Genomic DNA, 55965 nt, shown 5'->3' on the forward strand with positions numbered 1-55965 from the left:
TTCATCAGACCCCGCTCGAAGATGAAGTCGCAGGACGGGATTATGACGTCGCCGGCATCATTACCGACGAATGGCTGGTCGCCAACACGCCTGTAGGTGAGGCCGATTACTATATCTGCGGACCACGCCCGTTTCTGCGGCACGCCGTCTCGACCTTGTCGCTGGCTGGCGTCCCATCCGACCGCATTCATTACGAATTCTTCGGTCCGGCGGACGAATTGCTCGCCGCCTGACTGAGCGCGGAGAAGGGCGACATCGCCCTTCTCCGCGTCTACTCAAACCGCCATGTCGGGGGCGTCACATAAAACGGGCACAGATATACGCTCTCATGACTGCCATCCGAGACGCTGGCCGAGTTTACTCCTTCGCTGGCCTCGAGACCAGCGGTCGCATTGACCTTGGCGGGTGTGCCGCGGGCGCCTGATCGACGACGATTGATCATGCTCTCATCCGCGGGTTGATTACCGCACTACCCGTATCCGTCGCTGGGCCTATCCTCCGTATAAGTTCGGGCGTCGGACGAACCTGCCCCACCGTACACCGTGGATTGCCCATCACAGTCGGGTGCCCGCGGCACGTCGGCCAAGGCTATGCAGTTGGTGCGCTGGCGCCTCCTCTCGTTAATGTCGTGGGTGGATCAGCCGGCTATCGCCGGCGACACCCGACGGGCGATGTCCCAGGCATAGCCGAACAGTTCACGCGCGATCGCGGTGGTCACCTTGGGCTGAGGCTTGCCCGTGGCCGCCAGGCGACGGTAGCGCTGGCAATGGTTCCGTTCAGCGAGCCCGAGCTGATCGCCCAGGAGATCATGCGTCTCGTCGATCGATCCCGCGCCGAAGCAAGGACAAGCCTATGACGGATATCCAGCGGCTCCCGCTTCTTCGTCTCTGCGGTATCGCGGGCGTGATCGGCGCGATCCTCTGGACGCTCGGCGACGCGCTGATCATCGGGGCTAGGGCAAGTCCCGACGACTATCCGCTGATCCTGAAGACCTATGCCGATCGCATCCAGTTCGACGGTGTCGCGCTGATGCTTCCATCCTCCGAGGCGCGGCTCGCCGCGGGCGCGCTGGTGGCCGATGCCGGCATCGTCTTCTATCTCGCGGGCTGCTGGCATCTGCTCGAAGGGCTGCGTCCGGCGATGGGCTGGTGGCGCTGGCTGACCTTCGTCCTGCTGGTCGCCGGCAACGCCTGGTCTCCGCTCGGCCATGCGGGCTTCTACTATGTCGGCATGGCCTACAAGACGATCCTCGAAACGCCGGCCGCGGCCCATGGCGCGCTGCTCGATCTCGGCCAGCACTTCTACCATGTCCTGCTCATCGCCTGGTTGATGCCGATCGTGACGCTGGGCCTGGCGCTGCTGCTCCTCGGGATCGTCATCGCGCTGGGCCGCACCGCCTGGCCACGCTGGTTCGCAGCGCTGGCCAATCCCGTCTCGCTGGTCGCGATCGGCATGCTGATCGCGCGCATCCTGCCCGAGCCGGCGCACACCTGGCTTGACGGCGCCGCGTTCAACCTCGGCTGGCTCGTTGTCTATGCCGTCTCGACGGCGCTGCTCTGGAATGGTGGCCGTTCGCCGGTCGCATCACGGGACGAAGCAGCATGACCGAAGCTGCGACAGCGACAGGCGACGAACAAGTGGGGGAGGAAGCATCAGGCGCTTTCAGCATGAAGCCACTGATGTTCGAGACCTTCGTCTGCTCGATGGCGATGATGTCGTTCGTGGCGCTCGCGGGCCCCATCGCGCGCGTGCTTGGCCTCGAGCCATGGCAGGTCGGCGGGGCGATGACCGCGTCGGGCATCGCCTGGATGATCATGGCGCGGTTCTGGGGCGGCCTTAGCGATCGGCGCGGCGCTCGTCGCTTGACGGCTTGATTGGATCGGGGGCGCCGCGATCAAGCGTTACCGCTCGGTTAGAGAATGGGATGACCAAATTATCGCTGCAACTTTGCCATCGCTTCCACTTCGATGGTTGTAAGCTCGTCGATTGTCAGGTCGAGCGCAGAGCGCTGCGTCTTCAAGTCGACCAACCTTTCCCGGATGCGGGCAATCAATCGCTCCATTTGCTCCTTATGCTCGGGATCGGCATCGTAGAGATCGAGAAACTCCTTGATTTCCTTGATGGAGAAGCCAAGGCGTTTGCCGCGCAAAATCAGCTGTATGCGTCCGATCTCACGCCTGGAATATGCCCGGGTGCTGCCTACCCGTTGAGGGGCGATGAGCCCCTCCTTTTCGTAGAAGCGTAGCGTGCGAAGTGTCAGTCCGAGTTCCTGAGCGACATCCTGGATGCCGTACACTTGTAAATCCGCATCCTTTGCGCGGGTTCTCCCCTTGTGCGTGGGGTTGTCGCGACCCGCGTCCTTAAGCGTTTCATCGTCCTCGGCGAGGTGGAGCGAGTTCCCCATGCCATCCACTCCCTGTCCTCCAATCACGGCTACCCTACCACTCAAGCGCATAAGCTTTGTAGCTTGACAGGGGATAGAGGCTCAGGCGAGCTTTTTGTTCTCCTCTTCGATCAAATCCTTCTTCGAAAGTTTGCCGATCAGCGTTTTGGGCAGGCTGTCCCGGAATTCGAAAGCCTTGGGTAACTCGATCTTGCTGAGGCGATCCTGCAAAAAAATCTTGAGTTCATCGACGGTCAGGTTCGATCCCTCGTGCAGCGCGATGAACAACTTGGGAGATTGACCTCTGTAGGCGTCAGGAATCGCGATTGCGATCGCCTCCTTTACCGCCGGGTGCTGATAGGCCGCATCCTCGATGATCCGGGGATATACATTATATCCGCCACAGAAGATGATGTCCTTGATGCGGTCGACGAGGAAGAGATAGCCATCCTCATCAAAATAGCCGATATCGCCGGTTCGTAGCGCGCCATCGACGAAGACAGCACTGGTTTCTGCAGGGCGCTGCCAATAGCCCTTCATCACCTGAGGGCCGCGGGCGCACACTTCTCCGCGTTCTCCCTGGGGAAGAACCCGCGAGGGATTCTCCGGATCTCGGATCTCGATGATGGTGCCGGGGAAACTTGGGCCGCAGCTATTGTCCTTCACCGTCCCGAACAACGGGTTGCAGGCGATGATCGGGGCGGTTTCGGAGAGCCCATATCCTTCCACGACCCTGGCACGCGTGCGTGCCTCGAACTCCTCGCGTACCTCGAGCGGGAGCGGTGCGCCGCCGGATATACAGGCGCGCACGGCCGAGAGATCGGGTATCTCGTCGTCCGGAAGCGCGTTCAGGGCAACATAGATCGTAGGCACGCCGAAGAACTGTGTCGGCGGCTTGCGCTTCATCGTGTTGAGAACCTGCTTCATCTCAAACCGTGGCAGCAGGACGATTTCGGCGCCGATTTCGACTGAGAAGTTGAGCACCGTCGTGAGTGCGAAGACGTGAAACATGGGCAGGACGCCGAGAGTTCTCTCCTGCTGCGGGCGAAGTCCTCCCACATGCACCACCATCTGGGCGCTGTTCGCCGTGAGGTTGGCGTGGGTCAGCATTGCGCCTTTGGGCACGCCGGTTGTGCCTCCGGTATATTGAAGGACCGCGACATCATCAGGGTGACGTTCTACCGCGTCAGGTTCGGCATCATGGGCGAGAAGCGCCTTGAGCCGGACATGAAGGCCTTCGTCGAGTATCCGCGCGTGGTCTTTTCGCTTGAATAGCGCAAAGCCCAGGCCTTGCAGCCAGGGCAGCATATCCCTCATGCCGCACAACACGATCTTGTCCAGCCCGGCACGTGGCGCGACGGCTTGCACTTTCTCGTGGATTATCCGGACGTCCGGTACCGCCATCATGCGCGTTCCCGAGTCCCGGATCTGATGCTCCAGTTCGCGCTCCGTGTAGAGCGGGTTGAAGTTGACCACGATCGCACCCACGCGCAGCGCCGCGAAGTACAATATCGCGAAATAGGGGCAGTTCGGCAGGCACAGGCCGAACCGATCGCCCTTGCGCAGCCCCTGATCCTGCAATCCACGTGCTGCACGGCGAACGAGTTGCCCCACCTGCGCATAAGTCCAGGTTCGCCCGAGAAAGTCGATGGCGACGCGTTCGGGATAAAGGTTCAACGCATTGTCGAGGAGGTCGGTCAGGAGCCGTGGCGGAATTGCCGGTTCCGGTATCGACGGGAAGGCGCTGATGGCGGGCTGGGGCATGGCGATCTCCAGCATCAGAAGTGGAAACGTCCGCCGAGCGACAGCACGACGGCGTGCGCGTCCTCGAGCTTGCCGTCCATCAGGATCGGCGTCTGCACGGCCGTGCCGGCATAGGCCGCTGTCGTGCGATCAATAGTCGTATCCTTGAACGTGATATACGCTGCGCCCGCATCGAGCGTGAACCGGGAAGACACGGCATAGCTTGTGCCGGCAGCGAAATTCCACCGGTTGCTGTCGGGCACTCGAGCGTCCCGATTGCCGTTGCGCGTCGGGGTCTGGGCGTGTTGAACGCCGGCACGAACGGTCCAGGCCGGTGTGACCGCATAATCGATGCCGCCTGCGAAGCTCCAAGTGTCCCGGTAATTTTCCGGGATTGAAACGTTGAGCGGCGCGCCGAGCCGGATAGCGTCGAATTTCGACCAACCCATGCGGGTCACCTGACCGTTGAGGGTGACCTTGGGCGACACCGCCACGCGCGCTCCGAAGATCGCCTGCCAGGGGGTCTCGAACGTGGCGTTTGCATTCACTACGCTGTTTTGCCCGGCGAGCGGACCAAGAAGACCGGTCGTCGTCACCGAACCATCGAGATTATGCTTCACGCTCGACTTGTAGCTGGCGCCCAGTTGCACGGGGCCGGCGCGATATTGCAGCCCGGCCGACCAGCCCAGATCCCAACCATTGCCTTTCAGCTCCTGGTGGCCGTCGGCGAGAAGAGGCGATAGGTTCGGCAGATAGTTGGACAATGATGCGTCTGCATATTCGATATTGAGCGCGGCGCCGATGCTGAGATTTGGCGTAACGAGGTAGGCGATCGATGGCTGGATGTCGTATGTTCGCAGCTTGGTCTTGTCGGCGCTATACCGTGCCCAGCTGTCGGCATCATAATTGGTTGTGAAGCTATAAGGGGAGGCGACGGTCAGCCCCAAAGCGAGCCGTGATGTCAGGCCGACGGCTATCGCGCCGGAGGGTAGTACGCCATTATTGATCGGATCACGAGAGCGTTGGCTCCCGCCTACAGCCGCAGCCGACTGCCCGGGACGGACAATGAGCGTGTTGACATTGTCAACCGACCCTTTGGGAAGGATTACGCTTACGGCCTGGTGGGCATCGACTCCTTCCATGCCTGCGATCGCAGCCGGATTCCACCAGAGGGACTGTACGCCCTGGTCGGCGACCTCGCCCGAAAAGGCTCGTCCGGCACCTCTGGACGATTGTTCCTGAAGGTAAAAGGCCTGCGCGCTCGCGGCTTGCGGCGCGAGCAATCCAGCCGCCACGGCCGATGTTGCGATCCCAACTTTCCAATTTTTGCCTGCCACGCCCATCTCCCCTTTCGTGATTGTCAAATTCCTCGTGCTTATCGGAGGCGCGTCCATGTCTGCGTCTTGCACAGGGGCCAGACGATGCAGCCCTTGAGGCGCAAATGATCCCGATCGGCTAACGTGACCGTCGCGCTGTATGTACCGCCATCCTCAGCGTTGTAGATGGAACCACCCGACCAACTGCCCGACTTCCACGTAAAACCCTGCAGCATCTGCAATCCACGAAGCTTACGACCGCGCAACGCAGCGGTCTTGTTCTTTTCGTCACGTAGTTCGGGGTTGGCTTTGATCCCGTCGGAACTGATCAAGGCACCGCAGATCGATTGCCCGCAGCGGGTGATTTCCACGACGCCATGATGGCTCTCGGTTTGCCAGCGACCGACAACGGTGTCGGCGGGCAATGCAGTGCTCGAAGCCAGTAGTGTCAGAATGATCGACATCGTTCCTCTCCGCGCGCCTTCAGGCGACCGTCTGTTTCACGTCTGGAGCCAATATGCGGCGAATCAGCGTCCCATAACCATCTCGATGACGTATAGGTAAGTCAATAGCTCAATGCGTCATCAAAATGCCTATTAGGTTGTGTGCGAATTGGAGGGGTCAGGCGCTGCTGGCCCCGTCGTCAGGGTTCGGGCGTGTTCGTGTGTGACGCCGTCAAGCTATTGATCTGTGCGTGCCTTCAAGCAAGGAAAGATTGCGATAATTGCCCAGTTCCTGAATGCGCTGGATGGAACGCGACACTTCGCCGTCAGCCGCCCCGTTCGCGGCAACGACCAGGCGCCCGTAGCCGCCGGCGTGAATGCGAAAGTCGCTCCAGATCCGGACGCTATCCCCGATGATGCAGGAGACGAGATGGCCCGGATGGAAGTCGGCCCGATCGACAACCGGCTCGGCGTAGCTATCGTTCGCCACAACGACGATGTGGGTTGCGCGGATGACCAGGCCCGGCAGCGTTTCCATCCACTGCAAGGTATCACTGAAGGGGCCGACGTCGGGAGCAGACCAGAACTGCGCGTCCGCGCTGACCGAGGTTGACGTTAGCGTCGTGGTGACCGCTTCACTGTGCCTTTCCCAGGCCAGCCGCCCGTTGGCGGACCACTCCGTTTCCAGGTGGCGCAGGTTGCGATCGAGTCCAGAGGCACATCGCTGCTCCAGGATCAGCCATTCCTTCTCCCGGTCATTCTCATCGACCAGGCGAACCGTCTGAAATGCCATGGCGGGCAATTCGAGTGCAGGAAAACGGCGCAGATGCATTTCGCCGACGATCTGACGCCGGAGGGGATGCTCAGAAAATCGCATGTGTGCGCCTTCGAAAACAGGTGCAGTGGCGCTTGGGGAGAGGCGCAGCCGTCGATAAGACGGGCGCGAGCATCATCGCCGGGATGAGAGTGCGCGGTTTTTCACTGGCGAGCATCCGTACGTTCCTCGGCCAAGACCTCCGATATCAAGCCTCCCGGGAACCGGTGCATGACGATTCCCTCGACGGCGTGAGAAGAGTGCCAAAGATTTTAGTTGACGTAAACGTCATTTCACGCACCATTAGGTAATCAGATGTCCGATTCCCTGGAGAGGCTATCATCGATGCGTAATGTGGTTGTTGCGGGCTATGCCCGGTCCCCCTTTCACCTGGCAGGCAAGGGCGCGCTGGCGCGCGTCCGCCCTGACGATCTGGCCGCTCAGGTCATTCGCGGACTGATTCAGCAGACCGGCGTGAAGGCCGAAGATATCGAGGATATCGTGCTGGGCTGCGCTTTTCCTGAAGGCGAGCAGGGCTTCAACATCGCGCGCCTTATCGGTCTTCTCGCCGACCTGCCGCTCTCTGTCGGCGGCATGACCGTTAATCGCTTCTGCGGATCGTCGATGAGCTCGGTCCACATCGCTGCGGGCCAGATTCAGCTTGGCGCCGGCGAGGCCTTCATCTGCGCGGGCGTGGAGTCGATGAGCCGCGTGCCGATGATGGGGTTCAATCCGCTGCCGAACCCCGAGCTCGCGAAGAAGAGCGCCGCCTATATGGGCATGGGCGACACGGCGGAGAATGTCGCGACCAAATATCAGATCACCCGTGCCCAGCAGGAAGCCTTTGCGGTCGCCAGTCAGGACAAGGCGGCCGCGGCTATCGCGGCCGGCAAGCTCGAGGCCGAGATCGTGCCGATCACGACCAAGGCGGGCGTGGTCGACAAGGATGGCACGCCGCGTGCCGGCACGACGACGGAAACCCTCGCCGGGCTGAAGCCGGCCTTCAGCCAGGACGGCACGGTAACGGCGGGAACGTCCTCGCCGCTGACCGATGGCGCAAGCGCAATCCTGGTCACGAGCGAGGATTATGCGCGCGCGCATGGACTGCCGATCCTTGCCCGCATCAAGTCGGTTGCTGTCTCTGGCTGCCAGCCGGAGATCATGGGCATCGGACCGGTCGAGGCCTCGCGCAAGGCGCTGCAGCGGGCGGGGCTCAGTGTGGACCAGCTTGACGTTGTCGAGCTCAACGAAGCCTTTGCGAGCCAGTCACTGGCCTGCATCAGCGACCTGGGGCTTGACCAGTCGAAGGTCAATCTGGACGGCGGCGCCATCGCGATAGGCCACCCTCTGGGGGCGACCGGTGCGCGGATCGTGGGCAAGGCCGCGGCTCTGCTGAAGCGCGAAGGCGGCAGCTATGCGCTTGCCACCCAGTGCATCGGCGGCGGTCAGGGCATCGCCACCGTGCTGGAGGCGGCGGAATGAGCGAGCAGGCCATCAAGCCAGTCGGCGCCCCGCCGGAAACCATCAAAAAGGTCTGCGTGATCGGCGCAGGCGTCATGGGCGCCGGCATCGCAGCGCAGGTCGCCAATGCCGGCGTGCCGGTGCTGCTGCTCGATATCGTGCCCAAGGAGGGCGGCGATCGTGACGCCGTGGCGAAGGGTGCGGTCGCGAAGATGCTGAAGACCGATCCGGCGCCCTTCATGTCGAAGGCTGCGGCGAAGCTCGTTGAAACGGGCAATATCGACGACCATCTCGAGCGGGTGGCCGAATGCGACTGGATCGTCGAGGCGATCGTCGAACGGCTCGACATCAAGCAGGCGCTCTACGCCAAGCTCGAGCAGCTCAAGCGTCCGGGCACGGCGGTATCGTCCAATACCTCGACGATTCCGCTTGGCCATCTGGTCGAGGGGCGGGACGATCAGTTCAAACAGGACTTCCTGATCACCCATTTCTTCAATCCGCCGCGCTACATGCGGCTCATCGAAATCGTGACCGGCCCCGACACTGATACGGCTGTGGCGAGGCGCGTCTCGGATTTCGTCGATCGAAAGCTCGGCAAGCGCATCGTGCCGGCGCGGGACACGCCGGGCTTCATCGCCAATCGCATCGGTACCTACTGGCTGGCCGTCGCGATCAATGCCGCGATGGACCAGGGGCTGACGGTGGAGGAAGCCGACCAGATCGGCGGAAAGCCGATGGGCGTGCCCAAGACCGGCATTTTCGGCCTTGTCGATCTCGTTGGCGTCGACCTCATGCCGCTGCTCACGAAGAGCCTGTCCTCGACGCTGCCGGCAGGTGACGCCTATTTCGACACGGTGAGGCCGATGCCGCTCGTCGACAGGATGATCGCGGAAGGCTTTACCGGGCGGAAGGGCAAGGGCGGTTTCTACGCGTTCGACAAGGCGACGAAGACCAAGAAAGCGCTCGATCTCGCGACCGGCGAATATCGCGTATCGGTGAAGCCGGCTTCCTTGCCGGGCCGGGCCGAGAAGGACCTGGCAGCATTGGTTGCTGCGCCCGGCAAGGTCGGCGCCTATGCCTGGGAAATTCTCGGCAAGGTTCTTTCCTATGCCGCGAGTCTGGTCGGTGAAGCTGCGGACAACATCGTCGGCATCGATGACGCGATGAAGCTCGGCTACAACTGGAAGTTCGGGCCGTTCGAACTGATCGATCGCCTCGGGCCGGGCAAGCTCGCCGAACGGCTGGCCGCCGAGGGGCGGGATGTTCCCGCGATCCTCAAGGTAGCCGGAGATCGGCCTTTCTACCGGGTGCAGGACGGCCGTCGGCAATATCTCGATGCCGCCGGCGACTATCATGATGTCGTGCGGCCCGAGGGCGTGCTGCTGCTGGAAGACATCAAGCTCCATAGCCAGCCGATCCTCAAAAATGGTTCGGCGGCACTCTGGGATGTCGGCGACGGCGTTGCCTGCCTTGAGTTCACCGGCAAGATGAACGCGCTCGACGGCGATGTGATGAAGCTGATCGGTCAGGCGATCCCGGTCGTGCAGGACAAGTTCAAGGCGCTCGTCGTCTATAATGAGGGCAGCAATTTCTCCGCCGGCGCCAATCTCGGTCTTGCTCTGTTCGCACTGAACATCGCGGCATGGGGCGAGATCGAAAAGCTCGTCGCGGGCGGGCAGCAGGCCTACAAGGCGCTCAAATATGCGCTGTTCCCGGTCGTGAGCGCTCCGGCCGGCATGGCATTGGGCGGCGGTTGCGAGATCCTGCTCAACAGTGATGCCGTGCAGGCCCATGCCGAAAGCTATGTGGGTCTGGTCGAGTGCGGCGTGGGTCTGATCCCTGGCTGGGGCGGATGCGGTGAAATGATCGATCGCTGGCGCTCCAGTCCCGGCATGCCCAAGGGGCCGATGCCGGCCGTAGCCAAGGTCTTCGAGACGGTATCGACAGCCACTGTGGCAAAGTCGGCCGCCGAGGCGAAGGAGCATGGCTTCCTGCGTCCCTCGGACGGCATTACGATGAACCGGGACCGTCTGCTGGCGGACGCCAAGGCGAAGGCACTGGAACTGGCCGACGGTTACAAACCGCCTGTGGCTCCGGAATTCCGCTTGCCTGGCGCGGGAGGCAAGTCCGCTCTTTCGATGGCTGTCGAAGGCTTCCAGGCCCGTGGCCTCGCCACATCTTACGATGGTGTCGTATCCGGCGCGCTCGCCGACGTCCTGACGGGCGGCGAGAAGGATCTCATCGACATCGTGACCGAAGAGGATCTGCTGGCGCTCGAGCGCAAGGCCTTCATGCAACTGGTGCGCGACCCGCGGACCCAGGCGCGCGTCGAGCAGATGCTCGTCACCGGCAAGCCGCTGCGTAACTGATTGGCGGCCGGCGGCCGGATGGCCGACCGGTCAGGAGATATAAATATGCAAGTCTATGACGCCCCGTTGCGCGACATGCGCTTCGTGCTCAACGAACTCCATGCCGATGACGGCTTCGGGGATATTCCCGCGCTGTCGGAGTTCACACCGGATCTGACCGATGCCATCCTCGAGGAGGCGGCGCGCTTCTGTCGCGACGTCCTGTTGCCGATCAACCGGTCGGGCGACGAGGAGGGGTGTCATCTGGAAAACGGCGTTGTGCGGACGCCGGCGGGGTTCGCGCAAGCCTATAAGCAGTTCGCCGAAGGTGGCTGGACCGCGCTCGCATCCGATCCGGAATGGGGTGGGCAGGGGCTGCCGGAAGCGGTCAACAAGCTGGTCGAGGAGATGATCTGCTCGTCCAACCTCTCCTTCGGCCTCTACCCGGGCCTCACCCATGGTGCCACCACTGCGATCGAGGGCCATGGCAGTGACGCGCTCAAGCAGGCCTACCTGCCCAAGATGGTGAGCGGCCAGTGGTCCGGCACGATGTGCCTGACCGAGCCTCATTGCGGTACCGATCTCGGGCTCCTGCGCAGCCGCGCGGTCCCGCAGGGCGATGGCAGCTACAAGGTCACCGGCTCCAAGATCTTCATCTCCGCCGGTGAGCATGACCTGACCGAGAATATCATCCATCTCGTGCTCGCCCGCCTGCCCGACGCCCCCAAGGGCGTGAAGGGCATCAGCTTGTTTCTCGTCCCCAAATATCTGCCCAGGGAGGACGGTACTCCCGGTCAATCGAACGGCGTCGCCTGCGCCGCGATCGAGCACAAGATGGGTCTCAAGGCGTCGGCGACGTGCCAGATGAACTTCGATGATTCGATCGGCTGGATCGTCGGTGAGCCTGGCAAGGGCATGGCCGCCATGTTCACGATGATGAACACGGAGCGTGTCTCCGTCGGCATCCAGGGCCTGGGTGTGGGCGAGGCGGCGTATCAGGCGGCGGCCTGGTATGCGAAAGATCGTATTCAGGGTCGGGCGCTCTCGGGACCCAAATATCCCGATCAGGCAGCCGATCCGATCATCGTTCACCCCGATGTTCGCCGCATGTTGATGACGATGCGGGCTTATAATGAGGGATGCCGGGCGCTCTCGGCCTGGGTCTCGCGCGCCCTGGACGCGGAAAAACATTCTCCCGAACCCGAAGTGCGCCAGCGTGCGAGTGACTTCATTGCGCTCATGACCCCCGTCGTCAAAGCGCTCTTCACCGACCTTGCGTTCGACAGCGCGAACCTTGCGGTCCAATGCTATGGTGGCCACGGCTACATCCGCGAAAGCGGCGTCGAGCAATATGCCCGTGATGCCCGGATCACCATGATCTATGAGGGGACGAACGGCGTTCAGGCGCTCGATCTCGTCGGCCGCAAGCTCGGCGCCCATATGGGCCGCTATCTGCGCAGCTTCTTCCATCCGGTGTCGGCTTTCATCGAGGAAAACAACGTCGACGGACCGATGAAGCCGATGATCGAGGCGCTCGCCAAGGCGTTCGGGGCGCTGCAGCTTTCGACGGCCACGGTCGCGCAGCGGGCGCTCAAGGATCCCGAAGAGGCGGGCGCGGCGTCGGCGGACTATCTGCGTCTGATGGGCCTGGTGGCCATGGGCTATTGCTTTGCCAAGGCGACCAAGATCGCAGGCTTGCAGCTCTTCTTCGGCAGCGAGGACAAGCGCTTCTACGATGCCAAGATCAAGACGGCGACGTTCTTCTTCGAGCGTATCCTGCCTCAGGCGACCGCCAGCTTCCTGGCGATCAAGGCGGGCAAGAAGTCGCTGATGGCGCTGGAAGACGACGTGTTTTGACGCTTCCGGCAAGCCTCGAAAAGCGGCTGGCCATTCCAGCCATCGTTGCGCCGATGTTCCTTGTGTCGGGACCGGACCTTGTCGTCAGTTGCTGCGAGGCGGGACTGCTTGGTACTTTCCCGGCGCTCAACCAGCGCACCAGTCAAGGTTTCGGTGAATGGCTGGATGAAATCGAGGAGCGGCTGGCTCCCATGCCGGGAGCGGCGCCCTTCGGCGTCAACCTCATCGTCCATAAGAGCAATCCGAGGCTCGACGCCGATCTGGAACTGATCGTTCGGCACCATGTGCCATTGGTCATCACCTCGCTCGGCGCCATCGCGGATCTTGTCCAGGTGGTTCAGGGCTATGGCGGGCTGGTCTTTCACGACGTGACGAACGTGCGTCATGCGGAAAAGGCGCTCGAAGCTGGCGTCGACGGTCTGATCGCGGTCGCTGCCGGCGCGGGGGGACATGCCGGCACGATGAGCCCGTTCGCACTGGTTGACGAGATACGGCGCTTCTTCCAGGGGCCGCTGGCGCTTTCCGGCGCCATCACGCGCGGCCACCAGATCGCGGCCGCGCAGATGATGGGGGCCGATCTTGCCTATATCGGATCCCACTTCATCGCGTCGGAAGAGAGTCTCGCCTCGCCGGCACAGAAAGACATGGTGATCGGGGCCGGACCAGCGGATATCGTCTATACGGACCGGGTCACCGGCGTCGGGGCCAATTTTCTCCGGCCCTCGCTGGAAGCCGCGACTCTCCCTGAGCCACATGGCGCGCTTTCGGTTTCGGAGGAGGCCAAGGCCTGGAAGACGATCTGGTCGGCAGGCCACGGTGTCGGCGCTACCACTGCCGTCCAACCGGCCCGATCCATCTGTGAGAGACTCATTGCCGAATATCAGGCGGCATTACAATCAGAGTAGGATTGATCCATGAAGGTGCTTGTGCCCGTCAAGCGGGTTATCGATTATAATGTGAAACCGCGCGTGAAGGCGGATGGGACGGGCGTCGATTTGGCGAACGTGAAGATGTCGATGAACCCGTTCGACGAGATCGCCGTCGAAGAGGCTATCCGCCTCAAGGAAAAGGGAGTCGCGACCGAAATCGTGGTGGTGTCGATCGGCGTCGCCAAGGCGCAGGAAACGCTGCGCACCGCGCTCGCCATGGGGGCCGACCGCGCGATCCTCGTCCAGACTGACGATGAGGTCGAGCCGCTCGCCGTCGCCAAGATCCTGAAGGCCATCGCCACCGAGGAGGCTCCGGGCCTGGTGATCCTCGGCAAGCAGGCCATCGACGATGATGCCAATCAGACCGGCCAGATGCTGGCAGCCCTTCTCGGTTGGGGGCAGGGCACATTCGCCAGCAAGGTCGAAGTATCGGGCGAGACTGTCGCGGTGACCCGTGAGGTGGATGGCGGTCTGGAGACCGTAAGCCTCAAACTGCCGGCGATCGTGACGACCGATCTGCGTCTCAACGAACCGCGCTATGCGAGCCTGCCCAATATCATGAAGGCCAAATCCAAGCCGCTGGCGACGAAGACGCCGGCCGATCTCGGTGTTGAGATCGCCTCGCGCCTCAAGACGCTCAAGGTGACCGAACCCCCCAAGCGCTCGGCGGGCATCAAGGTGGCCGACGTCGATGAATTGGTCGCCAGGCTCAAGGAAATGGCGATTTGATAAACTTTCAAACGCGCCGAACTTGCCGAACCTCTCCCATGCAAGTGACGGCGCACCCCGCTTCATCCTGTGCGCACAGAGATGAAGCGGGGGCGGATTTCTCGGAGAATAAGTTATGAATACGCTCGTCTGGGTTGAACATGACAATGCGTCGGTCAAGGATGCGACGCTATCGGCCGTCACCGCCGCTGCCAAACTTGGTGAGGTCCATCTGCTGGTTGCCGGTGCGGGCATCGGCGGCGTGGCCGAGGCTGCTGCGAAGGTCGCGGGTGTCGCCAAAGTCGTAACGTTCGACGATGCGGCGTTCAAACACGCTTTGCCCGAGAATGTCGCGCCGGCCGTCGCGGACCTGATGCGCGGCTATGACGCGTTCGTGGCGCCTTCCACTTCGAATGGCAAGAACATCGCGCCGCGCGTGGCGGCCTTGCTTGATGTGATGCAGGTCAGCGACATCCTGTCGGTGGAAAGCGCTGACACGTTCACGCGTCCCATCTACGCGGGAAATGCGATCGCGACGGTCCAGTCGTCTGATGCAAAGAAGGTTATCACGGTGCGTGGCACAGCCTTCGAGAAGGCGGCCCGCGAGGGTGGCTCGGCCAGTATCGAGGCTGCGACGGGCACGGATGCGGGACTTTCCAGCTTCGTGGGTGCCGAGATCGCCCAGTCCGAGCGCCCGGAACTCACCTCGGCCAAAATCATCGTCTCGGGCGGGCGAGCGCTGGGCTCGGCCGGGCAGTTTCATGGCGTGATCGATCCGCTGGCCGACAAGCTGGGCGCGGGTGTGGGCGCAAGCCGCGCGGCGGTCGATGCTGGCTATGCGCCCAACGATTTTCAGGTCGGCCAGACCGGCAAGATCGTGGCGCCGGAAGTCTATGTCGCCGTCGGCATATCGGGTGCGATTCAGCACCTTGCTGGCATGAAGGATAGCAAGACCATCATCGCGATCAACAAGGATGAGGACGCGCCCATCTTCCAGGTCGCCGATATCGGCCTGGTCGGCGACCTCTTCAAGATCGTTCCTGAACTGACCGAAAAGCTTTGAGGTAAGCGATGACCGGTCTGGAAGAGATCGAACAGTTCATGGCGGCCGGCACCCGGCCGCCCATGATGGACCTGTTCGACATCGATCTGCTTGAGGCGGAGGAGGGGAAGGTCGTCTTTGTCGCGACGCCCACCTCGCAGACCTACAATTTCATGGGCATCGCCCATGGTGGCTATGCCGCGACGCTGCTGGATTCGGCCTGCGGCATCGCGGCGAACTCCGCGGCCCAAGTGCCCATCAACTGCGTCACGCTCGAACTCAAGGTCGCCTATCATGCGCCCTTGACCGACAGGGTCGGGATGGTCCGTGCAATCGGCCAGGTGGTGTCGATGGGCAAGAGGGTGGCGCATACCGAGGCGCGTCTGATCGACATGGCCGGCAAACTCTATGCCTCCGCGACATCGACCTTGCTGCTCGTCGATCGGGCGGCCTGAACAGGAAAGAAGATATGGAAGTCGTTATCCCGCACAGCCTTGGTAAAATCGAAGCGAAGAGCAGGATCGAGGCCGGCCTGCCCAAGCTGGCAGCGCATATCCCGGGAGGCGGTTCGCTCAGTTCCGAGTGGGTATCGGACTACGCACTACACTTGGTCATCGGGGCGATGGGGCAGAATATCCCGGTGCAACTCGACATTGAGGATAGCGAGATTCGCGGCGACGTCAGCGTACCGCTGTTCCTCAAAATGATGTCAGGACAGATTTCGGATTTTGTGAAAACGAGCGCCGAGAAAATGCTCAGCAAGGCATGATGAATTTACTGGCCGCAGGACAATATCGTTGCTCTGCGATGATTGAGTTTACGAGAATCTGCCCTGTTTCCTAGCCGATAGTGTCCGCGCGAGGGCTTTGTGATGGAAGAAATCGCTCCCCGAGTTTTCAGGATCATTAGCCGTCAGCTCGGCGTCTATCCGGATCAGATTGCCCTTGCTTCGTCTTTCTACGATGACATCGGCGTGGATAGTCTCGATGTGCTGGAAGTTGTGATGGCGCTTGAAGACGAATTCGGACTCACTATCCCGGATGAAGCCGCCGGTGAGGTCAAAACAGTAGAGGATGCGGTCAAGCTGGTCGAAGCATGGATAGCCAAGTGAGATAAAACCCACGATCCTCTGAAACCGCAATTCACGACGACAATGAAATCTAGATAGCTCTTTGGTCGCCTGACGTATCACTTCCATGATCAAGGCTACCGTGATCGCGCATAGCCGCCATATGCTTTGCGCCAGAAACGGGATTTCATCTATCGCTTTGCCCACTCGATGACGGAATGGTGTTTCCGAAAAGAATATAGCGAACCATGTTATCTAATGACGAATCGCTGTCTTCTCACATTTGACGAACTGGCTGGTAACGTCGGAGCGGGAAGATGCATGAAAGAGGTAGATCATGCGATACCGTTCATTAGGCCTGGCTACAGTCTTGATTGTCACGAGCACCGCTTGGGCGCAGACGCCGTCGGATAACCAACATGCGCTGATCGGACCGCCCCAACTCCACGCCCTTCCCGTCACCGCTCCGACGCTCGTCGAGGCCTATGGTCCTGATCCTCTGCAGATCGGTGAACTGCGCTTGCCTGCAGGTCCTGGCCCGTTTCCCGTCGTCATGGTCATTCACGGTGGCTGCTGGACCAAAGGCTATGAGACACTGGCAGGCACGGCGCCGTTGGCGAGCGCCTTGACGGACAAGGGCGTGGCGACATGGAATATAGAGTATCGACAGGTTGGTGACACCCGCGGCGGGTGGCCTGGGACCTTCCAGGATTGGGGAGCGGCGCTCGATCACTTGAGGGTGCTGGCACGAACCCAGCCTCTGGACCTGAAGCATGTGGTGACGGTGGGACATTCGGCCGGCGCCCACGCTGCCCTGTGGCTGGCGGCCCGTCCCAGATTGCCTGCCGACAGCGAGGTCCGCGGCGCTGATCCACTGAAGGTTTCCGCCGCGGTCGCCATCGACGGCCCAGGCGACCTGCGAACCCTGTACGGGTTCGACAAGGATATTTGCGGCCGCCCGATCTTCGTCAACCTGTTCGGGGGCGCTCCTGACGCACAGGCGGGCCGCTACCGTCAGGCAAATCCGATCGAATGGCTGCCTCTGGCCGTGCCTCAATTCATGGTCGCTTCCGTCGTGCTGGAGCCTTCAGCCGCGCAAGCCTATGCAGCAGCCGCACAGTCGGCCGGCGATAAGGCGACGGTGATCACCCTGGAGAATGCGGGCCACTTCAACATGCTTTCGCCTGCGGACCCCACCTGGGCGCCGGTAGAGGCCGCGATCCTCGCGGCGGCGAAAGCAGAGCAATAGTCGAGGCAGCCTCCGGTTTATCCCCATCTCGGTGATCTCTATCTGATGAAGCCCTGCAGAGGTCCGCTTCGAACACCTCCCCCTGGGTTGCGCCAAGGTCGCGTCGGCCGGGGCGAGAGGGTTGCACTTGGGGTGCCCCTGACGATCTCGTTCCATTGAGGCGTCAGTCAGGCTTGAGAGGCTGAAGGTCCGGCGCGGAAATCTTCGTGAAGCGCCACCAGGCCAGGCCTCCGTAGACCAGAATGAGGATGGCGAGGTTGAGCACCTCCCGCGTCTGCTCGGCAAGGCTCGCGCCCATCTGATTGAGCCCGACCATGAGATGAATGCCCGCGGTGGTTGGCAGGAGGCGCGCGAGGAGCGCCAGCCAGGCCGGCGTCGCCTCCGCCGGCCAGGAGAGACCCGCGAGGAAGAAGATGGCGAGCGACGTGCCCATCCACAGTTGCAGGGGTCGTTCCCGTGTCCGGAAGAGGCTGGCCAGCGCAAGCGCCGCCGCCACAGTCGCGCCCACGAACAAACTGCCGCCCACGATCAAGGCGCCAGGAGAGCCGGCGGCGCGGGGATAGTCCTGAAACCAGAACACAAAACCCGCATAATAGGCCACGTCGGCCCAGCCGATCACGAAGAAGGCCAGGGCAATTCCGATAAGGGTGCGCGAGGGCAGACGAAAGCGTCCCAGTGTCTCGCGCAGGGTGGCGGCGAGCATCGTCAGGCCCATCAGCAGGGTCTGGTGAATGATGAGGAAGCCGACCCCGGGGAACACCGTGCTGCCATAGCCTTCGCGCGTGTTGAACAGCGGGCGCTGAACGAGCGACAGGGCAGGGCGGGCGGGTGCGCCCTGCGCCATGGCCTGATCGCTCGCCGCCTCGCCGGCGATCGTGGTGACCGCCAGGCCGATGCCTGACAGCGCCGTGCTGCTGCGCAGCAGATAGGCGCCGTTGCCGTAGAGCGCGACCGTGCCCTGGGCGCCGTTCAGAATATGTCGCTCGAACCCCTCGGGGATGATGACCACGGCCCCTGCGCCGGTCGTCTCGAGCCAGAGCCGGGCGGCTCCTGGAGAGGCCGGGCGCGCGGCAAGATCGGCCTGCTGGAGCGCTGCGATCCGGCGCACGAGACTGCGGCTTGCGCCGCTGTCGTCGAGATCGACGACGGCCACCGGAATGCGGACCGCGACCTCCCCGGAATAGGCTGAAGGGTAGAAGAAGGAATAGAGGATCGTCGACACGACGATCAGCATGAAGGCGGAGCGGTCGGAGAGAACGGCGCGGAAGGTAGCGAGGAAGGCGCGGCCGATCATCGTCGTCCCCAGACCTCCGGGCTCATCCGCGCCGAGACATAGCGCGGCAGCCCGGCGCCCGAGCCGACGACGAGAAAGGCAAACAGCGCCAGGATCGATCCAAGAGATGCGAGCACGGGTGCGCCGATCATCCATTGCTCCGCGACCAGCCGCGCGAAGCGGGTAAAAGGCAGCAGCGCGCTCCATAGCCGGGCGAAGGCGGAGGCCGACTCGATCGGGAAGATCGCCCCGGCGAAGGCGAAGGAAGCGCCCGCATAGAGGGCGGTCATCGACAGCGCCTGCCCCATGGAAAGGGTGGCCCCGACGATGAACAAGGCCATGCCCGCATAGGCGAGATAGAGGGCGAGATAGCCGCCCATCAGCATCGCCACGCTCCCTTGCACGGGCCAGCCCCGGTAGACCGCGAGATAGCCGGTCGCAAGCGCCCCCCAGAGCAGGAAGATGAGGATATAGGGCGCGATCTTGCCGGCGACGGCGGCGACCGCCTCGCCTCGAGGCCCTGCAAGCCATGCTCCGATGGTCCCGTCCCGCAGCTCGCGACCGAGCGCGCTCACGACCGCGATCATGAACAGCAGGTGCAGGAGTGCGGGGTGGATCAGGGCGACGAGTTGCAGCTCGTAACTGGCCTGCGGGTTGTAGAGGATCCGGCTCTGCACGCTCACCGGCTGCGGCCGCACACGCGCGGGACCGGCGATCGCGGCGCTTTGCTCCCCGGCCAAGGCCTTTGCGTGGGCCTGGACCACGGTGCCGACTTCACGCAACACCGAACCCGAGGGCGTGGAATAGCTCGCATTGTAGAAGAGGAGGATCTTGCCGGTCTCGCCGCGCAGCACGGTGCGCTCGAGATCACGCGGGATCAGGACCACGGCATAGGCGGCGTTGGAGCGGACCAGATGCTCGGCCTGTGCCATGTCCGGTGGCCGCGCCGCGACCTTGAGCCCGGGTGACGCCTCCAGCTTGCGGGTGAGGTCGCGCGCGACGCCGCCGCCGTCCTCGTCGACCACGACGATCGGCAGGTTCCGCATGACGCCTGCCGACAACTGGACCGCGACGATCGCCAGCAGCAGCAGAGGCAGCCAGGTGACCAGCGCCAGATCCCAGACGCTGCCGCGCAGGAAGGCGGTTTCGCGCCGGGCGCTATCGACGAAGGCCCGGATCATTGCGGCCAGTCGAACAGGACCGTCATGCCGGGGCGCAGCCCATCGACCCGCGACACGGGCGACAGGCGCACGTCAAAGCTCTTCACGTCAAAGCCGCTCGACTGGCGGGTCGCGCGCCATGTCGCGAAATCGCCGGCGGGCGCGATGTAGAAGACCCGAAACTGGGCGCAACGATCGCCGAGCGCAGGTATGCGGCCGGTCAGGACCCGTCCCCGGCGGATCGCACTGAACTGATCTTCTCTCAGGGTGAGCGTCACCCAGGGATGATCGATGTCGGTCAGGACGAAGACGGGAAATCCCTGCGGCACGAGTTCGCCCGACTGCGCCAGCCTGCGTCCGATCTCACCGTCCGACGGCGCGAACACCCGGGTTTCCTTCTCGGCCGCCTCGACTTCGGCCAGGGCGCCGCGCGCCTGGCGCACCTGTCCGCTCGCGGCCTGCCGATCCTGTCGCCGCGCCCCGGCCAGCGCCAGATCATATTGCGCGCGCGCCGCTCGGGCCGCTTCATTGGAGGCCAGGGCGTTTGCGCGGCTCTCGTCGCGTTTCTGCCCCGCCAGCACACCCTGTTCAAAGAGGCGCTCGGTGCGCTGATAGGTGGTCTGGGCGAGGTCCGCCGCCGCCTGCGCGCGTCGCCACTGGGCCTCGGCAGCCCGGATATCCTCCGGCCGTGCGCCTTCATCGGCCTTGTCCGCATTCGCCTGCGCGGCGGCGAGCGCGCCGCCGGCCTGTTCGGAGCGGGCTTCGACCTCGGGACTGTCGAGCGTATAGAGCAGCTGTCCCGTCTTCACCGGCTGGCCTTCCTCGACATGAAAGGCCGTGATCCGAGCCGAGACCTTGCTCGTGATCCGCAGTTCGCGGGCCTCGACCATGCCCTGGAGCTGATCGGGAACCGGGCGATAGGCCAGCCAGAGACCGAGGCCGAGAATGACCACGACGAGGAAAGCAATGAGCGGCAGCAACTTGCGCTTCCGCCCGGTCGGAACCGGCGGAGCCGTCTCGTCCGGGGTGACCAGGGTTTCCGATGTGGCGGTCATGGCGTGACCCTTTCACCCTGGTCGATATAGTCCGGCAATGTGGCGATCTGACCGCTGACGTGGAGAAGCTGGGCGAGCGCGACAACGAAATCATATCCGGCCTGGGCGCGCTGGATCCGGGAGCGGGCAAGACCGAGCTGCGCATCGATCACGTCGAGCGAGGTTGTCTGCTGCTCCTGATAGCCGAGGGTCTGGACCCGCAGATTCTCCTGCGCCGCAGTGATGGCCGTGTCGGTCAGCTCAAACCGCCGTCGCGCGGCTTCCGCATCGTTCCAGGACCGCGTGACGCCGATTTCGATCTGGGTGCGGGCTTCGCGCAGGCCCGCATTGGCTTGCGTCACCGTTTCCCGCGCGGCCTGCACCGCTTGCGAGCGGCCCACACCGGAGAAGAGCGTGTAGCGCAGCCCGACGCCCACCGACCAGTCGGGATCGGTCAACAGCGTGTCGCGCCGATCGAAATTATACTGGGCGAAGCCATAGATCGTAGGCCGGAGCTTGGCGCGCTGAAGGGCCACCCCCGCTTCAGCCTGGTCTTCCAGCGCGCCGAGCCGGTCCAGTTGGGGATGGGCGCGCAGCGCCGTGTCCACATAGGTGTCGAGCGAGCGGAGGGGCTGGCGGATCACGAAGATCGGGGAGACGGGATCGACGCCGGACGGCGCCCGCAATGCGCCGGCAAGCGCTACCTGCGCACTCGCGAGATCGGCCTGCGCCTTCTCGAGTTCACGCGCGGCGTCGTCGCGAGCCACCTGCGCCTGGAGGCGTTGGGCCCGGCTTATGAACCCTTCCTGTTCGAGTTTGAGGGCGTCCGCGACATGCCGGTCCAATCCCGCGAGCGCATCACGGCGAACATCGCGCACGCGCTCGAGCAGCTGCTGGCCGAAATAGAACTGGGTCATCTGCAACAGACCGTTGTCGATGACGATCTGGCGTTCGGCGCGCGACTGCCCCAGTTGCGCCGCCGCGCCCGCCTGAGCGGCGGGAATCTGGCCACCGGAATAGAGCGGCAGCGTCGCCGTCACGATCGGCCGGGTGCTGGTGCGCTCGATCTCGAAGCGGAGGGGATCATAGATGGCATAATCCTGGGCCACGTCCGCCAGCGGGCCGAGCGGCAGATAGAGGGTTTTCTGATAGCGGATCATCTGGCCTTCGAACTCGACAGTCGGACGCCGCAGCGTGCTCATGGAGCCCTTCTGGGCCTCCTTGCTGCGCACATCGGCGTCGGCGCCCTGGATCGCGTCCGACCGCTCGAGCAGCCTCGCCTGGGCGCTTCGATAATCGAGATCCAGCCTGTCGATCGTTTGCGCCTGCGCGCCCTGACAAACCGCAGTCGCCAGCGCAGCAACCAGCATCGAACATCGCAAGGTCATGAAGAACGTCTCCTGCTCCCGCACGGTAACGTTGACATCCAACCAACTCAATACATATTTGTATCGAAATGCTCCTGCCCGTGATCCCGTGAGCCGCCGCCCGGCACGAACGCGCCCGACCCGGGCGCAGACCCGGGAGCGCATCCTGGATGGCGCTCTCGAGGCCTTCGCCGAACGTGGCTTCCATGGCTCCACCCAGGAAGATATTTGCGAGCGCGTCGGTCTGAGCCGGGGGGCCTATAATTCCAGCTTCCGATCCAAGGACGAATTGTTCTTCGCCCTCTATGACCGGGTGATCGAGCGCTTGCAGTCGAGGCTGGAGGAGGCGACCGCTTGCGCCCTGTCCATGCCCGGCTCGACGGCCGACAATTTCCTCAAGGCCTTTATCGCCAGCTATCCGTTCGATCGAGACTGGTATCTGCTCCAGGCCGAGTTCGGCCTCTATGCCTTGCGCCATCCTGCCATGGCGAGCCACTATGCCGAACGGCAGGGGCGGATCCTCGTCATCATCGAGGGCGCGCTCGCCGACATCCTTCGCGAGGACTCCCGCATCGTTGCCCGGGACCTCCCGCGCATCGCGCGACTGATCCTGGCTGTCCACGAGGGAAGCATGTTCCAGGGCCTGCTCGAACCGCACGAGGTCACAAGCGGAGAGCTTCTGGACTTTCTCGTGGATCTCATGCTGGCGGGGGCGGCAACGAGCGTCGACTAAGAATGGATTGCTGATCTTGCCTTGCGGGAGGCCGCGCAACAGCATGCCTGCCTCTATTTGTGATGTGGGAGACCGTTTAGTGAAGGAGACCGCGCTGTATTGCCGTGGCGACGGCCTGGGTGCGCCTGTTGACGGCGAGACACTTGAAGATCGCGCGAAAATGCCATTTTACGCCATCTTCGCCGATACCCAATATGTTGGCGATCTCCGCGCTTGTAAGACCATCTCGCGCCAGGCTGAGGATATGGAGTTGGCGGCGAGACAGGTCGGATCCTTCGGTATGTTGTGAACTCGGCAAGTGATGTTGTGCTGCGGACCGATCAAACCTCGCCTTTAGGGCCCATCCCGCGTGAATATGCTCCAGGATATTCCGGAACTCCCGCGCTGTTTCCTTCAGTCCTGTGCTGTCGCGAATTTCCGAGGCCTCTTCCGCCGACCGTATGGCCAGTTGCAGCGCATCTTTACGTAGATGCAGCACCGAACGCAGCATGAGGGTTTTGAGTATGATATGTTGCCATCCTGCCCTGCGGGTGCGGGCCAGGATACGGTCCGTCAATTGGCGCGCGAGGTGATCCTTCCCGTCGGCAAGCGCCCGCGTCGCAGACAGAAGCATGCACTCGACGTCCGCAATGGCGAGGTGAGCCGAAGTGATGGCGTCGTTCCTGGGAATATTGGGGATGGTGACCGATCGACCCGACGCCATTTCATGTTCGGCAGTCAGGATATCGGCCATGAGTTGCAGTCGCGGCATGTGGTCGCGTACGGCTTTCACGTTCAGTTCGGTCAGGATTTTTCCGCAGAGGTCCGCATCTCCGGCCAGACGAGCGGCTCGTAATATGGCCCGTGCCGTATGAATCTGGACGTCGACGATCTGGTCGCAGAAAAGCAACGGCCATTCCAGTTCTGCCAGAGGCACGCCGCTTTCGGCCAGCACAGCGAGGCGCAATGTTTTCAGCGTCTCCTCGGCAACCGGGGAGACCATATCCGTCAGATGCGCGTCGATCCTATTTCGTGCGGGAATGATCTGCCCCTGCGTCAGCAGGAGCAGCACTTCGGCAATCTTTGCCCAGTCGCGGGCAAAGCCCTGATCGGCCAGGGCACAAGCTTGATCCAGTAGGGGACGCAGTGCCGCGAACTCGGCCTCGTTCGACTGACTCGCCACGATGCTCGCGAGACAGGCCAGGGCGGAGGCCTTCATCATTGGGTTTTCCCGGGCGTGCAGTTGGAGCCATTGCCGGCAGAGCCTTTCCGCCCGCACGACATCGTCCCTCAGCGCCGCTGTCGTAGCACCGAGCAGCGTCAGCAATTCCTCATGCGTGTCCGTGCGTGACAGCAACTTCAGAAGGTGCGTCGCCCCTGCATGCTGCTGCTGGAAGGAAAGGACCCATATCTTTCCCAGACCAGCCATGGGATTCGTCAGCAACGCTGTGTCGGGCACACCCTCGAGCCAATGGGCCAACTCGTTGATACGGCCTTGTCGCAAAGCGACATCCATGACGATCTCACCGCCCAGTCCCCGCGCCCAGGCCGGATCGCCGGCGCGCAGCGAAAGTGCTATTGTTTGCGCTGGCCGGCCGGCGCGCCAGTGATGAAAAGCAGCCCGTTTTAAAAGATGGCTTGGCGAGAAACGAAGCTGCGACTGTCCGCTCAAGGCAAGATGGTGTCGCAGCGCCGGATTGAGCGCAAACATTCCGTGCTTGTCCGGCCTCAATAGGAGACATTCGCGTTGCGCACGTGCGATCCATTGCGCGCCGTCGTGGATGCGCAGGGCAAAATCGTGGCTTTCGGCATCGAGGGGAGCGATCAATGCCGCCTTTTTCAACCATGTGCGCAGAGCGGGCGATAAGGGCGCCAACACGATCTGATCGAGATAACAGATGATCTCGGGCCATACATGCAGTGGCTGCTTCCGGTCGGATACACGACACGCGATGCGGCACAATGCGGGCCAACCCTGTGTGTCCGACATGATCCGGTCGAGGGCTGAAGGGACCCGGGTCAGTTGCTTCAGATCCTGGGCGCTGCAGGCCAGGCCATCGGGGCCGACTTCCTGCCAGTCGGCGTTGAGGACGCCAAATCCCCAAGGGGCGGAGGTTGCAAGGACCGCCCGCCAATCATCGGGAAGAGCATCCACTAGGTCTCTGGTCAGCGTTTCGAGATGTGGCGCTTCCTGAACATCATCGAGGCAAATGATCCCGGGCCTGTCCTGATGCCATATCCATTGCAGAATGGAGTCGATGTCCGCGGCGGTTCCGGCCTGAAGAGCGAGGCGATGCAGGGTGCTCTTCGCCGTGTCGTCGCTTGCAAGCTTTGTCCAAAGCGCCGGGCGACCAGTGTCCGCCGCCTCCTTCCAACCGGCCGCAAGTGTCGCCGATTTGCCGTAGCCGCAAGGCGCACGCAGCAGGCTGACGCGCGCGGTCAATTTAACAGGGCGAAGTGCCGTTTCCGCCAGTCGCGAAAGCAGAGTTGGAGTCCATTCCCTTTCGTGATCCATGACAGGTCGATACTACATGTTCGTGTAGTTCCCTATTGCTATTGTGCTCGTAAGACTCGCGCGAAGCTCATGTTTCGGACGTGAATGAGATGATTGAAGAGAGACAGTCGATTTCGCAGGAACCCTGTGATGGCCGCCCGGTGGAAATGCTCTTCACCGCGCAAAAGGCAATGTCGGACGAGCGCCGGATGCGATTTGGCCTTGCTGAGAGGCGCGCCGCGCTGGCGCGCCTCGCGCTTGCCATACGAAAGTTCGAAGCGGATATCGTTCAGGCCATGGCGACCGACTTCGGCAAGCCGGAGGCCGAAGTGTTTCTGACGGAAATTCTTCCGGTCATGCAGGAAATCCGCCACAGCCGTCGTAATCTGCGCCGATGGATGCGGCCAGTCCATGTCGGATCGACATTGATCGGCTTCGGCACGGCCGGACGGATCGTGCCACAACCACGCGGCGTGTGCCTTATCATCGCGCCCTGGAATTACCCATTCAATCTCTGCCTGGGGCCGCTTGTGTCCTGCCTTGCTGCCGGCAACAGCGCTATCCTGAAGCCTTCAGAGATGACACCTGCTACCTCGGGCGTCATCGCGCGGCTGATCGCCGACACATTTCCGCCAGACCTGGTTACCGTCGCCCTCGGCGGGAAGGAGATGTCTCAGGCCCTGCTCGCGCTGCCCTTCGATCATATCTTCTTCACCGGCAGCCCCGAGGTCGGGAAAGTCGTAATGCAGGCAGCCTCCCGCCACCTGACCTCCGTTACGCTGGAACTGGGTGGCAAGTCGCCCACGATCGTGGGACCGGATGCCGACATAGAGACGGCCGCCAGTTGGATCGCCTTCGGCAAATTCTCCAATGCCGGTCAAACCTGCATCGCGCCCGATCATGTGTTCGTCCACGCTTCGATCCGCGACCGGTTCGTGGAAGCGCTGCGCCGCCGGATCGCCGCCGCTTATGGTTCGGGCATGACGAGCCCCTATCTCGCAAGGATCGTCAATGATCGCCATGCGGACAGACTGGGGGGCCTGATTGCGGATGCCCTGGCCACGGGCGGGCGGATCATTGTCGGCGGCGAAAGGCAGGGAAGGGCGCTGGCGCCCACAGTGCTGGAGGCGATCGCTCCCGAGGCGGCGATCGACCATGAGGAGGTATTCGGTCCCGTCCTGCCGGTCCTGACCTATGATGACATTGAAACCGTGATCGGTCGGATCAACGCAAGACCCAAGCCGCTGGCGCTTTATGTGTTCGATCGTGACCGGGCGAGAGTGGATCATATCCTGGCGGCCACGACTTCCGGCAGTGCAGGCGTCAACCTTACCATCGTCCAATACGTCCACGATCATCTGCCGTTCGGCGGTGTGAACAATTCCGGGATCGGGGCGGCACATGGCCATCACGGGTTCCGGACTTTCAGTCATGAGCGCGCCGTTCTCCAGAACCGCTTCTCCGCTCTGCCTCTCGTCTTTCCTCCCTATTCGGGCCGGGCAGCGCGTCTGATCCGACTTGCCAAACGCTTTCTGGGGTAAATCCATGTACGACTATATCACGATAACCGATAGCCTAACTATCTAAATTAACGTGGCTTTTCCTGCCTTCTGGCGGTCGCCAGCATCTCACGGCGAAGTATGGCGTTCATGCGGGCTTGGTAGCCCTTACCCTGCGATTTGAGCCAGGCGAGCACATCAGCATCAAGGCGTGCCGTCACCTGCTGCTTGATGGGCTTATAGAAGCGCCCACGCTGCCCGTTCCGCCAGAAATCCTCTGTCAGCGCCGGAGAGTCGCTATAGTCGATCCCGCTATCCGGCATCGCCTGCAGGGCATCCAGTTCGGCCTGTTGCGCTTCGGTCAACGGCGGCAGATTGTCCGGATCGAGTTGGAAACGGACGGTATCAGCGTCTTTCTTCTTCATAACGTCGCCTTTCCGTTCGATCGGCCTTTCGAGCCGAAATGATATGAATGATCTCCACATACTCGCCGTCATCGTCTTGCTCGACGACAGTGTGGGCCACGAGGAGGAGCAGATGCCCTTCCACGAGGCCCAAGGTTTGCCATCGTCGCTCGCCACCTTCGATCCGATCCTGATCGCTCAGCGCGAAACGATCTGTGAACGCACGAGTAGCGATCGCAAAGCTGACGCCGTGCTTCTTCAGATTGCTCTCGGCTTTGGCCGGATGCCAGGAGAAGCGCATGGATGGCATTACGGAAATATAATTATGTTTTTGTCGTTACGCAAGGCGCGGCGGTTTGAGCCATCCGGCCCGCGCGAGCGTATCTGCGAGGGTCGATCGGGGCACGTTGAACGTGCGGCTGATCGACGACTTGCTAGCGCCACCGGCAAGGGCGGCGGTGATCTGATCGAGCTTTTCCGCATCGATCGTTCGCGGGCAGCCACCGTAGCGCCCGCGCCGTCTGGCGGCCGCAAGGCCTGCCATGATGCGCTCGCGCGTCAATGCCCGTTCATACTGGGCCAGCGCGCCGAACAGCGAAAACAGCAGCTCGCCATGCGGCGTTCCCGTGTCCATCTGCTCGGTCAATGACCGGAATGACACGTCACGCTCCCTGAGATCGGTCAGGATCGACAGCAAATGCGGCAGGGAGCGGCCGAGCCGATCCAGTTTCCACACGACCAGCGTATCGCCGGCTGCGAGATATTCGAGGCAGGCCCGCAGGCTCGCCCGGTCCTCGCGAGCGCCGGATGCCTTGTCGGAATAGAGATGCCGGCTATCGACGCCGGCTGCGATCAGCGCATCGCGCTGAAGATCGACCGATTGCCGGTCATCTGTGGAAGAGACGCGCATGTAGCCTATAAGCATGTCGGAAAACCCCTGATAGCTTGTTGTGGGACAGTCCTCCTTTCCGGCAGAGTTTATCGGACGCTACGGATTTTGGGCGTGCGTAGATTGCTGGAATTTCCGGGGGGATGCCTGCTAGGTTTCGTGGACAAAGGTTGACAGCAGGATCGGGCGTTGATTCAAGGCTGCCTTTTGGAGGTGGCGTTGGGCGAGCGTATTGGGCTGACGGAGGACGAGTGGGGGATCATCGGCACATTACTGCCATCTGAGCGTGGTCGTGGCTGTCGTCCAGCACAGGACAACCGGCTGTATTTCGAAGGCATGATGTGGATCGCCCGCACAGGTTCGCAATGGCGCCACTTGCCGGATGAATATGGCAAGTGGAACAGCGTTTTCCGCCGCTACCGGCGCTGGGTTACGACCGGGGTGTTCGAGGCGATGCTCGAGACACTGGGCGAAATGGTGGCTCGTGATGCCACTGCGGACATGATCGACAGCACCGTGGTCCGAGCACATCATTGTGCCGTCGGCATAAAAAAGGGACTCAGGAAACCGAGGCGCTTGGCCGATCGCGAGGCGGATTCAGCACAAAGCTCCACGCCCGCTGCGATGCCAAAGGCCGACCGCTCGGCTTTGTCCTGACCCCGGGCCAGAGCCACGATATCCAAGGCTTTGGCCCGCTGTTCCGTTTGATTGCTCATAAGATCGAGGCATTGTTGGCGGACAAGGGCTACGATGCAGATGCCATCCGCGAGGAATTGGCCAATGCTGACGTTGAGGCTGTCATTCCCGCCAAAAGCAATCGGCGCGATCCAATCCCACACGATCGCGAAAAATACCGTTGGCGCAATCTTGTCGAACGCCTCTTCAACAAACTCAAGAACTGGCGGCGTATCGCAACTCGATACGACAAAACCAAAGAGTCCTACCTCGGCTTCGTCAATCTCGTCTCAGCCCTGCAATGGATACCCTTTGTCCACGAAACCTAGCGGCGGAATGTGTCGTCGGGCGCATCAGGCGGGGCGCTTATCGTGTGATTTCCATTAGGTTAATCTGTTCGTGCAGCCGCTGCCGCAGCGGACCGTCTTCTGGCCGCGACGATCAATAACGGATTATCCGCCTGCTTACGCTGACCAAGTCGCATGCCCGTCGCCGAATTGATCCCGTGGCGGCTGCACACATCGCTGTCGCCATGCCCGCTTCCTGCTCCGCGCCTCTTCAATTTATCGTAGAAGCTTTTGATGTGTCTTATTAAAATCCTTGGCTTGCCGCTCTCGGTCAGACGATGATTGGACGGATTTCAGTTCACTTTCGTCCATATCTGCGATTTGCACATGATCCGCCCTGTCAGGCACCCCTTTCCCTCCATCCGCCGATCGTCGAGCGTGGTGATTGTTCCAGAGAAGGTTTGGCCGATGTCGGGTACAAAAACACTGCCGCGCCACACGCCCTTCTTTTCAGGAACAAAATCGCGAAACAGGATCAGACCTACCAGATCGTTTGTCCCGCCGCGCCGCGCATCCGCCTTGGCTTTGTCACTTGCCCAGACCACGACCCCGCACATTCTGCTTCCGCACGGCTGGGCTCGCACATGTACGCTGTCCTGCGGATTCTTCCACACTCCGAAAGAAGCGCGCTGTGCCTCGACGGACGCAGATGCTGCAAGTAGCAGCATGGCTGCCAATACGAAACTGAACCTCATCGCCATTCTTCCTCAAGGCCGGATCATCATTTGCGCGACATTTTCCGCGATCGCCATGGTAGGCGCGTTAGTGTTGCCCGACACGATCGACGGCATGATCGATGCATCGACCACGCGCAAACCGTCAATGCCACGTACACGGGCTGCCGGATCGACCACGGATGCCGAGTCACTGCCCATGCGGCATGTTCCTACCGGATGATAGATTGTTTCAGCGCGCGCGCGGATGTCGTCGATCAGAGCCTCGTCGGTCTGGACCGCGGGTCCCGGTCGCACCTCCTCGCGCAAGTGACGGGCGAGCGCCGGCGCATGAAGGAGCTTGCGGGCTAGCTTCGCGCCATTCAGCAAGACGCCCACATCATCGGGATGACTGAGATAATTGCCCTCTATGCGCGGATGAGCCGTGGGATCGGCGATCTTGAGCCCGATCCTGCCGCGGCTCTTCGGTAGAAGGTCGCAGACATGCACGGTCATTCCGTAGCCGAAGGCTGTCTTGCGGCCATGGTCACGCAGGATCGCCGGCAGGAAATGGAATTGAAAATTGGGCCGCTCCCGGCCGGCGTCGGATTTGAGGAAAGCGCCGCCCTCCGAGGCATTTGACGTCAATTCGCCTTCATGATGAAGGAAATAGCTCCATGCGCCGCGTATCGCACGAGGCAGGAAACTGGGCGCCACCCCAAATCCTTCGCGATCGGCCGTGGTTGCCACAGCCGTATAGTCGAGGTGATCGGCGAGATTGGCTCCGACTTCGGGCGCATCCAGAACGATCTCTATGCCATGCTGCCTGAGTTCGCTCGCCGAGCCGACGCCCGACAGCATCAGAATCTGCGGCGAATTGACCGCGCCAGCCGAAAGGATCACCTCTCCACCGGGGCGCAGCAGCAGGTCCCGGCCGCCGACGCGGACCCCGATGGCGCGACGGTCCTTGAACAGTATCCGTTCGACGAGGCCGTTCGTTTCGATGGCGAGATTCTTGCGCGAGCGAGCCGGATCGAGAAACGCTCGCGCCGTGCTGAACCGTTGCCCGTCTTTCTGGGTCACCTGATAGACACCAAAGCCTTCCTGGCTCACGCCATTGAAGTCGGGATTTCGCGGGTAGTGCAGTTCCACCCCAGCTTCGACGAAGTCTTCCGTAAGTGGGTTCACTCGCCCAAGATTGGAGACGCAAAGTGGCCCGGCATTGCCATGATGCTCGTCGTGGATAGCCTGATTGTTTTCGAGCGCGATAAAAAGCTCGCGCATGCGCGGCCAGTCCCAGTCAGCTCCGGCGGCCGCCCCCCAGCCCTCATAGTCCGCCCGATCGCCGCGAATGTAGACCATTGCATTGATCGAGCTGCTGCCACCCAGCGTCTTGCCGCGCGGCCAATAGAGCCGCCGGTTGTTAAGGTGAGGCTCGACTTCGGTCTCACAGTTCCAGTTCACCCATCCCGTGCGGGCAATGACGCCGACGCCAAGCGGCATGTGAATGAAGGGATTGCGATCGCGCGGCCCCGCCTCGATGAGGCAGACAGCTTTATCCGAATCAGCAGAAAGGCGGTTGGCCATGACGCAGCCGGCCGAGCCGCCGCCAATGATGTGGTTTCCGTCAGCGCCGAACCGTAACATCTAGCTACTCCTCTTCTATCCCCATCGCTTTCAAGTCCAATCCCAATTCCTTTAAACTGGGCAGGGGAGGAGGATCGAAGGCTACCAGTGCATCGATAAAGTCATGAAAGCTGTCGTATACGGGGGTTATCGCCCTAGAAGGCAGAGCTTCATCGTGCAGCCATACGGATATCTTTCCATCAATTCTGTCAATTAACAGCATATTACCCAGACCGACTTCCGCAAAAACCACAGATGTTTTTGGAATCTGCATGGATAATTGTTCGTTTATGCGAATTATTCCTAAGCTTCCGTCAGCAGGGCCATATATAACTGAAACGCCAATTCTTCCTGAATCTTCGGAATAGGCGCATTTTTCCGCAGGAAATTCAACATCCTTATTGAAAACTATCGCTGATCCGAATTCAATAAATAAATCACGAAGCTCAGAGGGCAGCAATATCCTTAATGAACTCTCTATCTGGTCTAATTCGATCAAAGAATCTCCCGGCATGTGGAGTGATTCTGCATCGAATGATGGATCAAACTGAAAGGTCATATATTTTCTGCCTTACATCATTAGGGCGTCGCTATCGTGTCCGTTCCGCACCGCGCCTCAATCACGCCACCTGATTGGTATAGCCGTTAGCGGAGGGGCACGACAATCAGGTCAATCTTGGCGCGTCGATGCTTTGATTGGTGCTGCGCTCCATCTACGATTGAATATCCGCCATCCGACTAAGCCCGCGACAACGCCCAGCAGGCCGCCCACGAGATAGGCGGTTGGCGCATCATTCGGCACAAAAAAGAAGCCGCCAGCAACATAGCCGCCGATTACGGCGGTGCGTGTCACCGCACCATAGATCGCGGCGACCTTGTCATGATCGGCGGGCGGGCATTCCGACTGGAACAAGGTTCGGACAGCGACGTTGTGGATGCTGTTTGCGCCGCCGCCTAGGATGAAGGCGACGGCAACGATTGCCAGCCCGATCGGCGCAAGGCCGATCCACAGCATGGTCGCGCCCATGACAGCGGCCGTGCCGAACGCCGCCAGTCCGACCCTATGGCCAATAACCCTTTCGGCCAGCCCAGCGCCGATCAACATCCCAACCGCCCATAGTGCCGTCAGCATTCCAAACGCGGTCGGCCCGCTCCCAGCGTCACCATCACGAGAAACACGAAAGCAACGTCGGCTATGGCGGTCGCAAACACTTCGAGGCTGAGCGCACCCGTAACCACCATCAACCGTCGATTGCGGAGCAGCGGCAGGTAGTCCGCGAACAGGGTCTCTTCCTCCTGATCGTCCCGTTGTGGCTTGCGGCGAAGCCTGCTCGCCATCACGACGAGGGCCAAAAGGGCATAACTGGCGGCATCGGCTAAAAGCGCATTGCGCGATCCGATCCATCCCACCAGTACGCCCCCAGCGACTGGACCAGCGAGCATTCCAAGGCTGCGAACCATTTCCATAAGGGAATTGGCGAGTGCGAGGTCATTCCAAGCCGCTCGCCAGCACTGGAATCAACGCGAATGTTGCGGCGCTGCTGATCGTGAACAGCACGCTCAACAGCGCGGCCCCGGCGAGCGTGAACATGGGATAATAGGCGATAAATGCTATCACGCCCGCTTGCAGAACTGACACCATGACCAGAATGCGGGCCGCCTCCCGGCGGTCGATCAAGCGGCCCGCCCAGGGTGCGGCGATCAGACCGGGTAGCAGCTCCGCGGTCAGCAGCGTCGGCACCGCATAGCCGGATGCGTTCTCGGCAGTGCGGAACATCAACGTCAGCAACGTGATTTCATCGCCGGTCGTCGAAATCGTAAGCGCCACAAGGACCAACCATCCCCAGCCTTGCCGAAACTCAACTCCCACTCACTTAACCTTCCGCACAGCCCCGCACTTTCCGGGTCACTCTGCACACTTCAAATCTCAACCGACAATCAGGTGAATAGCTTTAGCGTTGTTCTGCCAACCACTTAAGCGCCGATAGGCTTGGCATGAACAGATATTCGCCTCCCTTCATGACATTGAAGGTCTGCACACCGTCGATGCGCTTGCGCGCAGGCGCCTGCGGGATCGTGAACCGGCCGTCCTCCTCATGCAGACCAACGATTGGATCGCGCTCCTCGCCGAGGTCGACGAAATTGCCGCGGTTGATCCATTCCTGCTGCATGAACTCGATCGTGTCGTAAGCGCGCGCGCTTATGAAGATGAAGAACAGGCCGCGATCGCCTTTGGCATCGTCTTTCGGCGCCACATCCTCGGAATAAACCGGCCCGAAGGTCGAGGAACGGCGGATGATGCGGTGAATGTTGACGTCGGTGAGCAGTGTCAGCTCGGAATCGCGGGGATTGAGCCGGCGCATATGACAGCCGAGCGGCACGACGCGGCCTTTGGGGTCGTCCTTGAAATTGAAGTCGTTGTTGCGCTGCGGATCGGCGCCGAGGTCCGGGTCGTCATGATCCGGCGACAACGTCAGTGGAGCGCCTGACCGCCAGCGACCGAACATCTTGGCGGCAAGACGTTCGCGGTCCTCCGCCGTCTCGCCATGGGCCTTGAGGAAGGCGTTGAAGCAGCCGACCCGGCTGTTGTACTTGCGCAGGACGACGAAGGTGCCGTTCTTTCCCAGCGCCGCAGGTTCAGGCATGCCGAGCGGCTGGCCGTTCTCGCTCTCGTATCCAAGGATGAACTCGCCCGCCTTGATCGCGCGTTCCTCGCCGGGCAGCGGATCGACGCCGCTGCCTTCGACGGCGGGCTGGGAGATCGAATCCCGGAAGCCGAACGGGTTTTTCGCGCCGTCCGGCGCGCCGAAGCGATGCTCGCCGATCAAGGTGACGCCGCTGCTCTGGTCGAGTTCGGTTCGCGCGGTCGCCAGCGCCTTGTCGAGCGCCGCATCGTCGACCGCGTAGATGGTCAGCGCGAGATGGCAGTTGCCCGGCTTGAACACGTCCTCCCAGTTTTCCGGCGCGTTGGGTCCGAAGTCGCGGAGCTGCTCCGAGCGCGCCGCCATGCCCTGCTGAAAGGGGAGCGGGAATGTCTTGAGCTGCGCTTCAGGAACGCCGAGCGCCTTCAGTCCCTCGAAGCTGAGTGCAGCGCCTATCCAGAAATCGAGATCCTCGTTCCAGTTGTCGGCGGATGCGATATGGGGCGCGAGCCGGCCCAGCAAAGCGCGCGCGCCCTCGGCCTCGTCGAAATGGAGCATCGCATGGATGCCGACATAGGGCTCCGGCCGGCTTCGCAGGATCAGCGCCTGGATATCGTGCAGGTCGAGCGTAACGCTGTCCCTCGAGAAGCGCTCTTTCAGCTTTTGAAGGATCGTCATCGCTCAGCCCACCTTGTCCAGGAATTCGTTGACGGCATGTTCCATCCGCTGAAGCCGACGCACGTCGACGACCGTGACCTGCGGGTTGGCGACGAACCATCCGGCGGCGGTGATCTGATGTTCGGCGATGAAATCCTTGACCTTCGGGCTCGCGATGCCCGGCCAGCCTTCGACCGAGGCGAAGAGCAAATCCATCAGGTCAGGGATCTTGGTGGCGAAGTCGTTGATATAGGTGTCCCAGTCGCCGTCATAGGCGGTGGCGAACAGGATGCGGGTGTCGTTGTCGAAGAAGACGAACCGCATGTTGTGCAGGGTGCCGACCTTCTGCGCCCCGTCGAAATTGCCGTTCACGAGTCCGAAGATGCGTTTCAGCCGGTCCGCGCCGCCCGGCTTGAGGTTGGCGATGGCGGTGAGCTCGGAGACATTGCCGGACTGCGCGCCGACGCGACCGGCCGAGCCGGCCGTGCCCTTGAGGTCGGGATTGTGCTTCGTCACCATCTGCTCGAGCGCGAGCTTGGCGAGCTGCGGCGCGTCGCCGGCCACTTCCTCGATCCGCCGCCGGATGGCCTGAAGGCGGGTTTCGTCGATCTGCGGGTTTTCTTCGGTCTCGGCCATGACTGGCCTCCTTTCGTGATTGCGTGTGTCGATCGGTGCGTCAGTCCGGGATGGCGTCGATGTTTGTCGGCTCGACACGCGGCTGCGCGTTCATCTCATGGCGGTAGCGGGTGGATCGCTCATAGGCGGCGATGCGCACCCGCATGATCGATCCGAGCGGCTGGTGCTCGCGGATACCGTGCCAGGGATTGAACGACAGCACGTCATCGCCATAGACCCGCCGCGCCGGCGAATAGGCGTCCTGCGGCGGGATGCGCAGCGTGGCGATCGGCTGGTGTGGCGACAGCTCTTCGGGCCAGAGCACCGCCGCGTCCTCGACAGGCATCTTGTCGAGATCAGCGCAAAGTTGGGCGCGCAGTTGATACTCAGCACCCTGGTCGCGGAAATGCTCGACAACCAGATCGCGCATCGTAGAATCCTCCACTGTGCCGACGTCCTTGCCGGTGAGCGCGCGGACATTGTCGGAAAGCGGCGCGGCGCTGATCTTGGCGATGTGATCGCCAAAGCGGATCGCCGCCATCGAGTGATAGGTCTCGCCGAGCAGATGGTCGTTGTCGCGCGCGAGCCCGCGCAGCGTCGCGCCGGGCTCGACGCCGACCGCTTCGACCGCGGCTTCCACGCCACGCGCCACCCCGGCCATGGCGCGTTGGAGGAAGGCGGGGTTCTGCGCATTCTTCTCCAGAAGGCCAATGAGCTGGCGATATTTGCCGATCGTGCCGAAGCTCAAGACCGGTATGTTGACCAGCAGGAAATCCTGATTGCGGCCCTGGTCGTCGGGCAGAAGCCGCTCTCCCTCCACGCCGATGACCTTGATCGCCATGCCGCGTGGGGCGGGGATGGTGTCCGAGTGGATATCTCCGGGCGCTGATGAGAGGCGGATCACCACGGGATAGGTGGCCGGGCGAGCGAAAAGCCCCTGGCGCAGATGCTCCGGCAGTTCCGGGACGACGAGTTCGCCCTTCAGGAACCCGTGGCTCTTGGCATGGGCGTCGCGCACCGCATGCCGATGGCGCTCGAACGCCTTGCGGTTGGTGCTCGCCATGATTTCGAGGATTTCGGCGGTGAGCCGCTCCTCGTCTTCGCCGAGCACTTCGACGCTGGTGGAGTAGGGGATATAGGTCTCAGCCAAGGGCGATCCTTCGAACCGGATTTTCGTTGCATTCGAGATATCAGGTGATATCTGGTTTTACGGTGAACGCCGACATGGGTAAAAGGTTTCCATGCCGTGCTGAATTGGAGGTCGATCGCTCATGCGCCTCACGCGAAAGGAAACGCAGCGCCAGACGCGGGATAAGCTGCTCGCCGCAGCACATTCGTCCATTGTGGAAGAAGGGGTGGCGGCCATGTCGATCCGCAACATCTGTAGTGCAGCGGGTCATTCGCAGGGGGCCTTCTATTCGAATTTTGCAAGCAAGGACGATCTGCTGGTCGAGATTCTGCAGGCTCATATCCAGGACGAGGTCGTGCTTCTGCGCGATCTGGTCGCCCACTGCTCCGGCGATGATATCGAGGCGACTCTGCAAGTGCTTGCGGCGCGGCTGGCTAAGCTGGCTGACGAACAGCATTGGTCGCTGCTTTCGATCGAATTGCAGCTTCATGCGCGGCGGGACCCCGCGTTCGCTGAACGGCATCGCGAAGGAAAGGCCGCCTGCCACCATTTGTTCGGAGAACTTGTGGCGGATCTGACGCGGCGCTTTGCGCTTCGGCCTGCCTTGCCGCCGCTGCAGACCGGGATCGGCCTCTATGCACTGTGGATGGGACTGGCGGTCCAGGGCGATGTCGAAGGCGCTATTCCCCGAGAGCAAATGCTTGTCGGCTTCTTTCGCGCGATGGCAGGCCTCGATGCGCCATCCACCCGGTCATGAGCCTTCCTGGCGAAGGACGCCGCAGGATCGGCTGCGATGCTTCAGGCGTGCCCTTGGCTGGAAAAGTGGACGAACGTCGGCGCTTCCATATCCGTTTCCAGGCAACCGAAGAAGACATCGATGAACTCGGCCATGTCAACAATGCGGTCTGGGTGACCTGGATTCAGGATGTGTCGGTGGCGCACTGGCTGACAGCCGCGCGTCCGAGGGATGCCGACACCTATGTTGCTATGGTGCTCAGGCACGAGGTCGATTACCGCGGCAATATCCGGGCGGGCGAAGAGACCTTTGCCATAACCTGGGTCGAAGGGAAGCCGCGCGGAGCGAGATACGCCCGGTGCGTCGAGTTCAAAGACAGTAACGGTCAGACGCTCGTCGCGGCCCTGTCGCAATGGGTGCTCATCGAGAAAGCTACCGGCAAGCTGGTTCGCGTGCCCGCCGAAGTCGCTGCGCCGTTTCTCTATGAAACCCGACGCAAGGAAGAGAATGAATGAGCGACATCCTGAAAGTGACGGTGCTAGGCACCGGTGTCCTCGGCAGCCAGATCGCCTTCCAGGCCGCCTATAGTGGCTTTGACGTTACCGCTTATGAGATCAGCGACGAAGCACTCGACCAGGCGAGGCATCGGTTCGAAACGCTTGTAGAAACCTACGTGAAAGAGGTGACGGGTGCGGCTGACGGCAAGGCAGCCGAAGCTTCGAGACGCATCACGCTCACCGCCGATCTTGGGGCTGCGGTTGCGAATGCCGATCTGGTCATCGAAGCGGTTCCGGAAGTGCTCGAGATCAAGCAGGCGCTCTACGAGAAACTGGCGGGGCTCGCGCCTGACAGAACGATCTTCGCCACCAATAGCTCGACTTTGCTGCCGAGCGACCTCAAAGCCTTCACCGGCCGCCCGGACCGTTTCCTGGCGCTGCACTTCGCCAACAGCATCTGGAAGTTCAACACTGCCGAGGTGATGGGTACGGACGACACCGATCCGGCCGTGTTCGATACCCTGATCGCCTTCTCCTCCGCGATCGGCATGGTGCCGATCCCGGTGCGCAAGGAAAAAGCGGGCTACGTCCTCAACTCCCTGCTGGTGCCGTTCCTGAACGCGGCCACCGATCTGGCTGCCGGCGGCTATGCCGAGCCGGAAGATGTCGACAAGGTCTGGCGGATCGCCACCGGCGCGCCGATGGGGCCGTTCCAGATCTACGACATCATCGGATTGAACACCCCCTACAACATCCTGTCGCACGGTGATGAGCACGCACAGTCGCTCGCCGCGTGGCTGAAGGAAAACTACATCGACAAGGGCAAGCTCGGCATCGCGTCGGGCGAAGGCTTCTACAGCTACAAGCCCGCCGACTGATCCCAACAAGAAAAACAGGAGTTTGCCATGCATTATAGCAGTGGAAACTATGAAGCCTTTGTCCGTCCACGCAAGCCGGAAGGCGCCGACAAAAAGACGGCGTGGTTCGTCGGCTCGGGCCTCGCGGGGCTCGCCGGCGCCGCCTTCCTGATCCGCGACGGCGGCGTTTCGGGCGACCGCATCACCATATTGGAAGAGCTGGAAATCCCCGGCGGCGCGCTCGATGGTCTGGACGTGCCCGAAAAGGGCTTCGTCATTCGCGGCGGCCGCGAGATGGAGGAGCATTTCGAGTGCCTGTGGGACCTCTATCGCTCGATCCCCTCGCTGGAGATCGAGGATGCCAGCGTGCTCGACGAGTTCTACCGGCTCAACAAGGACGATCCCAACTTTTCGCTGCAGCGAACGACGCAGAACCAGGGTCAGGACGTGCCCGACAAAGCGCTGCTGACGTTGAACGACAAGGCCCAGAAGGATCTCCTCTCGGTCTTCCTTGCGACGCGGGAGGAGATGGAGAACAAGCGCATCAACGAGGTCTTCGGCGAGGACTTCCTCAAGAGCAATTTCTGGCTCTACTGGCGCACCATGTTCGCCTTCGAGGAATGGCATTCCGCGCTGGAGATGAAGCTCTACCTGCACCGCTTCATCCATCACATCGGCAGTCTCGCCGACTTTTCCTCGCTCAAGTTCAATCGCTACAACCAGTATGAATCGATGGTCCTGCCGCTGGTGAAGTGGCTGACCGATCACGGGGTTAAATTCCGCTACGGCGTCGAGGTCACCGATGTCGATTTCGACATCCAGCCCGGCTCCAAGCAGGCGACGCGCATCCACTGGAAGGAGCGCGGCGTCGAAGGCGGCGTCGATCTCGGCCCCGACGATCTCGTCTTCATCACCATCGGCTCGCTGACCGAGAATTCCGACAATGGCGACCACAGGACACCGGCGAAGCTCAACGAAGGACCGGCGCCGGCCTGGGACCTGTGGCGGCGGATCGCGGCGAAGGATCCGGCCTTCGGCCGCCCGGACGTATTCGGCGCCCATATCCCGGAGACGAAATGGGCCTCCGCGTCGATCACTGCCCTCGACGCCCGCATTCCGGCCTATGTCGAGAAGATCACGAAGCGGAACCCCTTTACCGGCAAGATCGTCTCCGCCGGTATCGTCACGGTGAAGGACTCGGCGTGGCTGCTGAGCTGGACGGTTCATCGCCAGCCGCATTTCAAGAAGCAGCCCAAAGATCAGATGATCGCCTGGTTCTACGCGCTCTTTGTCGATTGCCCCGGCGACTTCGTGAAGAAGCCGATGCAGGAATGCACCGGTGAGGAGATCACCCAGGAATGGCTCTATCACCTCGGCGTGCCGGTCGAGGACATTCCCGAACTCGCGGCATCCGGCGCCAGCACCGTTCCCACGATGATGCCCTATATTACCGCCTTCTTCATGCCGCGCCAGGCGGGTGACCGGCCGGACGTGGTGCCGGAGGGCGCGGTCAACTTCGCCTTCATCGGCCAGTTCGCGGAGTCGAAGCAGCGGGACTGCATCTTCACCACGGAATATTCGGTGAGAACCCCGATGGAGGCCGTCTACACGCTGATGAATGTCGAGCGCGGCGTGCCCGAGGTCTTCAACTCGACCTATGATATCCGTACACTTCTTGCTGCGATCGGACCGCTGCGGGACGGCAAGGGCATCGATCTTCCCGGCCCGGCCTTCCTGCGCAAGCTGCTGATGAAGAAGCTCGAAGGCACCGAGATCGCCAGGCTGCTCGAAGAGTTCCATCTGATCGAGGAATGAACAAAGACCGGAAGGCACGCGCGGCGTGTGAAAGGTGATGAATGGCCGACGACGATCAGAAGAGCGAACGCGCCGCCGAGGTGACTGGGGCGCACGGCCATCATCACCATCATGAGCCGGACGGCGAAACGCCGTCCGGTCACCCCACCCATGATCCGGTCTGCGGCATGGTCGTCGATCCCGCCAGGACCGCTCACAAGGCCGAGTATGAAGGCCGGCGCTACGTCTTCTGCTCGGACGGCTGCAAGGCGAAGTTCGACGCCGACCCCGTGCACTATGCGGCACTGGAAGCGCATGCCGCACATCGCCATGAGGGTGCTGCAGCCCATGGCGATCATTCCCACCCTAGCCACACGCATGGACCTGATACCCATGAGCATCACCCCGTTGCGGGGGTAACGGCAGCCGCAACGGAGGCCACGATCTGGACCTGCCCGATGCATCCGGAAATCCGCCGGGACGCGCCGGGCAGTTGTCCGATCTGCGGCATGGCGCTGGAGCCGCTGATCGCGGCGGCGGATGCCGGACTCAGTCCCGAACTTGCCGATATGACCAGGCGCTTCTGGATCGGCCTCGCGCTGGCCTTGCCCGTGTTCCTGCTGGAGATGGGCGGCCACCTGATCCCGGCGCTGCACCATCTGGTGCCGATGCACATCTCGATCTGGATCCAGTTCGCCCTGGCGACGCCGGTGGTCCTGTGGGCCGGATGGCCGTTCTTCGAACGTGGCTGGGCGTCGATCGTCAACCGCAGCCTCAACATGTTCACGCTGATCGCGATGGGCACCGGGGTCGCCTGGGGCTACAGCATCGTCGCGACATTCGCGCCGCAGCTCTACCCGCAGGCTTTCCGAGGCGCCGATGGCACGGTCGCGGTCTACTATGAGGCCGCGGCCGTGATCACCGTGCTGGTGCTGCTCGGTCAGGTCATGGAACTGCGCGCCCGGGAGCAGACCTCCGGCGCAATCCGCGCGCTTCTCAATCTCGCGCCGAAAACCGCCCGGCGGATCGGGCGGAACGATGCTGAAGAGGATATTCCTGTCGAAGCCGTCGTCATCGGTGATCGGCTCAGGGTCCGGCCCGGTGAAACCGTGCCGGTGGATGGCGTGGTCGAGCAGGGGCGCTCATCGATCGATGAATCGATGGTGACCGGCGAATCCATGCCGGTGACGCGCGTAGTCGGCGAAGCGGTCGTAGGAGGTACGCTGAACCAGACCGGCGCGCTCGTCATCCGGGCTGAAAAAGTCGGGCGCGACACCATGCTCGCCCGCATCGTCCAGATGGTCGCGGATGCCCAGCGCTCGCGCGCGCCGATCCAGCGCATGGCCGATCGGGTGTCGGGCTGGTTCGTGCCGGTCGTCATCGCCGTCGCGCTGCTCGCCTTCGCGGCCTGGGGTGTATGGGGGCCGGAGCCGCGGCTGGCGCATGGCCTGATCGCGGCCGTTTCCGTGCTGATCATTGCCTGCCCCTGCGCGCTCGGGCTCGCGACGCCGATGTCGATCATGGTCGGCATCGGCAAGGGGGCGGCGGCCGGCGTTCTGATCAAGAACGCCGAGGCGCTGGAGCGTATGGAGAAGGTCGATACTCTGGTGGTCGACAAAACCGGGACGCTTACGCAAGGAAAGCCGGCGGTGACCCGGATCGTCGTGGCCCCGCGATTTGTCGAGGAGACCATCCTGCGGCTTGCAGCCGGCGTGGAGAAGGCGTCCGAGCATCCGCTTGCGCGCGCGATCGTGGCGGCTGCCGACGAGCGAAAGATCACCATCCCCGATGTCGCCGACTTCGACTCGCCGACCGGCAAGGGGGCGATCGGTCGTGTCGAGGGCCGGCATGTGGTGCTCGGCAGCACCACCTTCCTCGCCGAACATGGGGTTGATACAGCGCCGCTCGCGGCACAGGCCGATGAGCTACGCCGCGACGGCGCAACCGCCATCTATATCGGCATCGATAAAGCCATCGGCGGCATCTTCGCCATCGCCGACCCGATCAAGGCGACCACGCCTGAGGCACTGAAGGCCCTGCATGGCGAAGGCATCCGCATCGTCATGCTGACCGGTGACAATCGCACCACAGCCGAAGCCGTTGCGAGAAAGCTCGGCATCGATGAGGTCGAGGCCGATGTGCTGCCGGACCAGAAAGCCGCGGTCGTCGAGCGCCTGAAGGCGCAGGGCAAGGTGGTGGCGATGGCGGGTGACGGCGTAAATGACGCGCCGGCGCTTGCCGCCGCCGATGTTGGTATCGCCATGGGATCGGGGACCGACGTTGCGATCGAAAGTGCGGGCGTGACGCTGCTCAAGGGCGATCTCACCGGCATTGTCCGCGCGCGACGCCTGTCGCAGGCGACGATGGCCAACATCCGCCAGAACCTCGCCTTCGCGTTCATCTACAATGCGGCAGGCGTACCGATTGCGGCCGGTGCGCTCTATCCCACGTTTGGGCTGCTGCTGTCGCCGATCATCGCTGCTGCCGCGATGGCGCTGTCGTCCGTCAGCGTCATCGGCAATTCGCTGCGGCTCCGGACAGTGAAGGCATGACGGACCAAGGCCCCGACCTTGTGGCGGGGTCTTGCGTGGGGTCTTAGTCGGCGCGCCTGCCGTTGGGGCGGGACCAGATCAGCGAGAAGGTGTCTTCGCCCTCGTTGTCGAAGAGGTTGGCATAGATCAGAGCGCCGATCTTCTCATGATGCCCTCGGCTGTCAGGGCGTCCGCGATCTGACGGTCGAGTGATCCCACAGCATTGAGCGTTCGCACCATCTCCTCGATGCGTGCGAAGTGAGCCAGATCGTCATAGTTGGCGGTATTGCGGATGATCACATGCTCTGTTCGCGCGCCGGTCTGCCACAGGATCGCGAACCAGATACGGCCTTGCGCACGGCTCTTGTCGACCGTCACGCTGTCGATCACGAGCCGCATCATCTCTTTGCGTTCGTCGATGCCAGCCCGCTTCCAGAACGCGGGCAACAGGGTCGGCAATGGTCAGGATACGCGTTCGCGCGGCGGCGGCCAGGGCGTTAACCTGCTCGACATGCCACCGCGCGTAATCCTGTTCGACGCGTCGGCTTCGCGTATTTTTTCTTCCCACAACGTTTCCAGCGAACGTGCGACGAGCCGCTTTTCCGACTCCACGGCATCATATTGTCGGCGTGCACGCTCCGCTTCGTAATGCGCCTTCTCCCGATTCAGCGCCCATTGACGTTCCAGCAGCCGGTTTTCGCCGTTCATCTGTTCATGAGCCGCAAGCGCAAGGTCGATGCGATCGGGTTGCAGAGCTTCGATCAACAGCCGCTCGACCTCTGCATCAACCTGGTTTGCGCGCACATTCTGGCAGTGCCCGCTCTGCTCGCTATCGATGCAGTGATAGACGGGGGTCTTCTTATGGGCAGAGTAAGTGAAGACCCATGCGGTGTCCGCATATCCCGCAGACCACGATGCCTTGAAGCATCGCTGCGCCACGCAGGGGCGCTCCGCGCCGGCCAGCGCTGAAGTTGCCGATATTGTCGGCGAGCCGCCCGACGTTGCTCATATATGCCTCCCATTGGCTATGCCGATGAGCCGGCGTAGGTGGTGACGCCATAGCCATATAGACGACTGGTCTATTATTCGTTATATATGCTGATCATGAATTTGACACCCAAAGCAGAAGCGACCCGGCAAAACATCCTCGACACGGGCTACAGCCTTGTGTTGAGCAAGGGCTTCTCCGCGCTCGGCCTTCAGGAAATCTTGAAGGTTTCCGGCGTGCCGAAGGGGTCTTTCTATCATTATTTCCCGTCCAAGGAGGCGTTCGGCTGCGCACTTCTTCGTGATTACGTGGACGGTTACGGCAAGAAACTGGACTCGCTGTTATCCGCGGAAGCCATAAGCGGTCGCGAGCGGTTGATGCGCTATTGGCGAGCGTGGCTCGATGATCCCGGGGAAGGTGATCAAGCCGGAGACGGCTGGGCCGAGGATTGCCTCGCCGTCAAACTGTCCGCCGAAGTCGCGGACCTGTCGGAGGCCATGCGGGCCGTTCTGAGCGATGGCGTCGCACGATTGCTGCAACGCATCGCCTCCATGATCGCCGAGGCGCGCGAGGACGGATCGCTTCCACCGGGGGCGGAGCCGTCCGCGCTGGCGCAGGTTCTCTACCAGATGTGGCTTGGCGCTGCGCTGCTCGCCAAACTCACCCGTTCTCGTGCGCCGATGCAACGGGCGATGATCGCCACCGAGCAGATTCTGGTCTGCACGCCGCAATCCAACCATCCGTGAAAGGAACCGAAGAATGAAAATTTTCTACAAGACCCGCGCAACGGCGACCGGTGGCCGTTCAGGCCACACGGCGCTCGACGACGGCAGCCTCGGCCTCGATCTCGCCATGCCGAACTCCGGCAAGCCGGGCGCCAACCCGGAGCAGCTGTTCGCGATGGGGTATGCAGCTTGTTTCGACAGTGCGCTCAACCATGTCGCCCAGCAGAAAAAGCTGGCGCTGATGGGTAGCAAAACGTCCGCGGAGGTCGGAATCGGGCAGACGCCTGAGGGCGGCTTCAAGCTGGACATCGACATTCATGTGGAAATCGCGGGTCTCGATGAGGCCGCCGCGCAGGAACTGGTCGAGGCGACGCATCGGGCCTGCCCCTATTCCAACGCCACACGCAACAACATCGACGTGCGCCTGCACGTCACCACGGTTTAAGGAGGCGTCATGCGTAGCGCCATTCACACCACATTCGGCGAACCGGCCGACGTTCTCGCTTTGGAAGAAAGCCCGGTTCCCGAACCCGGCCCGGGCCAGGTGCGGATCAAGACGATCCTTTCGCCGATCCACAATCACGATCTTTGGACCGTGCGCGGCAGCTACGGCTACAAGCCTGAACTGCCCGCTATTGGCGGTTCGGAAGCCGTCGGTACGGTCGATGCGCTCGGTGAAGGCGTGACCGGCATCACCATCGGTCAGCGCGTCTCGGTCGCCTCGGTTCATGGCTCATGGGCTGAATATTTCCTCGCGCCCGCTGCCGGGTTGGTCCCTGTCCCGGATTCGATCTCCGATGAGGCGGCGGCGCAGCTTATCGCCATGCCGTTCAGCGCGATCACTCTTCTGGACTTCCTCGAAGTGGCAAGTGGCGACTGGGTGATCCAGAACACCGCCAATGGCGCGGTCGGCAAAACGCTGGCAATGCTGGCGGCCGCGCGCGGTGTGCATATCGTCAATCTCGTGCGCCGCGATGCCGGCGTGGAAGAGCTGGCGGCTCTCGGCATCGCCAATGCCGTCTCGACTGCGACCGATGGTTGGCAGGATCGGGTGCGTGCGATCACCGGCGATGCGCCGATACGCGCGGCTGTGGATTCGATCGGCGGACAGGCCAGCGCTGAACTCCTGTCGCTTCTGGGTGAGGATGGGCTGCTGGTGTCCTTCGGCACCATGGCCGGAGAGCCGATGCAGATTTCCTCTGGCAATCTTATTTTCAAACAGGCCGTCGTGAAGGGCTTCTGGGGCTCCAAGGTGAGTGCCGCCATGCCCGCCGAAGCCAAGCGCCGGCTGCTTGGAGAACTTATCCGCCTCGTCGCCAGTGGCGAGCTGAAACTGCCGGCAGGGGCGGTATTCGGGCTGGATCAGGTCGCTGACGCCGTTCGCGCATCGCTGACAGCGGGCAAAGCAGGCAAGGTTCTTCTCAAGCCCTGAGCGACGAAGGAAAGACCGGCGATCGCCAACATCCTGATGTTCTCCAGCCATCAGCGTTGCCAAGGGCCAGACTATCCGTGGTTTGGTCAGGCGACGGAGAGGACGATCTTGCCCTGGATATTGCCACGGGCGGCGCGTTCGTGGGCACGGGCGGCGTCGGCGAGCGGGAAGATGCTGTCGACGACGATGCGGATGGTGCCGTCGTCAAGCAGGCGGGCCGCCTCGGCCAGTTGCGCGCCACTCGAACGGACCTGTGTCGTCGAGACGGTAATGCCCAGCGTCTCGGCTTCGGCATGTCCGGTGAAGTCCAGCGGATAGACCGGGTATAGAGAACCGCCACGCTTCAGGGTGCGGAAGAAGCGGCCGGTATCCGGTCCGCCCACGGCGTCGAGCACGACGTCCACGTCGCGCACGATCTCGTCGGCCGCCGTCCTGGTGTAATCGATGAACTGATCGGCGCCGAGCTCGCGCATCAGCGCCTCGTTCCTGCCCGACGCGACCGCGATGACGCGCGCGCCCTTCCACTTCGCCAGTTGCACGGCGAGGTGCCCGACACCGCCGCCGGCGCCGTTGACAAGGACCGTTCGGCCTTCGAGCTGCGCGTGTGCATGGGTAAATGACTGGAACGGGTTGGGTTCGTCATGACCCAGATCGATCAGGAACTGCCAGGCCGTCAGCAGCGACATGGGCGCAGCCGCCGCGTGAACATGGTCGATGCCCGGTTTGCGCGCGAGGTCCGATGCCGGCACGCTGACATATTCGGCATAGGCCTTGCTGCCTTCCATGACGTTTTGCGGGAAACGGACCATCGCGTAGACCTCGTCGCCGACGCTAAATCCCTCCACGCCATCGTCGAGCGCGGCGACGACGCCGGACACGTCCGATCCGAGGATCAGCGGAAAGGCGGGATGCGGTTGCCACTCGGGGGGAAGCGAGCGGTAGCCGTCACGGAGATACCAGTCCGGCGGATTGAGGCCGACCGCGTGGACGCGGACCAGTACCTCACCAGCCGCCAAGGTGGGGCGGGGCGCATCCTCGTAGCGGAGCACGTCCGGGCCGCCGAACGCGTGCAGGCGAGCCGCCTTCATTGTCTCGCTCATCATTGCCTCCTTCGGAAACTTCTAAACTGAAGGAGATGTGGCGACGCGCATTAAGATTTCTAATATTGGTAGAAATCGTTTTAGTATTTCCATGAAGGAACAAATAGCATTTGAGCGCCTCACGGGGTTGATCGCCTTCGCCCGTGTCGGGTCGCTGGGCAGCTTCACGGCCGCCGCCCGGTCGCTGTCGATTTCGCCATCGGCGGTCAGCAAGAGCGTCCAGCGTCTCGAGCAGACGCTTGGGGTGCCGCTTATCACGCGCACCACCCGTTCGTTGGCTCTGACGCCCGAGGGCCGGGATTTGCATGAACGGGCGCTCCTGCTTCTTCGCGACGCGGAGGAGATCGAGCAGATGGCGATCACGGCGCGCTCGGAGCCGGCTGGCACGCTGAGGATCGCCGCCTCGCTGCCGATCGGCATCCATGTGCTTGCTCCGAAGCTGCCCGCATTCCGGGAGCGCCACCCCCAGGTGATGGTCGAGCTTCGCCTGAACGACCAGTTCGTCGACCTCGTCGAGGCCGGGATCGATATCGCGGTACGGATCGGCGATCTCGCGGACACGCGGCTCCTGGCGCGCCGGCTCGCGCCGCATCGCTTTTGCTGCTTTGCATCGCCCTCCTATCTGGCATCCCGGGGCAGGCCGTCCCATCCGGACGAACTGGTTGGCCACGATACGGTGAACCTGCGCTACCAAAGCAGCGGCCAGGTGTTGCGCTGGCCTTTCCGCGTCGGGGATCGCGAGGTCGAGATCGTGCCGTCGTCGGGTATCGTCATGGACGCCAGCGAGGCGCTGATGGCGGCGCTGGCCGCCGGTGGTGGTGTCGGCATCAGCGCGGACTTCGTCGCGGCGCCTTACGTGGCGCGCGGCGAGCTGGTGCCGGTTCTGTCGGAATTCGCTGTCGAGCGGCACAATATCACGGCCGTCTGGCCGGAGAGCCGTCGCACCAATCCGGCGGTGCGCGCTTTCCTGGCCCATCTGCAGGGCACCATGCCACGATCAAAGAATATCCACCCCTCATGATCTTCGGCCGCGATGTGATCTGCCATCGCCATCTCGGTGGCGCGGCGCAGGAAAGCCGCCGGATCGGCCCAAGGTAACGCGCTGCCACCGGAGGCCAGTTCTTCGGCTATGATGCGACGGCCACGTTCCTCGACGATTGTACGGCCGCGCGCGCTCAACTCAGCCAGAAGAGTCGATTTCCCGCCGCTTGAGCAGCCCGAAATTGCCACAAGGCCTTTGTTCAACAAGCACCATCCTTTCGTGCCACGTCGGTGGCTGCGAGACGGGCTTCCAACCGCTTCCTGGCCGAAAGTCGCGACCACCGTTTCGATAGACAGAAACAGGGTGCGGCTGTCCTGCGGATAATCGATGAGTTCGGCGCAGCGCAAATAGAAACGACGTGCAGCGTTGTCCTTCGCGTGGACCATCACCGCGCCGAAGCCGATAATCCGGGACGGCGATGCGATCCGCCTCAGCGCATCCGACAGCACGTTCTCCCCAAGCCCCTGGCCGGCGTGATCGAAGCTTACCGCCAGCCGTCCCAACGGGAGCACATTATGCGGCACACGGGGATGCTTCTCTTGATATGCCAGCGTTACGTGTCCAAAACATCAGCAAAGGCTTCCAGATCCTTGGCAACGAAGTCCCAATCCTGCTCGGCAGAAAGATCGCTCGTTTGTTTGGGGCCGTGTTCGGTAATGCGGGGCACGCAAGCAGTCCTGAAGCCGCAATTCCTCGCGGCGAGAAGATCGCTGTTGTGCGCGGCCACCAGACAGACCTCGTCAGGACGCATTCCCAGTATCTCCGCGGTCCTCAGATAGGCTTCAGGGGTCGGCTTATAGGCGCGAGCGACTTCGGCACCCAGGATGGCGTCCCATGGCAGGTTTGACCGCCTGGCAATGTCGATCATCAGGCTGATGTTGCCGTTTGAAAGCGGAGCTATGATGAAACCGGACTTCAGCCGCCGAAGACCGGAAACGACGTCGGGCCAGGGGTCGAGCTTGTGCCAGGCCATGTTCAACGCGTCAATTTCCGAGGACGGGATCGTCTCTGGATCGAGCCCGACATCCAACAACGTCAATTCCAGATTCTCCCGATGCAGAACGTCCAGCCGGGTAAAAGGCCGGCGGCCACTGCGCACTTCCTCCATCGACGGGGAATAACGGCGGCGCCAGGCATCGGCGAACTCTGCCGGATCGCAAGCTACTTCGTATCGGCGGAGGAATGGCGCCACTTCACGCGCAACGCCGCCGCGCCAATCGACAAGGGTGCCAAAAACATCGAACACGAGGGCTCGCACGCCTTTCAGGATCATGGCGCCAAATCTCCGCTGTCAGTCTGAGACAATACCCGGTCGAGAGCAGCGATGAGCGTCCTGTCCGCGTCCTTCGCTATGCTCGCGAAGATTTGGGAGGCTGCATCGAAAATGCCGGAGGCCGGATCGTTTTCTCCCAGGAAAGCGGTGATCTCGCGCATTTCCGGAACCCATCGGTAGGCTTTGCCATACATGTCCGGAATAGCATGCATCAACTGGCCCCGGAGGTTGGGGAGGCTTTCACTCATTTGCTGCGACAGGGCCTGTGCGCAGCCGGCGCGCTCCGAAGCCAGAAACATCGCGGTCCCCAAAGCAACAAGTCCTTTGTTGATCCCGGCGTAGACCATCTTCAATGCCGATGCTGCACCCACCGGACCATCGATCTGGCGCAGCTTCAGGCCAAAGCTGGCGAGGACATCGGCACGACCGTCCGGGTCGCCGCTGATGTAGGTTTCGTAGACAAAGGGTATCCATTGCAGGGCTGAGACGAGATTGACGAAGCCGAGGTAGGACTCTTTGGTTTTGTCGTATCGAGTTGCGATACGCCGCCAGTTCTTGAGTTTGTTGAAGAGGCGTTCGACAAGATTGCGCCAACGGTATTTTTCGCGATCGTGTGGGATTGGATCGCGCCGATTGCTTTTGGCGGGAATGACAGCCTCAACGTCAGCATTGGCCAATTCCTCGCGGATGGCATCTGCATCGTAGCCCTTGTCCGCCAACAATGCCTCGATCTTATGAGCAATCAAACGGAACAGCGGGCCAAAGCCTTGGATATCGTGGCTCTGGCCCGGGGTCAGGACAAAGCCGAGCGGTCGGCCTTTGGCATCGCAGCGGGCGTGGAGCTTTGTGCTGAATCCGCCTCGCGATCGGCCAAGCGCCTCGGTTTCCTGAGTCCCTTTTTTATGCCGACGGCACAATGATGTGCTCGGACCACGGTGCTGTCGATCATGTCCGCAGTGGCATCACGAGCCACCATTTCGCCCAGTGTCTCGAGCATCGCCTCGAACACCCCGGTCGTAACCCAGCGCCGGTAGCGGCGGAAAACGCTGTTCCACTTGCCATATTCATCCGGCAAGTGGCGCCATTGCGAACCTGTGCGGGCGATCCACATCATGCCTTCGAAATACAGCCGGTTGTCCTGTGCTGGACGACAGCCACGACCACGCTCAGATGGCAGTAATGTGCCGATGATCCCCCACTCGTCCTCCGTCAGCCCAATACGCTCGCCCAACGCCACCTCCAAAAGGCAGCCTTGAATCAACGCCCGATCCTGCTGTCAACCTTTGTCCACGAAACCTAGAATGTCGGGCCGTCCCGGCCCTGTTGCGGAGGAAGGCCGATGATCGCTCCATCCAGCACATCGCAGCCCGTTCCGGACAGTGCCGCCGACACGTCTTGCATGGTAGCCGGATTGATCGCGTTGAAATCGATGAACGCCGGTTTCGTCGGGCTCTGGCGCAGCACGGGTGCCAGCATTTGCGCCAGACCGATCGCCGCGTCCGGCGGAACGATCGACAGGATGAGGTCGCAGCCGGGCAGATCGGACAGGTCGGCGGCGATCATGCCTGCATCGCGTGCGCGCAACGTGCTCCGCTCACTGCGGCTGTCGATGACGGTCAGAACCTGCGCGCCTCTGCCGACAAGTTCGCGTGCGACAGCACTTCCCATCGCTCCCGGCGCGATGACGGCGAGACGCGTTGTCATCTGGTCTCCCTTCAGGTTGCCATCGTTGTGCTTTGAACTGTACATTCATCAAACGAGATTGTTTATGATATCTGCGATCTCGAATCTGGATGACAAAATGAACACGCTCGATCTCGATGCGGTGAAAATCTTCCTGATGATCGTCGAATTGCGCAGCTTCACCAAGGCAGCGGCGGCAATGGATCTGGCGCAGTCGGCGGTCAGCACAAAGCTCCGGAAACTGGAAACGGAACTCGGCCACCAACTGGTCGAGCGTACCCCGCGTTCCGTGCAGCTATCGGCAGCCGGTGCAATGTTTCTCCAGCCTGCCCGCGACCTGATCACTGCCCATGATCTGGCCCTGAGCTCCTTCGGCAGCCGACAAAGAAGGCTCTCCATTGGCTTCAGCAATCATATCTTCGGTCCGCAGATCCCGGCGATGCTTTCCCGCCTGCATTCTCAGGATCCCGGCCTCGTTCTGGAAATGAAAGTCGGTACGACCCGTGAAATCATGGAAGCAATGGATTGTGGTTCGATCGGTGCGGCCTTCGTGCTCCCGCTCGATGAAACGAGACGCGGGGGAGAGGTCGTCGGACAACAGGCGTTCGGCTGGATGGCAGCACCGGGATGGACATGGGACCGTTCGACGTCCTTACCCATCGCCGTTCAGCCTAGCCCCTGCGCCGTCCGGGCGATGACAATCCGTGCGCTTGAGGATGCATCTATTCCATGGATGGAAGCCTTCGTCGGCGGCGGGGTTGCGACGATTGCGGCTGCCGCCGCCGCGGGGCTGGCTGTTGCCGCCCTTGGGCGGCAGGTCGCACCAGCGGACGTGATCGACATGGGGGCGGCGCTGCACCTGCCACCATTGCCTGCTCAGGATATCCTTCTGTATTCCAGCTTGTCTGACGGAGCTTCGAGAAAGTCGCTGCGTCTGATCGGCGCTATGTTCGGCTCGGTCCTGTGACGCGGCACAGAGGAAAAGTCGCCTGACGTCATAAAGATCAGCGATTTCACACCGTTTCCCCTCAGCTTTGGATCAGGAAGGGGAGGGGAAATCGCTGGTCGACTGCGTATCCGACGCAAACAAGGTCGAGCAGTGTCAAGGCTGCGCCATGCGAATTGTCCTGCCCCGATCGGGAGCAACGAGGCCTCCGCGCTCCATGAAGGTTGCAAAGCGCCCCGTGTCGCGCTCGCTCGTCGGCTCGCGGTCATCATGCATGCCATGCTGCGCGATGGCACTTTGTTCCAGGCGTGAGGTAGGATAGAACCAGTTTGCCAGCGGTGCAGCGTCAAAGCTGATCCGAGGGCGGTGTCCGCAGAGGGAACGCAGGGACGAACGATCTGCGAAGGCAGTCAGTTGTTTCAAAGCCCGCACCGAGTCAATGCAACGTTCGCCTCTGTGAGACCCGATACAGCACGACCAAGCTCCAGTTCGGCCAGATCCATGAGAACCTTAAACGATCGGCACCGCCTAGGTTTCGTGGACAAAGGGTATCCATTGCAGGGCTGAGACGAGATTGACGAAGCCGAGGTAGGACTCTTTGGTTTTGTCGTATCGAGTTGCGATACGCCGCCAGTTCTTGAGTTTGTTGAAGAGGCGTTCGACAAGATTGCGCCAACGGTATTTTTCGCGATCGTGTGGGATTGGATCGCGCCGATTGCTTTTGGCGGGAATGACAGCCTCAACGTCAGCATTGGCCAATTCCTCGCGGATGGCATCTGCATCGTAGCCCTTGTCCGCCAACAATGCCTCGATCTTATGAGCAATCAAACGGAACAGCGGGCCAAAGCCTTGGATATCGTGGCTCTGGCCCGGCGTCAGGACAAAGCCGAGCGGTCGGCCTTTGGCATCGCAGCGGGCGTGGAGCTTTGTGCTGAATCCGCCTCGCGATCGGCCAAGCGCCTCGGTTTCCTGAGTCCCTTTTTTATGCCGACGGCACAATGATGTGCTCGGACCACGGTGCTGTCGATCATGTCCGCAGTGGCATCACGAGCCACCATTTCGCCCAGTGTCTCGAGCATCGCCTCGAACACCCCGGTCGTAACCCAGCGCCGGTAGCGGCGGAAAACGCTGTTCCACTTGCCATATTCATCCGGCAAGTGGCGCCATTGCGAACCTGTGCGGGCGATCCACATCATGCCTTCGAAATACAGCCGGTTGTCCTGTGCTGGACGACAGCCACGACCACGCTCAGATGGCAGTAATGTGCCGATGATCCCCCACTCGTCCTCCGTCAGCCCAATACGCTCGCCCAACGCCACCTCCAAAAGGCAGCCTTGAATCAACGCCCGATCCTGCTGTCAACCTTTGTCCACGAAACCTAGCAACTGCAATTACAGATCCTGACCCTGAAGCGCGGGGGCGTCGCGGCGCTCGTTTGCATGCATGCCACGAAAGACTATGGGCAGGGCATTGGTCATCGGCTAGGTCGGGGCTGATCCGTTGCTCCTGAAAGATGGCGCAGTCCCTCTGAAGGTCATCACCGAAGCAGCCCCAGGAGGCTGTTCGCCCACTTGACGTATTGCCATGCAACCAAGTGTACCCGGGCTATCGCTTGGGAAGGTCAGCAAGTAATGCTGGTCTCGATCAGACTGACGCCATGACGTTCGCATGTGGAACGGAGCTTCGGATCGTCGATCCGATCAGTGACGAAGAAATCGATCACATCCATTCCACACACACGCACTGGAGCCGAGCGCCCCACCTTGCTGGAATCAGCTACAAGGATCACCTTGCGCGCGTTACGGATGATCGTCTGCGAGACTTCCACTTCATCGATCGCGAAATCGAGCAGACTTCCGTCAATGTCGATCGCCGAGATGCCGATGAGCGCATAGTCGACGCGAAAATTTTCGATGAAGCGCATTGCGAGCGCCCCCACCACGGCACGATCGCCGGTGCGCACCTTGCCGCCTACGCAGACAAGTTCCATCGCCTGATGATCTGAAAGGGTGTCAACGACGTTGAGATTGTTCGAGACCACCATGAGGTTGCGATGATGCACAAAATTTGCAGCCACAGCCTCGGTTGTGGTGCCGATATTCACGAACAGGGAAGCGCCATTGGGGATCAGCGCGGCAGCTGCTGCCCCAATACGAGCCTTCGCATTCGATGCGACAGTCCGACGTGCGTCATAGGCCAGGTTGTCAACGCCGGAGGTCACCAGCGCTCCGCCATGAATGCGGGAAAGCAGCGACTGTCCGGCTAGCACGTTCAGGTCCTTGCGGATCGTTTGCGGTGTTACGCCAAGCCGCTCGGCCAGATCCTCAACGGCAACGCTGCCAGCGCTGCGGGCTATCTCCAGGATATGCTCTCGACGTGCTGCGACGACATCGCCTTCAGCCGCGGTTCCTCGCTCCATTGCTCCTGCTTCCTGTTTCCTTGTGATCTTGCTGATCACTAAAGCGAAGCGACGCACCGGGAAAGTGTGCTGAGATAGGCATCGATTTCAGTCTCGGTCCCAGGCGGCACATGCAAGCCCAGCTTCGAGCGTCGGTAAAGAATATCCTCTGCTGTACGCGCCCATTCGGCCGCGAACAGATATTCTATCTCGGCGGCGTGGAGCCCGGCCCCGAAGTCCTCGCCCAGGTCAGCCGGAACGCTTGCGGCGCCAAGAATCTGGATCGCTTCTGTGCCATATGCCCGAGCGAGGCGGCGAAGCAACTTTGAGGGCATGTCCGGCCACCGCGATGACAGGTCAGCCACAAACCGATCAAAGTCCTGCCCCGGCAGATTTCCACCGGGCAGCGGTTCACCTGCTGTCCAGGCCTTCCCGGCAGTTGGGAACACTTCAGCTATATGCTCCATCGCATGCTCAGCCAATTTGCGATAAGTGGTGATCTTTCCGCCGAAGATACTGAGTAGTGGCGCCCGTGTTTTCTCGGGTTTCTCGAAATCGAGCACATAGTCACGCGTTACCGCAGAGGCGTCGGCAGCATGATCGTCATAAAGCGGGCGGATGCCGGCATAGCTCCACACGATATCGGACGGTGTAATCTCCTTTTCGAAATAGCGATTCACCGTCGCGCACAGATAGTCGACTTCGCCCTGGCTGATTTCAGCCTTGCCGGGTTCGTCCGTCCAGGGCTCATCGGTGGTGCCAATCAGTGTGAATTCGCCTTCATAAGGAATCGCGAAGACGATGCGACGGTCCGGATTCTGCAGCATGAACGCATGGTCGCCATCGTAGAGGCGCGGCAATATCATATGACTGCCCTTGACAAGCCGCACGCCGCGATTGTTGTTGCTGCGCCCGATGCGGCCAAGAACCTTATCGACCCATGGACCGGCGGCATTGACCAGCATCCTTGCGCGCACCTGACGGACTGTACCGGCTTTCGTTTCGAGCGTTGCAATCCACTCGTCATTTTCGTTTTGTGCTTGCGTTAGCTGTGTGCGTGTTTCGATCCGGGCGCCGCGGGCAGCCGCATCCATTGCGTTAAGTACGACGAGCCGGCTGTCTTCCACCCACCCGTCTGAATAGACGAAAGCCTTGCCCCGTTTCTTGCCCTTCTGGGGCTTGAGCCCGATCCCGCGCGGGCTGCGGTCGAGGTTTATCGTTTCGGTTCCGGGCAAGTTCTTCCGGCCACCCAGATTATCGTAAAGGAACAGGCCAAGTCGGACCATCCAGGCGGGGCGAGGGGAAAGTGATTGCGGGAGGACGAACCGCAGCGGCCACATGATGTGCGGCGCCATAGCCAGTAACCGCTCGCGTTCGATCAAAGCCTCTCGGACTAGGCGGAATTCGTAGTATTCCAGATAACGC

The 55965-nt window shown here is 61.8% G+C and carries 55 protein-coding genes and 5 pseudogenes (2 of these 60 running past the window's edge); 26 read left to right on the plus strand and 34 right to left on the minus strand.

Annotated elements, in window-relative coordinates; translation table 11 throughout:
• On the plus strand, window positions 1–233 hold the 3' portion of the coding sequence (gene hmpA, locus U0025_RS08880) for an NO-inducible flavohemoprotein (RefSeq protein ID WP_004206960.1). Its footprint begins 979 nt before the window's first position; only the last 233 of its 1212 coding nucleotides appear in the window; its start codon lies beyond the left edge, outside the window; it ends in the stop codon at window positions 231–233.
• Between the two features lie 404 nt (window positions 234–637).
• Here the strand turns inward: hmpA and U0025_RS08885 are convergent.
• Window positions 638–766: pseudogene (locus U0025_RS08885) on the minus strand (IS110 family transposase); the annotation flags it as partial.
• Window positions 767–852: 86 nt separating this feature from the next.
• Here U0025_RS08885 and U0025_RS08890 point away from each other — a divergent pair.
• Both U0025_RS08890 and U0025_RS08895 read left to right on the plus strand, forming a co-directional pair.
• On the plus strand, window positions 853–1605 hold the full coding sequence (locus U0025_RS08890) for a DUF6796 family protein (RefSeq protein WP_004206961.1): 753 nt from the start codon (window positions 853–855) through the stop codon (window positions 1603–1605).
• The gene (locus U0025_RS08895) at window positions 1602–1874 is read left to right on the plus strand and encodes a hypothetical protein (RefSeq protein ID WP_017503288.1); all 273 of its coding nucleotides are present in this window, start codon (window positions 1602–1604) and stop codon (window positions 1872–1874) included. The genes U0025_RS08890 and U0025_RS08895 overlap by 4 nt, the downstream gene beginning before the upstream one ends.
• A 59-nt stretch (window positions 1875–1933) precedes the next feature.
• Here U0025_RS08895 and U0025_RS08900 read toward each other — a convergent pair whose 3' ends face one another.
• The 5 genes from U0025_RS08900 to U0025_RS08920 form a co-directional block, all read right to left on the minus strand.
• Window positions 1934–2404: a MerR family transcriptional regulator gene (locus U0025_RS08900; RefSeq protein WP_004206963.1), complete on the minus strand. Its 471-nt coding sequence runs from the start codon at window positions 2402–2404 to the stop codon at window positions 1934–1936.
• A gap of 81 nt (window positions 2405–2485) precedes the next feature.
• Complete coding sequence (locus U0025_RS08905; protein ID WP_157225171.1) at window positions 2486–4162, minus strand: long-chain-fatty-acid--CoA ligase; 1677 nt, start codon at window positions 4160–4162, stop codon at window positions 2486–2488.
• Window positions 4162–5469, minus strand: coding sequence for an OmpP1/FadL family transporter (locus tag U0025_RS08910; protein ID WP_037490082.1), 1308 nt, complete (start codon window positions 5467–5469; stop codon window positions 4162–4164). Before U0025_RS08910 ends, U0025_RS08905 begins: the two co-directional genes overlap by 1 nt.
• Window positions 5470–5501: 32 nt before the next feature.
• Entirely contained in the window at window positions 5502–5906 is a 405-nt protein-coding gene (locus tag U0025_RS08915) for a DUF2147 domain-containing protein (RefSeq protein WP_004206966.1), read from the minus strand.
• Between the two features lie 211 nt (window positions 5907–6117).
• On the minus strand, window positions 6118–6762 hold the full coding sequence (locus U0025_RS08920; RefSeq protein WP_004206967.1) for a DUF3422 family protein: 645 nt from the start codon (window positions 6760–6762) through the stop codon (window positions 6118–6120).
• Between the two features lie 282 nt (window positions 6763–7044).
• On the opposite strand from U0025_RS08920, the gene U0025_RS08925 reads away from it, so the two are divergent.
• The 10 genes from U0025_RS08925 to U0025_RS08970 all read left to right on the plus strand — a co-directional run bounded on the left by U0025_RS08925 (window position 7045) and on the right by U0025_RS08970 (window position 17362).
• Window positions 7045–8181, plus strand: a complete 1137-nt coding sequence (locus U0025_RS08925) for a thiolase family protein (RefSeq protein ID WP_004206969.1) — start codon at window positions 7045–7047, stop codon at window positions 8179–8181.
• The gene (locus U0025_RS08930) at window positions 8178–10529 is read left to right on the plus strand and encodes a 3-hydroxyacyl-CoA dehydrogenase/enoyl-CoA hydratase family protein (RefSeq protein WP_004206971.1); all 2352 of its coding nucleotides are present in this window, start codon (window positions 8178–8180) and stop codon (window positions 10527–10529) included. Before U0025_RS08925 ends, U0025_RS08930 begins: the two co-directional genes overlap by 4 nt.
• Before the next feature lie 45 nt (window positions 10530–10574).
• Window positions 10575–12365: an acyl-CoA dehydrogenase C-terminal domain-containing protein gene (locus tag U0025_RS08935; RefSeq protein ID WP_004206973.1), complete on the plus strand. Its 1791-nt coding sequence runs from the start codon at window positions 10575–10577 to the stop codon at window positions 12363–12365.
• Complete coding sequence (locus U0025_RS08940; RefSeq protein WP_017503706.1) at window positions 12362–13270, plus strand: NAD(P)H-dependent flavin oxidoreductase; 909 nt, start codon at window positions 12362–12364, stop codon at window positions 13268–13270. The genes U0025_RS08935 and U0025_RS08940 overlap by 4 nt, the downstream gene beginning before the upstream one ends.
• A gap of 9 nt (window positions 13271–13279) precedes the next feature.
• The gene (locus U0025_RS08945) at window positions 13280–14023 is read left to right on the plus strand and encodes an electron transfer flavoprotein subunit beta/FixA family protein (RefSeq protein WP_004206977.1); all 744 of its coding nucleotides are present in this window, start codon (window positions 13280–13282) and stop codon (window positions 14021–14023) included.
• Window positions 14024–14138: 115 nt separating this feature from the next.
• On the plus strand, window positions 14139–15065 hold the full coding sequence (locus U0025_RS08950) for an electron transfer flavoprotein subunit alpha/FixB family protein (RefSeq protein WP_004206978.1): 927 nt from the start codon (window positions 14139–14141) through the stop codon (window positions 15063–15065).
• Between the two features lie 8 nt (window positions 15066–15073).
• Entirely contained in the window at window positions 15074–15499 is a 426-nt protein-coding gene (locus tag U0025_RS08955) for a PaaI family thioesterase (protein ID WP_004206979.1), read from the plus strand.
• Between the two features lie 14 nt (window positions 15500–15513).
• On the plus strand, window positions 15514–15813 hold the full coding sequence (locus tag U0025_RS08960; RefSeq protein WP_004206980.1) for a polyhydroxyalkanoic acid system family protein: 300 nt from the start codon (window positions 15514–15516) through the stop codon (window positions 15811–15813).
• Window positions 15814–15915: 102 nt separating this feature from the next.
• A complete protein-coding gene (acpP, locus tag U0025_RS08965; RefSeq protein WP_004206981.1) occupies window positions 15916–16155 on the plus strand; it encodes an acyl carrier protein in 240 nt (79 codons plus the stop codon).
• A gap of 295 nt (window positions 16156–16450) precedes the next feature.
• Entirely contained in the window at window positions 16451–17362 is a 912-nt protein-coding gene (locus tag U0025_RS08970; protein WP_004206984.1) for an alpha/beta hydrolase family protein, read from the plus strand.
• A gap of 163 nt (window positions 17363–17525) precedes the next feature.
• Here the strand turns inward: U0025_RS08970 and U0025_RS08975 are convergent, their stop codons facing one another.
• Genes U0025_RS08975 through U0025_RS08990 form a run of 4 tightly spaced genes read right to left on the minus strand, consistent with a single transcriptional unit; the run spans window position 17526 to window position 22259 of the window.
• Entirely contained in the window at window positions 17526–18656 is a 1131-nt protein-coding gene (locus tag U0025_RS08975) for an ABC transporter permease (RefSeq protein ID WP_004206985.1), read from the minus strand.
• Window positions 18653–19816, minus strand: a complete 1164-nt coding sequence (locus U0025_RS08980) for an ABC transporter permease (RefSeq protein WP_004206986.1) — start codon at window positions 19814–19816, stop codon at window positions 18653–18655. The genes U0025_RS08975 and U0025_RS08980 overlap by 4 nt, the downstream gene beginning before the upstream one ends.
• Window positions 19813–20850 carry an HlyD family secretion protein gene (locus U0025_RS08985; RefSeq protein WP_004206989.1) on the minus strand — a complete coding sequence of 346 codons (1038 nt, stop codon included), beginning with the start codon at window positions 20848–20850 and terminating at the stop codon, window positions 19813–19815. Before U0025_RS08985 ends, U0025_RS08980 begins: the two co-directional genes overlap by 4 nt.
• On the minus strand, window positions 20847–22259 hold the full coding sequence (locus U0025_RS08990) for a TolC family protein (RefSeq protein WP_218916884.1): 1413 nt from the start codon (window positions 22257–22259) through the stop codon (window positions 20847–20849). The genes U0025_RS08985 and U0025_RS08990 overlap by 4 nt, the downstream gene beginning before the upstream one ends.
• Window positions 22260–22305: 46 nt before the next feature.
• On the opposite strand from U0025_RS08990, the gene U0025_RS08995 reads away from it, so the two are divergent.
• Window positions 22306–22929, plus strand: a complete 624-nt coding sequence (locus tag U0025_RS08995; RefSeq protein ID WP_004206991.1) for a TetR/AcrR family transcriptional regulator — start codon at window positions 22306–22308, stop codon at window positions 22927–22929.
• Between the two features lie 76 nt (window positions 22930–23005).
• On the opposite strand, the gene U0025_RS09000 is transcribed toward U0025_RS08995, so the two are convergent.
• Window positions 23006–25423, minus strand: a complete 2418-nt coding sequence (locus tag U0025_RS09000) for a LuxR C-terminal-related transcriptional regulator (protein ID WP_004206992.1) — start codon at window positions 25421–25423, stop codon at window positions 23006–23008.
• Window positions 25424–25569: 146 nt separating this feature from the next.
• Here U0025_RS09000 and U0025_RS09005 point away from each other — a divergent pair, with 146 nt between their 5' ends.
• Window positions 25570–26943: an aldehyde dehydrogenase family protein gene (locus tag U0025_RS09005; protein WP_218916885.1), complete on the plus strand. Its 1374-nt coding sequence runs from the start codon at window positions 25570–25572 to the stop codon at window positions 26941–26943.
• A 47-nt stretch (window positions 26944–26990) separates the two neighbouring features.
• Here U0025_RS09005 and U0025_RS09010 read toward each other — a convergent pair whose 3' ends face one another.
• From U0025_RS09010 to U0025_RS09020, 3 genes are read right to left on the minus strand one after another with little or no spacing between them, the layout of a single operon-like run.
• On the minus strand, window positions 26991–27326 hold the full coding sequence (locus tag U0025_RS09010; protein ID WP_004206995.1) for a BrnA antitoxin family protein: 336 nt from the start codon (window positions 27324–27326) through the stop codon (window positions 26991–26993).
• Window positions 27307–27606 (minus strand): BrnT family toxin, encoded by a 300-nt coding sequence (locus U0025_RS09015; protein WP_004206996.1) that lies wholly within the window; start codon window positions 27604–27606, stop codon window positions 27307–27309. The genes U0025_RS09010 and U0025_RS09015 overlap by 20 nt, the downstream gene beginning before the upstream one ends.
• Before the next feature lie 36 nt (window positions 27607–27642).
• On the minus strand, window positions 27643–28230 hold the full coding sequence (locus tag U0025_RS09020; RefSeq protein WP_004206998.1) for a recombinase family protein: 588 nt from the start codon (window positions 28228–28230) through the stop codon (window positions 27643–27645).
• A 177-nt stretch (window positions 28231–28407) separates the two neighbouring features.
• Between U0025_RS09020 and U0025_RS09025 the strand changes: the two are divergent.
• Window positions 28408–29198, plus strand: a pseudogene (locus tag U0025_RS09025) (IS5 family transposase).
• Between the two features lie 311 nt (window positions 29199–29509).
• Here the strand turns inward: U0025_RS09025 and U0025_RS09030 are convergent.
• The 9 genes from U0025_RS09030 to U0025_RS09070 form a co-directional block, all read right to left on the minus strand.
• On the minus strand, window positions 29510–29911 hold the full coding sequence (locus U0025_RS09030; RefSeq protein WP_004207001.1) for a DUF2147 domain-containing protein: 402 nt from the start codon (window positions 29909–29911) through the stop codon (window positions 29510–29512).
• A gap of 12 nt (window positions 29912–29923) precedes the next feature.
• Window positions 29924–31516 (minus strand): GMC family oxidoreductase, encoded by a 1593-nt coding sequence (locus U0025_RS09035; RefSeq protein WP_004207006.1) that lies wholly within the window; start codon window positions 31514–31516, stop codon window positions 29924–29926.
• Between the two features lie 4 nt (window positions 31517–31520).
• The gene (locus tag U0025_RS09040; protein ID WP_080604450.1) at window positions 31521–32054 is read right to left on the minus strand and encodes an SMI1/KNR4 family protein; all 534 of its coding nucleotides are present in this window, start codon (window positions 32052–32054) and stop codon (window positions 31521–31523) included.
• 111 nt (window positions 32055–32165) lie between these two features.
• Window positions 32166–32600 carry an MFS transporter gene (locus tag U0025_RS09045; protein WP_004207008.1) on the minus strand — a complete coding sequence of 145 codons (435 nt, stop codon included), beginning with the start codon at window positions 32598–32600 and terminating at the stop codon, window positions 32166–32168.
• A 20-nt stretch (window positions 32601–32620) separates the two neighbouring features.
• Window positions 32621–32962, minus strand: a complete 342-nt coding sequence (locus U0025_RS09050; RefSeq protein ID WP_037490093.1) for an MFS transporter — start codon at window positions 32960–32962, stop codon at window positions 32621–32623.
• A 22-nt stretch (window positions 32963–32984) separates the two neighbouring features.
• On the minus strand, window positions 32985–33323 hold the full coding sequence (locus tag U0025_RS09055) for a hypothetical protein (RefSeq protein ID WP_017503244.1): 339 nt from the start codon (window positions 33321–33323) through the stop codon (window positions 32985–32987).
• Between the two features lie 124 nt (window positions 33324–33447).
• A complete protein-coding gene (locus tag U0025_RS09060) occupies window positions 33448–34815 on the minus strand; it encodes a Dyp-type peroxidase (RefSeq protein ID WP_004207012.1) in 1368 nt (455 codons plus the stop codon).
• Between the two features lie 3 nt (window positions 34816–34818).
• On the minus strand, window positions 34819–35430 hold the full coding sequence (locus U0025_RS09065) for a hypothetical protein (RefSeq protein WP_004207013.1): 612 nt from the start codon (window positions 35428–35430) through the stop codon (window positions 34819–34821).
• Window positions 35431–35470: 40 nt separating this feature from the next.
• A complete protein-coding gene (locus tag U0025_RS09070) occupies window positions 35471–36559 on the minus strand; it encodes a catalase family protein (RefSeq protein WP_004207014.1) in 1089 nt (362 codons plus the stop codon).
• A gap of 121 nt (window positions 36560–36680) precedes the next feature.
• Here U0025_RS09070 and U0025_RS09075 point away from each other — a divergent pair, with 121 nt between their 5' ends.
• The 5 genes from U0025_RS09075 to U0025_RS09095 are packed head-to-tail and all read left to right on the plus strand — an operon-like array spanning window position 36681 to window position 42974.
• Window positions 36681–37295: a TetR/AcrR family transcriptional regulator gene (locus U0025_RS09075; protein WP_004207015.1), complete on the plus strand. Its 615-nt coding sequence runs from the start codon at window positions 36681–36683 to the stop codon at window positions 37293–37295.
• On the plus strand, window positions 37292–37789 hold the full coding sequence (locus U0025_RS09080) for an acyl-CoA thioesterase (protein ID WP_004207018.1): 498 nt from the start codon (window positions 37292–37294) through the stop codon (window positions 37787–37789). Before U0025_RS09075 ends, U0025_RS09080 begins: the two co-directional genes overlap by 4 nt.
• A complete protein-coding gene (locus U0025_RS09085; protein ID WP_004207023.1) occupies window positions 37786–38649 on the plus strand; it encodes a 3-hydroxyacyl-CoA dehydrogenase in 864 nt (287 codons plus the stop codon). The genes U0025_RS09080 and U0025_RS09085 overlap by 4 nt, the downstream gene beginning before the upstream one ends.
• A 27-nt stretch (window positions 38650–38676) precedes the next feature.
• Entirely contained in the window at window positions 38677–40443 is a 1767-nt protein-coding gene (locus tag U0025_RS09090; RefSeq protein ID WP_004207025.1) for an oleate hydratase, read from the plus strand.
• A 41-nt stretch (window positions 40444–40484) separates the two neighbouring features.
• Entirely contained in the window at window positions 40485–42974 is a 2490-nt protein-coding gene (locus U0025_RS09095) for a heavy metal translocating P-type ATPase (protein ID WP_004207026.1), read from the plus strand.
• Between the two features lie 126 nt (window positions 42975–43100).
• On the opposite strand, the gene U0025_RS09105 is transcribed toward U0025_RS09095, so the two are convergent.
• Window positions 43101–43412, minus strand: coding sequence for a hypothetical protein (locus U0025_RS09105; protein ID WP_257010905.1), 312 nt, complete (start codon window positions 43410–43412; stop codon window positions 43101–43103).
• 3 nt (window positions 43413–43415) lie between these two features.
• Window positions 43416–43892, minus strand: a complete 477-nt coding sequence (locus tag U0025_RS09110) for a hypothetical protein (protein ID WP_004207028.1) — start codon at window positions 43890–43892, stop codon at window positions 43416–43418.
• Window positions 43893–44048: 156 nt separating this feature from the next.
• Between U0025_RS09110 and U0025_RS09115 the strand changes: the two genes are divergently transcribed.
• From U0025_RS09115 to U0025_RS09125, 3 genes are read left to right on the plus strand one after another with little or no spacing between them, the layout of a single operon-like run.
• Complete coding sequence (locus tag U0025_RS09115; RefSeq protein ID WP_004207029.1) at window positions 44049–44687, plus strand: TetR/AcrR family transcriptional regulator; 639 nt, start codon at window positions 44049–44051, stop codon at window positions 44685–44687.
• A gap of 13 nt (window positions 44688–44700) precedes the next feature.
• A complete protein-coding gene (locus U0025_RS09120; protein WP_004207030.1) occupies window positions 44701–45111 on the plus strand; it encodes an organic hydroperoxide resistance protein in 411 nt (136 codons plus the stop codon).
• A gap of 9 nt (window positions 45112–45120) precedes the next feature.
• Window positions 45121–46098: a zinc-binding dehydrogenase gene (locus tag U0025_RS09125; protein ID WP_004207037.1), complete on the plus strand. Its 978-nt coding sequence runs from the start codon at window positions 45121–45123 to the stop codon at window positions 46096–46098.
• A gap of 86 nt (window positions 46099–46184) precedes the next feature.
• Here U0025_RS09125 and U0025_RS09130 read toward each other — a convergent pair whose 3' ends face one another.
• Window positions 46185–47198: an NADP-dependent oxidoreductase gene (locus tag U0025_RS09130; RefSeq protein WP_004207038.1), complete on the minus strand. Its 1014-nt coding sequence runs from the start codon at window positions 47196–47198 to the stop codon at window positions 46185–46187.
• Between the two features lie 37 nt (window positions 47199–47235).
• On the opposite strand from U0025_RS09130, the gene U0025_RS09135 reads away from it, so the two are divergent.
• Window positions 47236–48219 (plus strand): LysR family transcriptional regulator, encoded by a 984-nt coding sequence (locus U0025_RS09135; RefSeq protein WP_157225173.1) that lies wholly within the window; start codon window positions 47236–47238, stop codon window positions 48217–48219.
• Window positions 48220–48242: 23 nt separating this feature from the next.
• Here U0025_RS09135 and U0025_RS09140 read toward each other — a convergent pair.
• The 5 genes and pseudogenes from U0025_RS09140 to U0025_RS09165 form a co-directional block, all read right to left on the minus strand.
• A pseudogene (locus U0025_RS09140) lies at window positions 48243–48626 on the minus strand (AAA family ATPase); the annotation flags it as partial.
• Between the two features lie 167 nt (window positions 48627–48793).
• The gene (locus U0025_RS09145; RefSeq protein WP_004207043.1) at window positions 48794–49513 is read right to left on the minus strand and encodes a haloacid dehalogenase type II; all 720 of its coding nucleotides are present in this window, start codon (window positions 49511–49513) and stop codon (window positions 48794–48796) included.
• Window positions 49510–49860: a DUF1932 domain-containing protein gene (locus U0025_RS09150; RefSeq protein WP_323156773.1), complete on the minus strand. Its 351-nt coding sequence runs from the start codon at window positions 49858–49860 to the stop codon at window positions 49510–49512. Before U0025_RS09150 ends, U0025_RS09145 begins: the two co-directional genes overlap by 4 nt.
• Before the next feature lie 183 nt (window positions 49861–50043).
• Window positions 50044–50750: pseudogene (locus U0025_RS26105) on the minus strand (IS5 family transposase); the annotation flags it as partial.
• A gap of 59 nt (window positions 50751–50809) precedes the next feature.
• Entirely contained in the window at window positions 50810–51262 is a 453-nt protein-coding gene (locus U0025_RS09165) for an NAD(P)-binding domain-containing protein (RefSeq protein ID WP_004213444.1), read from the minus strand.
• 52 nt (window positions 51263–51314) lie between these two features.
• On the opposite strand from U0025_RS09165, the gene U0025_RS09170 reads away from it, so the two are divergent.
• Window positions 51315–52163 carry a LysR family transcriptional regulator gene (locus tag U0025_RS09170; RefSeq protein WP_025290613.1) on the plus strand — a complete coding sequence of 283 codons (849 nt, stop codon included), beginning with the start codon at window positions 51315–51317 and terminating at the stop codon, window positions 52161–52163.
• A gap of 507 nt (window positions 52164–52670) precedes the next feature.
• Here the strand turns inward: U0025_RS09170 and U0025_RS26110 are convergent.
• The 3 genes and pseudogenes from U0025_RS26110 to U0025_RS09190 all read right to left on the minus strand — a co-directional run.
• Window positions 52671–53461 (minus strand): annotated as a pseudogene (locus U0025_RS26110) (IS5 family transposase).
• A 302-nt stretch (window positions 53462–53763) separates the two neighbouring features.
• Window positions 53764–54618, minus strand: coding sequence for a DeoR/GlpR family DNA-binding transcription regulator (locus tag U0025_RS09185; protein ID WP_279731739.1), 855 nt, complete (start codon window positions 54616–54618; stop codon window positions 53764–53766).
• A protein-coding gene (locus tag U0025_RS09190; protein ID WP_037490106.1) for a glycerol-3-phosphate dehydrogenase crosses the window boundary here: on the minus strand, window positions 54600–55965 show its 3' portion. Its footprint extends 164 nt past the window's final position; 1366 of the gene's 1530 nt are visible here — the last part of the coding sequence; its start codon lies off the right edge, out of view; it ends in the stop codon at window positions 54600–54602. The genes U0025_RS09185 and U0025_RS09190 overlap by 19 nt, the downstream gene beginning before the upstream one ends.

The organism is Sphingobium yanoikuyae, assembly GCF_034424525.1.
In the GTDB taxonomy this organism is placed as follows: Bacteria; Pseudomonadota; Alphaproteobacteria; order Sphingomonadales; family Sphingomonadaceae; genus Sphingobium; species Sphingobium yanoikuyae.

Excerpts from the sequence above, each read along its gene's own strand:
- U0025_RS08890 (WP_004206961.1), top strand. The coding sequence starts at position 853 with ATGACGGATATCCAGCGGCTCCCGCTTCTTCGTCTCTGCGGTATCGCG.
- U0025_RS08895 (WP_017503288.1), top strand. The coding sequence starts at position 1,602 with ATGACCGAAGCTGCGACAGCGACAGGCGACGAACAAGTGGGGGAGGAA.
- U0025_RS08900 (WP_004206963.1), bottom strand. The coding sequence starts at position 2,404 with ATGGGGAACTCGCTCCACCTCGCCGAGGACGATGAAACGCTTAAGGAC.
- U0025_RS08905 (WP_157225171.1), bottom strand. The coding sequence starts at position 4,162 with ATGCTGGAGATCGCCATGCCCCAGCCCGCCATCAGCGCCTTCCCGTCG.
- U0025_RS08910 (WP_037490082.1), bottom strand. The coding sequence starts at position 5,469 with ATGGGCGTGGCAGGCAAAAATTGGAAAGTTGGGATCGCAACATCGGCC.
- U0025_RS08915 (WP_004206966.1), bottom strand. The coding sequence starts at position 5,906 with ATGTCGATCATTCTGACACTACTGGCTTCGAGCACTGCATTGCCCGCC.
- U0025_RS08920 (WP_004206967.1), bottom strand. The coding sequence starts at position 6,762 with ATGCGATTTTCTGAGCATCCCCTCCGGCGTCAGATCGTCGGCGAAATG.
- U0025_RS08925 (WP_004206969.1), top strand. The coding sequence starts at position 7,045 with ATGCGTAATGTGGTTGTTGCGGGCTATGCCCGGTCCCCCTTTCACCTG.
- U0025_RS08930 (WP_004206971.1), top strand. The coding sequence starts at position 8,178 with ATGAGCGAGCAGGCCATCAAGCCAGTCGGCGCCCCGCCGGAAACCATC.
- U0025_RS08935 (WP_004206973.1), top strand. The coding sequence starts at position 10,575 with ATGCAAGTCTATGACGCCCCGTTGCGCGACATGCGCTTCGTGCTCAAC.
- U0025_RS08945 (WP_004206977.1), top strand. The coding sequence starts at position 13,280 with ATGAAGGTGCTTGTGCCCGTCAAGCGGGTTATCGATTATAATGTGAAA.
- U0025_RS08950 (WP_004206978.1), top strand. The coding sequence starts at position 14,139 with ATGAATACGCTCGTCTGGGTTGAACATGACAATGCGTCGGTCAAGGAT.
- U0025_RS08955 (WP_004206979.1), top strand. The coding sequence starts at position 15,074 with ATGACCGGTCTGGAAGAGATCGAACAGTTCATGGCGGCCGGCACCCGG.
- U0025_RS08960 (WP_004206980.1), top strand. The coding sequence starts at position 15,514 with ATGGAAGTCGTTATCCCGCACAGCCTTGGTAAAATCGAAGCGAAGAGC.
- acpP (WP_004206981.1), top strand. The coding sequence starts at position 15,916 with ATGGAAGAAATCGCTCCCCGAGTTTTCAGGATCATTAGCCGTCAGCTC.
- U0025_RS08970 (WP_004206984.1), top strand. The coding sequence starts at position 16,451 with ATGCGATACCGTTCATTAGGCCTGGCTACAGTCTTGATTGTCACGAGC.
- U0025_RS08975 (WP_004206985.1), bottom strand. The coding sequence starts at position 18,656 with ATGATCGGCCGCGCCTTCCTCGCTACCTTCCGCGCCGTTCTCTCCGAC.
- U0025_RS08980 (WP_004206986.1), bottom strand. The coding sequence starts at position 19,816 with ATGATCCGGGCCTTCGTCGATAGCGCCCGGCGCGAAACCGCCTTCCTG.
- U0025_RS08985 (WP_004206989.1), bottom strand. The coding sequence starts at position 20,850 with ATGACCGCCACATCGGAAACCCTGGTCACCCCGGACGAGACGGCTCCG.
- U0025_RS09000 (WP_004206992.1), bottom strand. The coding sequence starts at position 25,423 with ATGGATCACGAAAGGGAATGGACTCCAACTCTGCTTTCGCGACTGGCG.
- U0025_RS09005 (WP_218916885.1), top strand. The coding sequence starts at position 25,570 with ATGCTCTTCACCGCGCAAAAGGCAATGTCGGACGAGCGCCGGATGCGA.
- U0025_RS09010 (WP_004206995.1), bottom strand. The coding sequence starts at position 27,326 with ATGAAGAAGAAAGACGCTGATACCGTCCGTTTCCAACTCGATCCGGAC.
- U0025_RS09015 (WP_004206996.1), bottom strand. The coding sequence starts at position 27,606 with ATGCGCTTCTCCTGGCATCCGGCCAAAGCCGAGAGCAATCTGAAGAAG.
- U0025_RS09020 (WP_004206998.1), bottom strand. The coding sequence starts at position 28,230 with ATGCTTATAGGCTACATGCGCGTCTCTTCCACAGATGACCGGCAATCG.
- U0025_RS09030 (WP_004207001.1), bottom strand. The coding sequence starts at position 29,911 with ATGAGGTTCAGTTTCGTATTGGCAGCCATGCTGCTACTTGCAGCATCT.
- U0025_RS09035 (WP_004207006.1), bottom strand. The coding sequence starts at position 31,516 with ATGTTACGGTTCGGCGCTGACGGAAACCACATCATTGGCGGCGGCTCG.
- U0025_RS09040 (WP_080604450.1), bottom strand. The coding sequence starts at position 32,054 with ATGACCTTTCAGTTTGATCCATCATTCGATGCAGAATCACTCCACATG.
- U0025_RS09045 (WP_004207008.1), bottom strand. The coding sequence starts at position 32,600 with ATGTTGATCGGCGCTGGGCTGGCCGAAAGGGTTATTGGCCATAGGGTC.
- U0025_RS09050 (WP_037490093.1), bottom strand. The coding sequence starts at position 32,962 with ATGGAAATGGTTCGCAGCCTTGGAATGCTCGCTGGTCCAGTCGCTGGG.
- U0025_RS09060 (WP_004207012.1), bottom strand. The coding sequence starts at position 34,815 with ATGACGATCCTTCAAAAGCTGAAAGAGCGCTTCTCGAGGGACAGCGTT.
- U0025_RS09065 (WP_004207013.1), bottom strand. The coding sequence starts at position 35,430 with ATGGCCGAGACCGAAGAAAACCCGCAGATCGACGAAACCCGCCTTCAG.
- U0025_RS09075 (WP_004207015.1), top strand. The coding sequence starts at position 36,681 with ATGCGCCTCACGCGAAAGGAAACGCAGCGCCAGACGCGGGATAAGCTG.
- U0025_RS09080 (WP_004207018.1), top strand. The coding sequence starts at position 37,292 with ATGAGCCTTCCTGGCGAAGGACGCCGCAGGATCGGCTGCGATGCTTCA.
- U0025_RS09085 (WP_004207023.1), top strand. The coding sequence starts at position 37,786 with ATGAGCGACATCCTGAAAGTGACGGTGCTAGGCACCGGTGTCCTCGGC.
- U0025_RS09090 (WP_004207025.1), top strand. The coding sequence starts at position 38,677 with ATGCATTATAGCAGTGGAAACTATGAAGCCTTTGTCCGTCCACGCAAG.
- U0025_RS09095 (WP_004207026.1), top strand. The coding sequence starts at position 40,485 with ATGGCCGACGACGATCAGAAGAGCGAACGCGCCGCCGAGGTGACTGGG.
- U0025_RS09115 (WP_004207029.1), top strand. The coding sequence starts at position 44,049 with ATGCTGATCATGAATTTGACACCCAAAGCAGAAGCGACCCGGCAAAAC.
- U0025_RS09120 (WP_004207030.1), top strand. The coding sequence starts at position 44,701 with ATGAAAATTTTCTACAAGACCCGCGCAACGGCGACCGGTGGCCGTTCA.
- U0025_RS09125 (WP_004207037.1), top strand. The coding sequence starts at position 45,121 with ATGCGTAGCGCCATTCACACCACATTCGGCGAACCGGCCGACGTTCTC.
- U0025_RS09130 (WP_004207038.1), bottom strand. The coding sequence starts at position 47,198 with ATGAGCGAGACAATGAAGGCGGCTCGCCTGCACGCGTTCGGCGGCCCG.
- U0025_RS09145 (WP_004207043.1), bottom strand. The coding sequence starts at position 49,513 with ATGATCCTGAAAGGCGTGCGAGCCCTCGTGTTCGATGTTTTTGGCACC.
- U0025_RS09150 (WP_323156773.1), bottom strand. The coding sequence starts at position 49,860 with ATGGTCTACGCCGGGATCAACAAAGGACTTGTTGCTTTGGGGACCGCG.
- U0025_RS09165 (WP_004213444.1), bottom strand. The coding sequence starts at position 51,262 with ATGTACAGTTCAAAGCACAACGATGGCAACCTGAAGGGAGACCAGATG.
- U0025_RS09170 (WP_025290613.1), top strand. The coding sequence starts at position 51,315 with ATGAACACGCTCGATCTCGATGCGGTGAAAATCTTCCTGATGATCGTC.